The following is a 57,671-nucleotide window of genomic DNA, read 5'->3' as shown; positions in this document are numbered from 1 at the left end:
GTGCGCGAGCGGGGAGGTGCACAGTACAAGTTCGGATTTTGGAATCACGAAAGAAATCTCCAGAATAGCTGGGAGAAAACCCAGAACTTGACCTTAGCTTGGATAGCGTGACTTGCCCCCAGCCCCGGGGACCCAGAGCGCCTCTCGATTTCATCCATGCTCCCGAGCAATCAGGACAAGGCCGGCGTGTCCTCTCGACTACGGACGACGTAGGTGGGCATCGATCAAAGTTTTTGGCGGACCTAGCCGAAAGCCTTTCTGCTTCTTGCCTCCTGGATCGCGTGCTCCGAGAAGCCAAAGGACGACAGAACCTCGTTGGTGGCCGCGCCAACAGTCGCCGGGTGAATGCGCACGGCCGGAGGGGTTCGGGAGAGTCGGACCGGCAGCCCGGCGAGCGGCACCGGTCCGCGCCCGGGCACTTCGACCTGCCACATGATGCCGTTCTGACTTGCCTGAGGATGGCTGATCGCCTCCGGAATTTCATTCACAGGTGAGCAAAGCAGGTCTACGGCTGCTAAGCGTGCGAGCACTTCCTCAGTCGTCAAGTGCGCAAAGGCGGGCTCACAATGATGTTGGATCGTGGCCAGATTTTCGATCTGCTTTTCACGCGTGGCGAGTTCGGGACGCGCACTTATGTCCGGTAGGTTGAGCGCCTGGCATAACAAACCAAGAGGATTGTCGCGAAATAGCATCACGACGGCAACCCAGCCGTCAGCAGTCCTGACGAGCATCGCCTGGCGTATCCAGTTGGTTTTCACGCCATAGATGCTCTCACTGGCGATCTCGCACAGCTGCATCGCAAGTGAAACGTCGAACAAAGACGTCGACACCATTTGTCCGCGGCCTGATTTCTGCCGCTCGATCACGGCCGCGAGGATGCCTTGGACGAGCGACATGGCCGCGCCATAATCGACAATAGGAGAGTTGGTCAGCTGCGGAGGCTGGCGCTCTTGCAGTCCGCCCCGTGCCAGGCCGCTAAACGCCTGCGCTAGCATGTCCTGACCCGGCCGATCTGCAAGAGGACCAGCTTCCCCGAAACCGAAGCCTGCGCCATAGATAAGACGAGGATTGCGCGCGCTGAGATCGCCATAACCAAGACCCAGCCGTTCCATGACGCCGGGCCGGAAATTATGCATTAACACATCGGCGCGACCGACCAGCGTCAGGAGGATCTCCAAAGCGGCGGGGTTCTTCAAATCCAGGGCGAGCGTTCTCTTGTTCCTGCCCATCGCCGCGTAATAGGCACTCATCCCGCCAAGGCGGGTAGCTTCAAAATCGAGACCGCGTGTGATGTCACCCTGCGGTCGCTCGATCTTGATGACGTCTGCGCCGAGATCCCCCAACACCTGTCCGGCAAGCGGCACCTGCATGACCATGCCGACTTCCAGGACCACCAGGCCGTGAAGGGCGCCCCCGCTGTCGGAGGCAGTAGATTGATCGATCACGTCAGGCCTTTCTCACGCTGTAGGAGAGCCCGCTCCCATTTGACTTGGCCCAAACGCTATCTCGGCCCTTAGCCTACGTCAACATTATACTATCTCAATATCAGATTGATATATCCCAATAGCGCGTTCTTGCGATGGGCACCTGAGGCGGAGGCAGCTTGATCATCGAAGTTTGGAGCGGCGGTTTGCGACATTGAGCAGCTAAGCGGAAGTTAGCTGTGGCCGCCGGAGAGGGCCGGGGGCGTGCAACCGATCAGAGCGGGACGGCGCTCGGGGGCGAAAGTTTTTCGAATAACGGATGCTAGAGCCAGCTGAGCACTAGGCTCTTGGCCGGGATAAATATCGCGTTCACCGTCGCCATTGGTCGTTGTGAATCCTCTGAGACCTCTTTCAGCGTCACGGCGTCTGGGTGTTTTCGCATAAGCGAGGAGGGCGAGGAAACGAAGCCGACTAGCTGGCTGACCTTCAGGGTATTCGGCGTGGCGACGTTGAGTCTGCTCTTCGCCGTCTTTCTGATGCCGCTGCAAGCGCTACGATGCTTCGCGTTCCGCTCAATCATCTTTGTCCAGGTCCACCGGCAACTATCCCGATCGAAATTTGAGGATTGATGTCCAGGCCGTGCCTCGAACAAGATTCGATTGACCGACGTGGCGAAATTGAATCGAGCGGCATGCGTTTAAACGTGATCCAGAGACCCTTGGGATCTGGAACGAACAAAGCGGCACACCGGGCCTCAGTGGCGTCTCGTTGAGAGCGCGCGAGGTAAGTCCCTTCGCACAACTCAGATGATTGACATACTTGCTTCGTTTCCGACCTCTAATGCGGCTGCGACCTGACGGAGCGCCCATTCGAGATCTTCGATGTTTTCGGGAACGCCGATCGAGATCCTCAGCCCCGAGATCAAGGAGGGCTCAACCAGGAGAGCCGAAGGAGGCGTTGTAATAACGCCGCGCTGCAATGAACGGGCTGCCACCTGCTGTGCAGTGTCGCTTGGCAGGTCCAGCCAGACATGAAAGCTTGCCGGGTGGTCTGGACGTATGTGCGGCCTGAGTATTTGGGAGGCGAGCTTCACGCGCTTCTTCGCCTCCTGGACCAGAGACTGCTTCACACGGGCGGCCGTTCCGGTCCGGATCCATTCCGACACAATGAAGGACGAGATTGGCGAGGCCATCCAGCAGGTTGCGCGCATCGCTTGATGAATCTGCGCAAGGTACGGCTCGGGTACGACGAGCATGCCGATACGCAAACCCGGGGCCAAGCACTTCGATAGGGTGTTGACATAGAAGGTTCGCTCCGGCGCCAACGAGGCGAGTGGCTCGCTCGCCTCGTCAAGAAACCCATAGGCGTCATCTTCAATGATCAGGATGTCGCGCTTCCGTGCGATCCGCACGATCTCGCGGCGGCGCGCCGCACTCATGATCCTCGCCGTCGGGCTCTGTATGGTAGGAATGGCGAAAAGCACCCGCGCTGTCCCGCTAGCGGCCGCTTTGTCGAAAGGCCCGGGAAGCAATCCTTCACCGTCCATCGGCAGTCCAATAAGCTCGAGCTTTGCGAAATGCGCGAACGACTTCATACCATGATAGGTGCCGGCTTCGACAAAGACTTTGTCCCCAGGCTGGCAGATCGAACTGAGTGTCAGCGATATCCCGTGCTGTGCTCCGTTGGTAATGACAAGGTTGTTCGGATTGGCATCGAAACCTGTTTCGCGAAATAGGTTGGCGAGTTGCTCCCGGTGTTCTGAAACACCCGAGTGGGACAGGTATCCCACGTAATCGGAAATATCGGCCGTCGGGAACGTTGATGAGCTCTCGGCGAGCACCTTGGGCAGTAATGATGGGCCCGGAATGTTGAGGCTTAGATCAACGACCTTCCCGCCAGCCGCAGAGCTTGGGCGCTGTGATGCGACAAACGTCCCCCGACCAACGTGTCCGACAAGCAGCCCTCGCCGCTGACCCTCCGCATAGGCCTTGATCACCGTGCCGACACTGAGGCCAATATCTTCAGCCAAATCACGCTGGGTCGGTAGCCTCGTTCCGGCGGCAAGAACTCCTGCTGCGATGTCCCGCTCGACAGCTTCGAGTAGCCGGAGAAAGAGCGGAGCGTTGCCCGCCCGCAGGTGAGGATGCCATTTTTGCATTTTAATTGCTTATCTCAAATTGCCCATAGATCGCTATGCCAATCTTTGGCGTAGCTGATTCCAACTTACAATGGCAGCACCCTGACGATTTCCTGTTGCGCATCCGCAGCGAGGGGGTTGCGCAGCGGCCGCCCGAAGGTCGGAGACTCGATTTCGAACGTGTCGCCGCCCTGTAGCCGGACGCCGGCCGAAAAGCTTAAATTGCTTGCTCCGAAAAAATAGATGTGGATGTCCCCGGGACGCCGAAAAGCGCGGTACTTGAAGTGATGGTGCTCGAGGTTGGCGATGGAGTGAGACATGTTGCTCTCGCCGGAAATAAAATTCCCGGACCAAATAGGCGATCTGGCCCTCAGAACGCGGATCGTTCCAAAGACTTCGTCCGGAAGATCGCCCATGAGCAGCTCAGGGCCGTAGGAGCACTGCCGCAGCTTTGAATGAGCGAGGTACAAGTAATTCCTCTGCTCCATCACGTGATCTGAATACTCATTGCCAAGGCTGAAGCCCACCCGTAGGACCTCACCTTGTTCGCCGATCACATAGAGTCCGACAACTTCGGCTTCGTCGCCCCCATCTTCAGCGTAGGAAGGTAATGTGAGCGGTTGTTCGGGGGCGACCGCCCAGGAGCCGTCGCCTTTATAGGCCCATTCCGGCTGGACACCGAGCGCTCCGGGCGGCGGCTTTCCGCCGTCCACACCGAGCTTGAACATCCGCATCGAATCCGACAGGTCGGCTGCGGCCAACTTCGCATGCATGGCGTCTCGCGACTCGGCGCTACCGAGATGCGTAAGGCCCGTGACGGCGATCATGCACCGGGAGGGGTCCGGGTGATCGAGAGGCAGCAGCAGCCGCTTCTCGCTGACGATCGCATCGTAGTCGACCTGCTCCCCGAAACCATAGGTCTCGATGCACTCGGCGAGCGAAAGTCGCAGGCGTGCGGCCTCTAACGCCAAGTCGCGCACGCTAGCCGCGTTCTTCACTAAAACGGGGTCCGAATTGCCGGCTGCGAGAGCTGCAACATGGCGGCAACCGTCGGCAGATACAAATTGGATCAGTCGCACGGGGTTCAATTCCATTTCAGAGCGAGCCGCCAATTGCGGCAAGTCAGATTGTCATCCCAAATGGGATAGGTCAATCTGTAGCCAGATGTAGGTCAATTCTCGAAAATTCTGCAGATTTTGTAGGGGTTTATGGCATCGCCTCGTGAACTTACAGCACTCTTCAGGGGTGCTTTAGGAATATTGAGATAGCCTAATATATAAATGAAATGCGTCATTATTGACATTGCGGCAGCGCTATGTTGATCTTCGTAGATAATTGAGACGCTGCGCAAAGATGCAGCCCATGTTCCGGGGGTGAAATGGATCGCCGCAAGGTTCTTGCTGGATTCGCGACTGAGGCAGTTGGCGCCCTCGTGGCGCCTGCAGTACGCGTCAGCGCTCCCGTCGTGACGTGGCGTCTCCAATCAAATTTCCCGCGCTCGCTCGGCTCGCCTTGGTCTGTCGTGAAGACCCTCGCGGCCTACAGGATGACGCTGAGTGGCAGCAAATTTCGCATTCAATCCCTCTATCCGGTCGACTCGACGGTCGCAGCGATGGTATCGGCGCCCGCGATTGCGCAACGGAGCAGAGGGATTCGATCGAACGGGCTTCGACGTCAGCTCGCATGCGCGAACCGCCACTTGAAATATCTTGATGAAGAAAGGCGGAGCTGCCGCCTGCGGTCGCTTAGGCATCCGTTCGCACCGGTGCCGCCCGAAATCTCGCTGGGCTTGCTCAAGATCGCGGGTCTTCTGAATTCACACTTATTGCTCTGGGCTCGCTACGGCCAATGAGTGACCCGCGCTCTCGCGCGCCCCGAAATCCTAAAGAATTTGCAGCAACGAGCGGAAGCAGACACATGCAAACAACTGCACAACCCTCCATCGCACTCGTTCACCCCGACAAGCAAGTTACATCGAGGTCAATGACAATTGGCCTCGGCGGAGGCGTCGCGCTTGAGTGGTACGACTGGCAAGTCTACGGTTTCATGGCGGCGTTTCTTTCGCCGCACTTCTTTCCCTCCAATGACCCAATCGTCTCTCTGCTCGGTGGACTGGCGGTGTTCGGAGCGGGTTTTGTGGCGCGGCCGTTGGGGGCGGCTTTGCTCGGTCCAATTGCAGATCGCATCAGCCACAAACGCGTCATGATGATCGCGGTTACGGTAATGGCTTTGTCCTCGCTGCTGATCTCGGTCTTGCCGGCTCACAAGGACGTCGGGACCCTGGCCACCGTCGTGCTGGTTCTTCTTCGGCTCGCGCAAGGTCTTGCCACGGGCGCTGAGGCGGGCGTCGCTAACGCGATCGCGATCGAGTTGGCCCCGCCGGGGCAGGAGGGCCGGTACCTTGGTTTGATCAATGGTACATTCGTCATGCTGGGCTCAATCGGAGCCAGCCTGGTCGCATTTTTGGTGAGTGCTTCCGTTGCTCCTGAGGTCATGCGCGAGTGGGCCTGGCGTGTGCCGTTTGCGGTTGGTGGCGTGCTTGGTGTGCTTATCATCTTTCTTCGCCAAGCCATCCCGGAAACCTTGATCGCTCGCGCGATGCACCGCGCGGATGAGATGTCGCGCATTCAGGAAACGACCGGCGGCGTATGGAAGACGCTCTGGAGCGTTCGGTTGTCGCTTCTCGCTGCTATTTTGGTGGTCGGTTCCGTGCAGCTTGCGAACTACACGTATAATTTCGGTCTGCCCAACATCGCCAATGGGGTGTTTAAGGAGAATAGCACCTGGGTGTACGGCATCCTGACCCTTATGGGATTTTCCTGGATGATATTCTCACCGTCCATAGGCGCCTTTGCAGACAAGGTGCGGCCATCGCGCGCATTCATAATGATACGTCTGCTACTCATCCCATCGTTCTTCCTGACATTGCTCTATTCGCAACAGAGCCTTTTGACCTACTCAATTGTTATGCTGCTCGGGGGAGCCATGGTGGGCTGCAACATGGCGCTGTACAACTTCATAGCCACAACATTAATGCCGCGCACCGTGCGAACTACCGGCGTCGCGCTCGGCTATGCAATCGGAGCCACGTTGTTCGGCGGTACCACGCCGTATCTCCTCGTATGGTTGCAGCGCGAGAATCTGACTTGGATGTTCCCTATCTACGGATCGTTCATCGCGCTGTTGAGCGTTGTCGTCTACCAGATCGCCAAGAAGAGAGGCTGCGTCTACATAGGCGACTAGCTCGGTCTGCCCGCCTAACTCCCAGGGACACCGCCGTGTCAGTGCCGCCCACTCCGTTCTGGCGAGGGCGGCGCGCCGCGCCGTTGAAGGATCCCCCAGAATAGATCCTCCTCCTTTTTTGCTCGCGGTCATTCGAGCCAAACCAGCCAAGCTTGATGCCTGCTCGGCGAAGCCCGTCAAAATAGACCGCGACACCTCTACTTTTGCCGGCAATACCGGTTGCCAGACAGAGGACCACGATCAATACGGCCGACGATCCAAAAGCGCTGAGATTCTCCGATTTGTGGGCTGTCGCAGCGAGTATTGCAGCCGCGCGGGCCGCCGCCGCATATTTCCACTGCCGACATCTATCCGGCGGTGGAAAATGGCACCATCGCCACGGTCGAGGAGTTGAGACGATGACCGAGGCTTTGCCTCTATAGCGTCGCGCTCACGCCCGCACTCAATAATTGCGATCTCCGGCCCGCGGCGGGTGCTGTTCTAGATGTCCGCACGCGGCAATCTGCCAGTAAGCAAATGGAGCGCCTCGAACAAATAGTAACTACCGAAGATGAGTTCCGCATTGCTGACGTAGTCCTCGGCGCGAGAATCCTCGCGCTTGTTGAAACATCCTTCGACCAGCATGCCAGGCAAACGTTTATCGTTCTTGTCGACCGGAGTGAGATGACGTTCGACGAGCGCCAAAGCGGTCCGTTCTCCGGCTTGCCGATATAGTTGCCGCTTGCTTTCAGACGGCGCAATCGAACTCAACTTTAGAAAAGCCGACGCCATGAAGGCGGTAGCGGCAGTGTCTCGCTCAACGTTGGGGGCTTGCGGATCGTCAAAATCCCAGTATGACACGCGGTCAGCTGGCACATGGGCGATCCACCAGTCGGCTCCCTTCATGGCGGCCTGAAGCCACCGCTCTTCTGGGCCACCGGACAAGTAACTCATCGTCGAGCAAACGACCCCCCACGCCTGTGCTCTCGCCCAGACGCTGCTCTCGCTGTAGCCTTTGTGCGTGTAGCGCCGTAAGATCTCTCCAGTCGCGGGATCAAGCGATGAGGACTGCACGAATGAGCCGTCCTCGCGCTGATGAAGTCCCAGCACCTTGTCGGTATGATTGGCGGCGACCTCACGCATTTCTCGGTCATTGGCGGTTCGAGCCGCCCAAAACAGCAACAGTGAGACGACCAAGCTATCGACACTGCTTGCAGTCGCTCCTACGTCCGAGCCCTCCTCTGCATTCGCGCCGAGGGGTACCAGGCCTAGCTTCGGATTATACCGCTGCTTGAGGTCTCGCGCCGCTGCGAGGCCGAGCGCCCGGGCGTGCTCGCTGCCGGCGAGCAGCGAGCCCAGTCCAGCCCCGTAATAGAAGGTCGCGGCCTTGAACGCGGTGTCGGCCGTAACGCGCGGCGCAAGGCGCGCGCAACCTTGCTCCGCGAGAATCCTGAACCGCTCGCCGCCATTCCCGCGAGAGGCAAGCCAAAGCATCCCCAACCAATATCCGCCGGTCCAATCCCCATTCGCAGTTGTAATCCAAGTGCCGCTTTCCGGGTTCGCCCAATGTGGATAGGCGTCCCCTACCTGCCGAGCCGTATCTTCGATACGCCCTACCATACGTGCGATCGGTTCTTCCCAGTCAGTCCTCATCAACACTCCCCATGAAAATTCAGAAACAGCTGCTCGAAGCTGGCGATCAAGTCAGAATCTCACGACGATTGAGATATATCAATAGCAAATTGAGTTAGTCTATAGGCGTAGCAATCTCGTATTGCGTCAAAAGGTACCCCAGGGGCGTCAAGACTGTCCTTCGTCATCACGGGAAGAAGCGAGATCCTCCTACTCGTGATCTCGAAGCGCCGCAGACACGCAGTCGTGATCGGGGTCGCGCGATAAGGCCTCGATCCACTCGACGAGGGGCTTCTGGTCTTCGCTGCCGACACAAGAGGATCGAGGAACCCGCATTCGTTGATCATGGTCTTTTGCAGGCAAGCCATTTGCTTGCCGATCGGAGCACGCGAGCGACATCACCGCCGGCGAGGAGTCGAGGTCGCTGCGGACCATATCGAGTAATCGGCCTCGATCGGCGCTTCGTCTGAGAGCGTACTGAGGCTGCGCAGGCGAGCAGTTGGATCTGCGCGGTTTGGCCCGTAGGTCCTCGTCGTCGAGGTCGCGGACCCGGTCTTCGGCACCACGTCGAGATCGAATCGTCCGTCGAGGTGCGACAGGGAGCTGGATCAGGACAAAGCGGGCAGCATCAGGGATTCTGTCGTCGTTTTCGTCCCGAAGAGTTGGCAGCAGCTCGGCTGTGCTCACCAAGCCAGCGTTCGCCACCATTCCCAATTCGGCCATGCAGACGTGCACGGCATTGTCAGGCTGCTACGCTGCCTGATCAATATTTCCCGCGTCCGCAAATCATGCCGGCGGCTTGTTGTTCGGCAGACTTCGCCGGTAGGAACCGCATTGCAGGGATCGCCTCACAAATCGCTTCTGCATCCGCGGCATCCGACTTGCTCGGCTGACATAAGGCTTTACGTAGGCTGGCACATGCGGACCAGGCGCCCAGTGATCTGGCGTGCCCAGAGTCGGCCCTTCAAAAGCCATGGAAAACATTCTGCCAGAATGAACGAATCCCTGAACCATTCTGTCGTGGCCAGGGTTGTGATTCCACTACCAACATATTATTTGGGGCCCAATGCTCATATGTTCTAGTCGGGTTCGCCGCCTTGTAACAGGGGATCGGCTAACCTAATGATCAAAGCTTGGCTAGATTTTCCAATATTTGAATTGTTCGCAGTCCTCTTCGCCTTTTACGCGACGACTGGCGCTGTCATTGTGATCGCGAGTTTCAGCCCCGCAACGGTCGTGCCGGTGCGCCGCATAGAAGGCGTGGTCGCTCCGTTTTTCGGCACGGTCGGAGTTTTGTTTGCGTTCCTGACCGGATTTCTGGCCAACGATATAACCGATCGCAACCGCCAAGCGACCCGCGCGGTACAGTCAGAGGCGGCGGAACTGCGCAATATCTATGCTGTTAGTATCGCGTCCGCCTCGGACATGGGCGGCCTCCGCTCAGTACTGGCAAAATACGTCGCCGCCCTCGTGGACGACGAGTGGCCGGCGATGGCGCAGGATCAGGCGGCCAATTCGGTTAAGTCCGCCTACGACGCCTTGCTGCGAGAGGTGAGCGATCCGCGGATCGCTCAAACAGCGGGCGGGGCGGTGCAGACTGCCTTGCTAAATGCCGCAGTCAGAGCGGGCAGCGCGCGTTCCGAACGGCTCGCGTTGGCCTCCGACCGCACGTTCGATGCCAAATGGATTCTCGTCCTGATCCTTGGCGTGGTGACACAGATATCAATCGGGTTGGTGCACCTGAAGAAGCCCGGTGCGCAAATTGCGGCGCTCAGCGTGTTCTCAATCGCCGTCGTGATGGCGCTGGGACTCATTGGTCTCCAAGAGCGTCCTTTTTCCGGTGATATCCGAGTAGAACCGGGGCCTCTGGCAGAGGTCGCCAAGATCCCAGCGGAATGATGCATCATGCAAACCATTCCCGCGTGGACGCAGCTGGGAGATTTCTTGCTCCCCGCTCTCAGCACCTGCGCTTGAGCATGTTCCCTTCTCTAGCAATGCACCTATCCGACTCAGATGATTGCGTGAGTGCCACAGACGCCGACCTCCAAATGTCTTTGCATTCAAATTTTGGACGCCGATCCCGTGGCTTAGGGGACCCGACCATTGGTGTTGAGCCTGTGCGCCGGGGATCGAACTATTCACGCTGCGGGAGAAGGGCCTGGTCTCCCAGCTCGAGGACAAGTGCAAAGAGAGCGACGTTCCGAGCCTGTCGATCATCGGCCCGGTGATGCAGTTGTTCGAGGCCTATCTTGGCGCCGCAACGACGGGTCGCGTCGGTGCCAGCCGGCGTGCTTCTGACAGTCGGCGTCGTTCATGGTCGGCCCCTTTCAGATCTCGATGATGAGCTTCTCGTTGAAATTCGGGTTGTCACAGGTCCGGTGCTGGCCAGGCCATGGGCCGTAGCCTTTGGCATTGCTGAGGACGCGGGTTTTGCCGATCACGGCGTCGAAGGATTCATGGGTGTGCCCGTACAGCCATAGATCTGCTGGCCGCAGCTCGTTCTTGTCCTCTGTTGTCGACTGAGGACTCATCAACGACCTCAGATCGCTGCGATAAGCGACCATCAAAAACTTTTCGAGCGTGGGTCGGAGGTCTGGATCGTGGAGATCCGCGGGAGCCGGCACCGGCGCGTGGTGCGTGGCGATCACCAACTTTTTCTCGTCGCGAGGCTTGCGCATCTCGGCTTCCAAGAACGCCAGCGAACGCCGGTGCCTGGCGAGCGCGTGCGGGGGCCGAAAGCGCTCTACGTAGTGGCCGACCCGGATTTTCTTGAAGTCATTCATGTGATCGGCGGCGACTGCCATTCCGCGATGCGCGTCGCCGAAAAGCGCGAAGTCGGTCCAGAGCGTCGCGCCGGCGAACGTCACGTCGCCGATGCGGATGGTCTCGTCCTGCAGGACATGCACATTCGTGCCGGCAGCCGCTGCCTTGGCCTTCTCGAGCGTGCGGTCGATATCGGTCCCGTAGGCTTCGTGATTGCCCATGATGTAGATCACCGGCCGATCAGGCACGCGATCCAACAGCCAGCGGACGCCGCGCTCAGCCCTCGGCACCAGGTCGCCGGCGACCACCATGACGTCGAAGGCGGGGCGCGCCTTGCCGGACGGCGGGTCCCAGCCGCGGGTGAGTTCGATGTGCAGATCGGACATGACCCAAAGGCGCACGGTGCTACTCCTCGGTCCGGAGGGAGGCGTGGTCGACCTCCGTGAAGGCGTTGGACTCGCGGACGTAGCCGCGGCAGGTGATAAACGAGCGTCCGCAATGCCGAATTGACTAAACCAGTAGATGTTTCATATTCATCGCGGGGTCTGCGAGAGCCTCTGCCTTGGGGCTAATTCCGCGGCTTATCATCATCTCGGCAAAACGCACTTCTCTCGCTACCGTGCCCAGGTTCCCAAATCCGCATGCGGCCACCAGACGGCCGTCGGCGGCGAGGTAAAACAGGAGCTGGCCCCTCGTGCCGAGGTTCCTGACTACGGGGATTTCTCCGTCTGGGCACAGGCCGACGATTTGCAATGTCTCGTCGTATTGATCCGACCAAAACCAGGGAACGTCGTCGAAAGGACGGTTCTCGCCCAGCATGTTCGCTGCCGCCACCACACCTTGTCGCTGTGCGTTGCGCCAGGCCTCCAGCCTGACCCGCTTTTGATAGAGGCGATGCGGAAACGAACAGCAGTCCCCCGCCGCGAAGATGTGCGGATCCGAAGTCACCAGCGTGTCGTCCAGAACGATGCCGTTGTCGACAACCAGTCCTGCCGCTTGCGCAAGTTCGACATTCGGCGTCGCACCGACCCCAACGATCACCAGGTCGGCCCCGTGTGAGCGACCACCGGTTAGCACCACGCTGGAGTGCCCTTCACTGAAGTCGACCCGCTCAACGTTTGCGCCTGTCTCAATGCGCACCCCGGAGCGTTCGTGCTTGGCCCTGATTAGTTTTTCCATAGGAGGTGGTACTGCCCGCATGAGTAACCGCGATCCTGCCTCGAGTACGACCACCGAAGCCCCTCTTAAGACCGCGCTCGCGGCAACCTCGAGCCCGATAAAGCCGCCGCCGATCACAACGACCTTGCGTCCTTGGCCAATAGTGTTGCGGATGCGAGTGGCATCCTCATACGTCCGCAGCGTCGCGACCCTCGTTCCTTCAGCGATCGGAACACTCAGACTCCGAGGTCGAGCTCCCGTGGCTAGGAGGAGCCGGTGATACGCCATCCTTGACCCGCTTGAGAGCGTGACCACATTAGCCGCGCGATCAATCGCAACCACTTCGTTTCCCTGGAGATAATCGATCTCCAACTTAGCGAGGCGTTCTGCCGTCACAATCGGCTTGGGTCCAGGGGTCATCTCGTCGGTCAGGATCGCCTTGGATAGAGGCGGACGCTCATACGGAAGCATAGCTTCGTTGCCGATTAAGGCCACGATGCCTCCCCAGCCGCCTTCGCGCAGGGCGACGGCAGCGGCCGTACCAGCTTCGCCCGCCCCAACGATCACCATTGTGGACTGGTCGCTCAAGCAGCTGAACCATTTCCGAGCGCAGGCTGTGCATCGTTTGCCGCGCTCTCGAACAGGCCGCGCACCAGGGATTTGAGTAAGAGAGCCTCCTCCCAACGATCAGTGGTGTCGTTGCCATGGCGATCGCTAATGGCATAGGGTTGCGGGCCAAGTTCGCAGGTAAAAGTGAGACGGGCACCCGCGCCGGCGCGCCTTCGCCAACTGTTGAAGCCGTATTTCCACCAACCAAGAAACAGATCCAGCCAGATTTTGTGCTGGGGGAAAGTGATCTCGACCTGAATTTGCTCGCGAGACGCCACACGGCCATGAAAAGCCCAGGTACGATCGAGTACCTGCCGCACCAGTGCTTCGTCTTCGTCCGAGATCGGATACCAGAATTCGCGCCCTAGCAAGATGTGCGAGAGATCGGCAAGCATGCGCATCCCAGGAACCTGGTCCATCAGGTCGAGTGTGAAGAGGAGATCCGTCGTCATCCTGTTGCGATGCGTCTCGAAGTAGATCGCCATGCCCGCCTCTTGCGCCACCCTGATCCAGCCCTCCAGCAGTGGGATACAGTCGACGACACGGCGCGGGCGGATGTCAGGCTGGACGTTGAGATGCAGGGCGTCGAGGTGGTGAGCAAGGTCAATGGCCGCTTTCAAGTGATCGGTCGTCCGCGGGAAGCACATACCCTCGACTGCCAGTCCTGAGCCGGCCAGGGCGCGCGCAATCAGGGCGACCCGTGCAGGATCGGCGCAGGAGGTGCTGATGCCGTCGAAGCCCGCTTCCTGGATCATCGCTATGTTATGGTCGATAGAACGCTCGACCCCATCGGGTTGGCGTCGTTCCATCGCCCACAGGGACTGTAGTATAAGCAAGCTCTGCTTCGACATCGTCGTGCTTTTGACTTCAGAGCTTGATGAAGACGGTACCGTTCTCGACCTTCACCTCGTAACTGCGCAGGTCAACACATGCAGGCAATGCGCGCGACTCGCCGGTGCGGTAATCGAACGTCCCGAAGTGCTTCGGGCACTCAATGATTCCCCCATCGACAATGCCGTCCGCAAGATGGACTTTCTCGTGAGAGCAATGGCCGTCAATCGCGAAGTAGTCTCCCTCCGGAGAGCGAACAATTGCAAACGTACGGCCGCCGTGATCGAGGCGAACGGTCTCTTCGGGCATCAATGCGTCAGTGGCGCAAGCCGCTACCCATTCATCCTGACTAGTCATTTACATCTCCTCTGAGTCAAACTCGCAGCAACTGCGCCGATGCCGTGGCAAGATCCGCGGGCCGGCGGCGCCAATGTTGCTGGTGGGTGGAAGGGAAGTTGCAGTATGTAGCCATCGTCCATCAGAAGTCGGAAAGACCGTCCGATCTGCCTTACCAATTTCAGGACTAATTGCCGCGCGCCCACTTCTTGGCCTTTATGCGCTTATACATCCTCTCGTCGGCTTCGGAAGAACCGTCGTGAGCTGTGCCGAACCACTCGTCGAGCGGGATGCGCCGCTCTCCATAATTCACTTCAAAATACTTGTGATGCAGGTAGTGATAAAAGTTGTCTGTGCTGATGGCTTTTGCATCGTCCATGACCACCCGGTCGAAACCGGTGTGAGACTTCGCAGGCGACAACCCCGCGTGCATGAGCTGAAACATTGCATGCACCGGATGGGAGGGCAGGACGAAATGGATCAGCACGCCCGTAAAATAGCAGATGTGCTCGAGTGTAGATGCTGACAGGCCGGACCAAGGTCCCGGGCTGTCTCTTATACACATTTCCGAAATCGACGTACGGCAAATAGCCGTTAGCGTACATCCACCAGGTAAGGGTCTCGTATGCGGTCCATACCGGCACGCCGCTACACATAGTCCAAAATACGTTTTCAGCTGTCTGGCTTCCGAACAGGAAGGTAGTGTTGTCGGTGTCGGGCCACTTTGCGTTATATTTGAAGTTCGTTTGTTGACGTCGTTGGACATAAAGGATGAAGTGGAAGGCGCCATAGACAAGGACCGTTAGCCCGGCATTGCGCAGAAGGATGAGCGAAAGCCATTCAGTGTGGAATTCCCGCATTGTATCAAGCGCCGGTGTCAGATAGATCCACGATACGAGCGAGATCGCGAAATAGAGGGTATTCCAAGGCAAGAGATACCCCGGCAACCAACGAAGAATTTTCTTCGGCTGCACCGGCCAGACAAAAATCGGCGCGCGTTCCGGCCTCTTGTTCGGCGTCCAATTACCGCGTTTGTCGCGCGTACCGTATAAGATGTCATCCATATTTGCCTCCGCTCCGCCGGATTTTTTGACGTGAGATGCTCGCCTACCTGGGCGAAATTCTTCAAGTACCGACAAATCGTAATTTCGTCTGATATCGCTGCCCCAGCGTGCCAACGAGGATCAAAAACCTCCTTGCTCCAGCGCTGACAAGAATGCTGCGAATTCATCGTCGTCGATCTGCGCGGATTCCTGCGGTCCCGGAAACGCATTCGCATTGACGTCGGCGCGGAATGCACTGAGAGCTTTCACACGCTCTTGTTTGAGGCCCTCTTGTATGGCCTGCAGGTTTCCATAGGTCCGAGCGTGCCGGGGACGCCGGCCTTCCTCGCCACATATGTCTGCGGTGAAGAGAAAGATCACCTCTGCATCAGGTCCGGAGCCAAGCGAAATCGTGACCAGCCGGCTCCGCCGGCGGATCTCTGCCATGACTCTGGCCGGAATGACCTCGCATTCGACGGCAAACGCGCCGGCCTCTTCTAGACGGCGGAAGCGATGGAACAGCTCCAAAGCTTCATCTGCTTTCTTGCCGAACGCACGAAGCTTTCCAACCCAGGTCGATTTCCTCGGAACTAGCCCCAGATGACCAACGACCGGAATATCTTCGGCCGCGAGCATAGCGACGGTCGCCATGCCGCGCGCTGTGATCACGGCGTCTGCGCCGTCGGTCAACGCCTTTAATGCGGTGCGTAGGATATCGTCCTGGGTTGCGGCATCGGCAAAGCCGAGCGCCGCCGTGACGAAAAGCTGCTTCGAGCCCTTGCGAACGGCTTCCACGTTGCGGGCGCGGGTGACCAGCATCTCGATACCAGATTGTTCCGCAGCTGCTGCCTCGTCCGCCGTCTCAGCGGTGACTTGAGTGTAGCGCCTGCCGGAGTCTTTGGCGCCGCGCAGGTCGGCCACCGTCACTGTGCGCTGGGCTTCGCGTGCGGCCCAATCGTAAATCCGGGGCATCTTGCAATTCAGCTCTCTAGCTTCGTGCCAAAGTTCCAACGCGCCCGCTGGTCAAAGAATTCCGGACGGAAGACTTGCCACCAGGCAGCGGCGTATCGTCCTTCGGCCGAGTGTCCAAAAAAGTCGCCGAGCCGCCGGTGGCGACCGCGCACATGGTTCGACGCGCGGGACGCCCTGCAGCGATGGCAAGATCAGGCGTATAGGAGCGCGGCAAGTTTCGGCATTCTGGCTTACAGACGATCCTCACCTCGCTGCGATTCCTCTTAACGTTGGCCCGGGCAACTCGACATCCGGAAGCTTTGTGGTTTAGGTCCATCCTGCTTTCCTTCAACTCAAGGCGGAGAATTTACGATACATCTCGTCGGCTGCTCTGCGCGTTGCCATGCCAGGAATGACCCCGAGCTTCGTGCAGACCAGGGCACCGCAGCAGACCCCGAAGCGCGCGGCCTCGATCACATCGTGGCCTTCGGCCAGAGCCACGGCGAAGCCGGAATTAAACGCGTCGCCTGCGCCCGTCGTGTCCACTACGTTGACCTCGGCAGCCGGGATGGCTGCGTCGATCGCGTCGGTGACGACGAGCACGCCGCGGTCGCCAAGCGTTACAATCACGTTGGCGGCGCCGCGTTTGCGCAGTATCTCCACGAGCTCGCGTGAGGGCCGCGGATCGTCCGGCCGCAGACCGAGCAGAATACGAAGTTCACTTTCGTTCGGCGTCAGGTAATCGACCAACGGGAAGATCTCATCCGGAAGCGGCACGGCGGGGGCCGGATTGAGGATAGTCGTTTTGCCGTGCTTGCGGCCTAGCTCCATGGCTCGCATTGCTACCTCGACAGGAGGTTCGAGGACTGCCATGACGAGGTCGCTTTCCCGAATACGGCCCTCGGCACGATCCACAAAAGCTGCATCCATGGCGTTGGTGGCGCCATAGTCCATGATGATAAAGTTCTCACCACGCTCGTTGAGAATGATGAAGCCCACCGCCGTCGGACTTTCGGCGATTTGGTTGACATGCGTGGTGCCAACGCCTTCGGCCTTGTAGAGGTCGGCCGCGATATCGGCGAACTTGTCTTTCCCGATGATGGCTACCAGCGACGAATCCGCGCCTAGTCGCGCAGTCGCAACCGCTTGATTCGACCCCTTGCCCCCAGGCCCCATATCGAAACTGCTGCCTAACATCGTGACGCCGAAGACCGGGATGTTCGGAGCGCGAATGGTAAGTCCCACTGCGAAGCTGCCGACCACGGTGATTCTCGGTTTACTCATCAATTCCTCCCTGAATGTGCCTGAAGCCAGCGCGATGGTGTCGATTGCCTTCACGATATCGGCAGCGGAAGAGAAGAAACATCCTTGCTCGGCGTGTGTTGGCGCAGTTCGCGGGCGGTGAGTATCGGCACCGGCTCCCCCCTGAATCCTCGCAGCAATTACTCAGGAATACAAAACGTGCATCCTGGATGCCGATCGGCGAGTTTGATTGTTAGTCGTTATCTGCGAGCGTAGGCATGGAATTCGCGGGTGGAAATGGACAAAGCACGCTTCGGTTTATATAAAACACGCATGGCATTATTACCGCAGCGCACAGTTTTTCCGGAAAGCTATCAGTACGTCCTTCCTGACGCCGCCTGGACTCGCTGCGCCTTTACGGTGCTTAGGGCTGGCAAAGCCATCACCGCGCGCGACCACCACATCGCGCGAGACAACTATCCGGGTCAGGACATTCTGTACTGCACAGCGGGACGTGGCTTCGTATCCAGCGAGGGCAGGACATTCATTGTTGGGCGCAATCAGTTGATTTGGATTGCCAACGAGGCGCCACATGCGCACTGGCCGGACGAGAGCGATCCCTGGACCGTTCTATGGGTAAGGATCGACGGACCGAACACGCCGGCTATTCGCCAAAAAGTGTTCGGCACCGGCGCAACCCTCGCAACGATATCGGCACCGAAAGACCTCGAACGGTGGTTCGGAAACCTGTTTGATGTCTTGCGCGCCAGAGATGATAACGTTGACTTGGCCCTCAATCGCCTCGTGGCGGAACTGCTGCACCTCATCGCAGCACCGTCTAAGCAAGGTGATTCCCGTCTCCCCGCTCCATTGCGGGCCATCGTCTCAAAGATGCGGCAGGCACCGGAGCGATCTTGGCATGCCGACGAACTGGTCGCGGTCACGGGCCTGAGTGCCGCACAGACGCGGCGGCTATTCCAAAGGCATCTGCAGATCAGCCCAAGGCGCTGGCTGATCCGAGAGCGCATCATGATGGCGCAGAAGCTGCTCTTGGAAAGCGACGCCGGGCTCGGTACCATTGCCGAACGCTGCGGTTTCTGCGACGTCTATCACTTCAGTCGTGAGTTTAAACGTAGCACCGGCACCAGCCCTCGAACTTGGCGGCGCGCCGAAGGAAGTTGAACTGGCGTTCGCACAGTTTTCATCGAAAGTATTATCTGTTCGCGTCTTTGTCGTTTCGTGATCAAGCGCTTTGACGGCGCTGTCGTCTTTCCCTGCTGTGAATGCGTCTAAGTCTGCTCGTTGTCGCGATCTCGTGCTCAATCCGGTCGCAACTGTGACGTTCAACAGAGGAGATCGTTAGGCCAACGTCAATGTGCCTCCGATCGCATCCCGATGAAACGGTTCGCCTGCCGTTGAAACTTCGTCGAAATGGCGATGCGCTAAAAAAATCGAGCGCGGTTGAGCGTTATGTATGACGACTTGTCAGAATCGCGACACTCGGTCGAACCGGCGACAGAGGCTTGATAAGAATACGCAAAAGAAATCATCACTTACGGTTTGGCACGCGCTTTGAAATGCCGTGCACTATCTCTGGGTCTCTTCCAAGAACAGGTGATATTGGAATGAACGTGCCGAATTTGACGAAGCGAGCAAATACCCTAGGAACCGACAAGGGAGATGAGGTTGGCGACGCACATGGCTACACCAGCTTCTACTCTTTTCTATTCGAAGAATTCCGCGACGAACCTTTCACGATGGTCGAGATTGGATTGCAGCATGGGTACGGCTCTCTCGATCCCGGTGCGTTGCTCGCTCGCAAGGTCTACGACATTCCGTCCATCAAGATGTGGCTGGAGTTCTTTCCCAAAGCCAACATCGTCGGCTGCGACATCTCCGATTTCAGCGCCTTTGAATTGGACCGATTCCGTTTCGAGCGCCTTGACATGGGAGACGCGCTAGCCCTGGAAAGACTTGCGAGCTCACTACCTCCCGTAAGGATCATCATCGAAGATGCTTCGCACGCAGCTTACCACCAGCAGCTTGCTCTCGGAAAGCTGTTCCCGATCGTTGAGCCAGGGGGCTTTTACTTTATCGAGGATCTGCATGCCACGCACGCGATTGCCGCAAGGCTACCGGTCTGCGATCCGACTGAGGCCGTGGTTGAGAAGTTCAAGCAAACGCGTCAGTTCGACATTCCGTTTCTGAGTGGAATCGAGCGCAGAAATCTTGAGACCTCGATCCGGAAAATGTTTATCCACCGCAACGATAAGGGGGGCGTCAGCGACTGGACCTTGAAAATGGTTGGATTTGAAAAGTATTAGAGTTTGAATTGCGTCCTTACGTGATCCAAGGTGGTTCCCTGTCATTGATCGCCGGCGGAAGCAATCTCGTTTACGCCGGCATCTTTCAAGAACTGAGCCAAGATCGTCCGCGAACTTTAGTCATGACAATCGTGGCAGGGGCATTCTGCTGCGGATGCTGCGTAAGCTCGGCAGCCGTAGATCGAAGACTACACTGAAGACGAGCATGGGGCTTCAGTGGGGCCGCGAAGATGGTGCATGCAGACCAGCGACACCTCGTTGGCAGTAGCTGCGCAGCACCTTCACTGCCTCTACCCAACCTTACCCAACTGCGCGCGTCACCAACCTTATAGCCGGCCTCCGCCCGGTCTAAGGGTGCCTGGTGTAAAATGATCGGGGAGGAAGATCGTGGCTCACCATTGCACGGACGACCAGAGGTCAGTCCGGGATGGTAGTCCATCCAAGCTGCGCGCGGTCGCGATCGTGGCAACGCTGGATACCAAGGGCCGCGAAGCGTCCTATCTCAAAGATATCATCGAGGCATGTGGCCGCAAAGTCGTCCTGATTGACATCGGCACCTCCGGGTCGGCTGCGAGGACAAAACAACCCGATCGTAATGGCGCTCGTGTCGTCTCGCCGGCCGAGCTCCTGAAGGAGATAGCCGCAACGACGAGCGAAAGGGTCCGTGTCCTCCTGGCAACGGGCGCCATTGGCGCGATTGTCGGAATTGCCGGTGGCAAGGGGAGCGCAGTTTTCGGCGAGATCGTGGCTGATTTGCCCTATGGCTTTCCCAAGCTGCTCGTGAGCAGTGCAAGGCCAGCGCTGCTCGCTGAATTGGCCGTCCATAGCGACATTATCCTCTATCCAACGCTCGTCGATCTCTTCGGGATTAACACCTTTACCGAACGGGTATTGGAGAATGCGGGGAGGGCCATTGCGGCCATGAACTATGCGCCCACGAAGTATGGACGGAAAAGGAAGGTCGTTGCCATCACGGCTTTCGGCGTAACGACGCCTGCGGCAAATCACTGCGTGGCGCGCCTTGCCGAGGCTGGCGTAGATACGGTTGTCTTTCCTGCCAACGGGGCCGGCGGTCGCAAAATGGAGCAGTTGATCGCGGCCGGCGAATTCGACGCTGTGATCGATCTGACCACAACGGAGCTGGCCGACGAGATTGTTGGAGGCACCGCCAGCGCCGGTCCGGATCGACTCAAAGCAGCATCGCACATCCCGCAAGTGATCGCGCCTGGTGCGGTCGACATGGTCAATTTTGGTCCGCCATCAAGCGTTCCTGATCAATTTCGCGGCCGCCAGCTGTACTCCCATACGCCCTATACGACTCTCATGCGCACAACTCCTTCTGAAAACGCGAGCATCGGCCGGCTCACGGCCGAGCGGCTATCGCGGGCAAAGGGGCCTGCAATTGTGCTTTGGCCCGCGGAAGGTGTTTCCGATTATGACCGCGAGGGCGGTATTTTTCGCAATCCCGACGCTGACAGTGCTTGGCTCGAGGCGGTCAAGGCTGGTCTCGCGCCGAACATTAAGGTTCGCGAACTGAAATGCCACATCAATGATCCCGAATTTGCCGAGAACGCCACGACGTGGATCCTCGAGCGGTTGGGGCAAGGGGCTCATTGCGATGCGCATGTTTGAGCGAGCCGAAATCCTTTCCAGGATCGGCCAACAGGTCGATCAAGGAAAAGCGGTTCTTGTCGCCGGGAGTAGCTGCGGCCTGGTTGCGAAGTGCGCTGTCCTGGGAGGCGCCGACATGCTGGTGGTCTACAGCACCGGGCTGTCCCGTCTCATGGGACTTCCCACGAGCCGGATCGGTGATTCGAATGCGCGTACCCTCGATCTCGCAGCAGAAATCCGCAACGTTGTTTCTTCCGTACCTGTCATAGGCGGCGTTGAAGCGTGGGATCCTCTTCGGCTCGACCTTGATGCCCTTCTGGACAAGTTTTGGGCGGCCGGCTTCTCCGGCGTGATTAACTATCCGACCATCTCCACCATGGGCGAAAAATGGCGTGACCGCCGCGGTCGGGTCGGGCTTGGCTTTGAACGTGAGCTCGAAATGATCGCGACTGCCCGCAAAAAAAACCTCTTCTCGCTGGCCTATGTCGCAAGCCCGGAAGACGCCAAGGCGATGGCGAGCGCAGGAGCCGACTGCATCGTCCCGCATGTTGGCGCGACCCGTGGCGGGCTCGCCGGGCATGAAGAAGGCCAGTCGATACAAGAGGCGATCAGGCGCATCAATAACATCAATATCGCAGCGAGAAGAGTACGCTCGGACGTTGTCCTGCTTTGCCATGGCGGGGCAATCGCAGAGCCGCAGGATACAGTCGAGGTCTATCGGTCGACGAAGTGTGTCGGCTTCGTTGGCGCATCCTCCATTGAAAGGATCCCAATTGAGCGGGCAGTGAAGACGGCGGCAGAGCAATTCAAAGCTGTCTCGCTTCCACGAAATCACTGACGCTCATGGGCAAATCTTGGAGCAAGGCCGGAATGAACGAGCCGACCCATCAATCAATCAGGCATAAGACGGTGGTATTCCCGCAACGAGGTAAGCCCGATCATGATTGGGAGACAGATGTCCTCGTGGTCGGTAGCGGTGCAGCCGGACTGTCGGCGGCGCTCTATGCGGCAAAGGCCGGACTGCGCGTTATAGTTTGTGAGAAATCGCCGCGGCTTGGCGGGACGACGGCGCTATCGAACGGCATGATTTGGGTTCCTTGTTCGCCCCAGGCGCGGTCCGCGAAGGTTGAGGACTCGCTTGCGAAAGCGCGCACGTACCTGCAGCATGAACTTGGCAACTACTATCGGGCAGACTTTGTAGAGCCTTATCTAGAGGACGGTCCAACCGCGCTCTCAACACTTGAGAGCGGGACAGAGGTCAAATTTACCCTTGCGTCTGCCCCCGATTATCACTCGAACCAGGTCGGCGGAGTTGACAAGGGCCGGGCACTGAGCCCCGCCCCCTATGATGGAAGGCTTCTCGGCAGCGATTTCGACCTAATAGGCGACCCTATTCGTGTTGTGCTTGGGGGAATGATGATCTCCTCCGCAGAGGTGAGAAGCTTTTTGAACCCGTTTCAATCTTTCGCTTCGCTGAAGCATGTTTTGCGTCGGGTCAGCCGCTACGCGTGGGATCGGCTGAGTTACAGACGTGGCACTGAGCTCAGCGGGGGTAATGCCTTGATCGCGCGGTTGCTCGTGAGCCTGCGCAAGTATGGCGTAGAAATCTGGCCAGAGTCTCCTCTCATAGAACTCATCCAGGATGAGGGGCGCGTCATTGGAGCTGTCGTCAAGCTGATCGATTCTGAAATTCAAGTGCGCGCCTCGCATGGTGTCATCCTCGCAACGGGCGGCTTTGCTCGTAACGCGCGATTAAGAGCGGAGCTTAGCGGTGCGCATCAGCACAACAACACGCTGGCGCATCCCGATGTCACCGGTGACGGCATTGCCCTTGCGTCTAGGCTCGGTGCCGCGATTGACAGTGATGTCGCCTCTGCCGGTTTCTGGACCCCAGTGTCGATCCTGAACAGCGGCAGCCGCTCGCAAGTCGTCCCGTACGGCTGGCTAGACCGCGGTCGCCCCGGTGTCCTCGCGGTAGGGCCAAGTGCCAGACGCTTCGTCAACGAATCCAATTCGTATCACGATATCTGCCTGGCAATGTTCAAGAACGGATATCCGGCAGACAAGCGATTCTACTTCATCTGCGACCAGGACTTCGTCCGCCTCAGAGGCATGGGACATTTGCTACCCTGGCCCTGGACGTTAAGCATCGGGAAATATGAGCGGCTTGGCTATATCAAGGTAGGCCAGACGATTCGAGAACTCGCGAAGCAGATAGGACTAGACGCCGGAGAGCTTCAAAGGACGATCGAGGAACACAACGCACACGCTGCCGCGGGACGCGATCCGCTCTTCAACCGCGGTGAATCGGCTTTCAATCGCACGCTGGGCGATCCGGTGGTGGGAACGAAAAATCCAAACCTTGGACCGATCAGAAATGGGCCGTTTGTCGCGCTGCCGATCGTTCCCGCAACGCTCGGCACGGCGAGTGGATTGGCAACCGATACTTACGGAAACGTCTTGGACGAAAAGGGCAGGCAGATTCCGGGTCTGTATGCTTGCGGGAATGACATGACCTCGCCAATGCGCGGAATTTACCCCGGAGCAGGCATCACGATCGGTCCGGCCATCGTGTTCGCGTACCGCGCGGTCAACGGCATGTTGGTATCGGCTCAACATGGGCAAAAGGCTGCGGCTTCCGGAGCTTGACGGTCAAGTTCGCCGTTTCCGCTGGCAGACCGGTTCGTCTGCTTTCTCCCTAGACTTGAGCCGCTGTTGGAGAAATCCAGCAGCGGTTTTTTTTTGGCCGTCCGGCTGCCTCATCGGATCAGCGTGGTCACGGCGAGCGGTACCAGGACAGGCGTCACAATGCATTCATGCTCCTGCCGAGCCTCGAAAAGACGCCGGCGATCTCGTCCACTTGAAAGGCGCACGCCGTACTGATGCCCTGAACGAACAACTTCTTTGGCTCCGTCCTCCATTTGCCTGTACGCGTGGCTTGGCTCCCGCCTCGGCACCCCGCCGGTTCGCACGGGTCGGGCCTGTACCCGTTTTGGTCTCGTGTATCAAAAATGAATACGCGCCCAAGTTTCACGACCTGTTCTGCTCTTTAGCATATGTTCAGGGGATTGATGTCAGGATGCGTGCACTTCGGCTGGCTCGCCCCAGCTGCTGGCGTCGACGGCGATAAGTGAGTCCTCGGTCTCCTTGAACTTTCGACAACTCGTTGAACTCAGATTGCTTGGGTGTCGCGGCCTTCGGCTACTCGCCGTGACAAGGGTGCGGACCGATAAAGGTCGTTCACAAGTCGCGACGGCGGCGGACCGCTGACGAGGAGCTTCTGATGGAGAGTTTGGCGCCGGTCGCCAGGGTTGTCGCGGTTGCGCGCTGAAATAAATTCCCTCCAATGGCGACGGCAGGCATTGGCCGCTTTTTGGCCTTGGACGCAGTGCTATCAATAAACACGCGGGGCGCGGATGCGGATCATGGTGTTCGTCGCCACCCCCCGGGTACCTTGCCCCCTTGTCGGGTTTGTCGCTTCCAAGACACAGTGATGCTCGGCCAACGTGCCGTTCCCCGCTCGCAACTAAGCCATTGAATAGGATACAGAACGAGCTTCTCTGGGGCATTTCGCGCGCTTGGCACGACTCTTGAGTTTCTCTCTTTGGCACGGCCGCCGGAGCGGTCGAGCGGTCCTAGTCGTTGGTTCAGGAGTCATGACCTTCAGGTCATGCACGTCGACCCAGGGGTTAAATCATGGATCGTCTGGAATTTCTTCGGACGAAGATAGAGAAGAAGGAGCTGCCAACATACGTCTATGGCTATCCTTCGAAGCGCGCGTATAGGGCTTTCCCGCAACCACTCCGCATAACCGATGTTGCTGAGCAGGTTAGTCGCTCAAAGCAAATCAACATCTATATCCATATTCCCTTCTGTCGCTACCGATGCACCTATTGCACTCTCTTTCTTGCAACCCGCAATAGACGCGGGAGTCAGGAGTCTTATGTTGGTCGGTTGGTGGAGCACATTGCTCGATATGGAGAGTACTTCGGAGATCAAGAGGTCGTCAGTATCTATTTCGGCGGCGGCACTCCGACGCTGCTAACGGAGCATCAATTCGGCGAGCTATTCGCCGCCCTCGATACTGCATTTCCAAAACGAAGCCGGCGATGCGAGATTACGGTCGAGGGCGCACCGGATTCTTTCGACAATAATCTTATGGATTGCTTGCAGGCACTTGGCGCTAACCGAATGAGCATGGGCATCCAAAGCATGGAAGCCGGCGAGCTTGCGCACTCTGGTCGGCCATATTCGATTGAGATTGCAAGAGCGGCAATCGAGGCGCTCATCAAGCGCTTTTCCCACGTCAATCTTGATTTGATCTACGGCCTGCGTGGTCAAACCCGTGACTCTTGGCTCTTTTCGCTTGGTCGCGTGCTCGACTATGAGCCGCAGACGGTCTCTCTCTATCCCGTTGTTGTTCGTCCCATGACGAACGTCATTACCTCGAAAATGCATAATCCTGAATTATTCTTCTCTGAAGCGGAAAAGTATGAAGTCTACGATCAGAACGTTGCTTGGATGGCGTCCAAAGGCTACCGGCAAGAATCCTTCACACGTTTCACAAGGATGACTGGCGACCATGCCTACCGGCAGGAAGTGTCGGATTTCGAGGGAACGCCCCTGCTCGGATTGGGGGCTGGTGCCAGAAGCTACTTCGGCCAATATCACTGCGGCACGGATTATGCCATAGACGGGGGCACGGCTTCGCGCATCATCGACACATTCTCGGATCGTCCGTTCGATCCTGAGGCGATAGCATCACACGGAATCAAGTTGACGTCGGAAGATGTTGCGCGTCGTTACACTCTCCTTGGCCTCACATTGTCAGCTTTAAGCAGAAAGAATTACGCCGTGATATTCGGACGGGCGCTAGCGGACGATTTCGGCGAAGAACTCAAGGCGCTCGAGTCTTTGCAACTCATCAATTTGGCCGATGATGATGTTTGTCAGCTTACGCAAAAGGGGGTCAAATATTCGAGCATTATAGCTCGGATGTTTTACTCCGACACGGTGGTTAGACTTGAGGAACAATATCAGGCGGCGTGAGGTGCAGTATGGAAGAGATGGCGAATTCACCTTGCTGGTGGGATTCGGGCTACGCCGACCACAACGTTTCGTCTATGGGTGGTCCTAGCCCCGAAATCTTCGAGATCGCGCCAGCTCTCCGCTCGAAGAGCGTGGTTGTCGAGCTGGGGTGCGGCGAGGGGCGCAATGCTCTCTATTTGGCCCATTTTGATCATCAGGTGATCGCGAGTGACAGCTCTGAAGTCGCGATCTCCAAGTTGAATAGGCTCGCAGGTGAGCTTGGCGTAAACATTACGAGCGGTGTGGTTCTCGTTGAAGAGTTTCAGCCACCTGCTTACCTCGACGTCTTTATAGCGCATTCCGTATTGCATTTCACGGAACGGAGCGTCTGGAAACCCCTCATCACGGCCTTAATCGATCGGACTCGGCCTGGAGGATTTCATTGCTTCACCAATACTCTCGATCAACCAGACCATCCCGTTTCGAAGGAGAGTTTGGCGTCCGGTCACAAGAAGTCCTTCTCGCGGGGAGAGCTTCAAGCAATCTATGCGGAAGCCGACTGGGAGATTCTACGGTCTGACCATTACATTAAATGGGACTCGCATCCTGGCATTCCAATTCATTCGCACTGCATCGAGAAAGTTGTGGCTCGTAAGCCAATTGGATCTGAAGATCTCCCGCCAATGCGAGCTGAGCCCATCGACGCGGCCGGAATGATTCCTGCCGAACAATTTGATGACTTGAAACTGGGCACATCACGCGATGCCATAATTGAGATGCTCGGCTCGCCACCAGCCAGCCATGGAGTGGCGACTAACCGGAAGACGGTCGGCGGCAACAATCAGGGGGCCATAGCCGACAGCTATGTGCGCGAGGATATGATCTATGGCGATCACGGCCTCCAGTTTGTTAACGGAATGCTGACTGGCAAATATCGATATTTCACGCCCCCGAAGCGCTTGAGCATTCGGGAAGCTTAAACTCGGACGAAAGTTCTGATTAGGTAGCCTGCTAGCCGAAGCAAGTCTTTCGTCTGCTCTTCGTTTCCTGCCGGAGAACTTCCAACGTGCCATCATGGCGCCCGCCGCCCCCGCACAGGACTATCCAGGCCGCGGCTGAAAACGCTCCATGTCCTTTGTGGCGAGTGGCTAGACAGGCAAAAGCTTGCAGGAAATGCGCGCAGTAGCTGCAGCCCGGCTTAGGCACGCTGCTTGCTTCGTCCGAGGGAGCATTGCCGAAACTCCCCCCGGTGATGCAGGGGCGACCTGGCGCATCACATCGAGGCGTCGGCGCGTCAGGCCGCCCCGCTGCCTCGCTCTACTTCTGACACCCGCCAGTAGGAGAATATATGAAGGTGAACGCGCGGGCAGCCGCGGCTGCCGCGGCTCACTTGCCGGGCTGCGCACTTCGATCACGACACGTCATCCAAGTTCTCTGTGAAAGTGACAGGCGGTGAAGCCCACGTCTACGACTGCAATGCACATACAGCGCCTGGCCACGCATTGTCCTGGGCCGGCGCTCGTTCTTGCGCGGTCCACGATCGCGGTGCCGTTCCGGCCATTTGACAGAAGCCGAACCCGCGATTGTCGTATCCGCGACAATCTCGAAGGACATGTTGGAACGCGCGGCTTCACCGTGGTCGGCAGAACGAACCCATTTTGTTTGAAATATATGAACCCGAATTCGCAATTGGCGCGTAGTTTGCTACGGACCCCCGGTAACGGGACCCCGCCCATGAAAGTCGCTGCTAAGATCCAGGATGCACGCGCGCCAAGGCTCTTCGCATTGGTACTCGGCACGAACGAAATCGCTTCTGCTATCGCCACGAAGCTCACCGAAGCGAAGTTTGCTGTCGTAATGAGACACGATGCCTTTCCACCGGTGATCCGCCGCCGCATGGCATTTCACGACTCGCTGTTCGGCGAGTCGAGCGAAGTTGAGGGCGTCGTGGGCAAACGGGCCGATACGCTAGCGGAAATCACAGAGATTCACACCGAACCGAGCAGCGTGGCAGTGACCGAAATGCACTTCTCCGACGTCATTGCCTTGCGCTCACTATCCGTGATCGTGGATGCACGCATGCAGAAGCACCGAAGACCTCCCGATCTGCGCGGCTTCGCGCGGGTGACAGTCGGAATCGGGCCCGGCTTCGAGGTGGGCGTCAACTGCGACACCGCCATCGAGACCCATCCGATTGAGACTGGTGCAATAATCTCGCGAGGTGTCACCAAGCTGGCGGACGGCCGAGCCTGCGAGCTCGGCGGCGCTGGACGCGAGCGCTTCGTGTACTCGCCCCGCGATGGCATCTGGCGGACAGGCCTCGATATCGGCACGCTGGTGTCCAAGGGATTGCTGTTGGGTTGTCTCGGCGGCAAATCGGTCCAGGCTCCCATCGAAGGAGCGCTACGCGGTATTGCACGGGACGGCGCGCGCGTGCGGGAGGGCGTAAAATTGCTGGAGGTCGATCCGCGCGGACGCCAATCTTGCTGGACTGGCATGGATGAACGAGGGCGATCCATCGGATGCAGCGCCGTCGCGGCAATCGAGAAACTTATTTCGCCCCGACCGAACAATCGTCGATATTTTCGCCGATAGTTAGAGAGAGGTTACTTTTGGCGCACTCTTTGGCGTGAACCGCCGGTGTAGGCACCGGACAGTTCGTGCAGCAGGTAGCTTAGCACATCAATCTTTTCCGCATCCGAAGGCATTGGGCATACGGATGCTTTCCCCCTGCCGCTGCGCAGAACACTGAAGTGCCAGTCGCAATGCTCACAATCTTCTTCGCTATCATTTCCCTCCTTTACGCGACGGTTGGGCAGGCGGGTGGCACCGCGTTTCTTGCCCTTATGGCCTTTGCATCGTTTCCATCAACTCAGATGCGACCGACAGCATTGTTACTTAACATCGTTGCTGCCACGTATTCGACATGGCTCTTCAATCGCGGTGGTTTTATTGATTGGAAGAGATTGAGACCTTTTCTAACCGCCTCGGTGCCAACTGCTTTAATTGGAGGATTCACAATTCTACCCCCGCATCTCTATGATGCTATCACCAGCATTATCCTCCTTTTTGCTGCTGCCATCTTGATGATCGGGCGAGCCAAGAAAGCTATCCCTGACGGTGGCACGCCGTCATGGGGCGCAATTACGACAGGCGCCGGCATCGGCCTGGTCTCGGGGCTTACTGGCGTCGGTGGGGGCGTTTTCCTCGCGCCTATTCTTATTGCGATGCGGTGGGCTTCGCCCAAAGAGACAGCAGCTTTGTCTGCCCCCTTCATATGGGTGAACTCCGCAGTTGGATTGGTCGGCGCGATTTACGCCGGACAGTTGCCTTCACCTCAGGCATGGCTATACGCCCTGGGGGCTGTCGCAGGGGCGATGGTAGGGACCACGATTGGTCTTCGTTGGCTGTCGGAGACCACAACGCGCTATGTACTTGCTGCCGTACTTGGCGCCGCGGGGATCCAGCTTATGCTCTTTTCAACAAGATAACACCGTCAGATCGGTTCTTGGATCCATCCGGGACGTCGACCAAGGAACGTCTGCTTCTGATGCTGGAGAAGAATACGGTCGTGGCCGCCCACGTTCGCCGTCGGTCTTGCTCCACTCGCCGGCATCTGCCCGCGACCGCAACCGGGAAAGCGTCTCCTCATTTGGGCAAGATCGTTGCCGCCTGCTGCTTCTGTCTGCACCGCACTTCTGTTCGGAGGCGGCTAAAATGGCGCGCTTTGTGACGAAATCCGGCGAGACGAGGTCTACAAATCACCGCACGTACCGCAGTCGGCACTGGGATCGAGACGCCGTGGCTCATCCTCCTCCTCCTCTGTAGAGCAAACGATTATGCTGTGCTGGCCACCCACATAGTATTCGGCGGTTGCCTCACAATCCGCTTGCCCACGCGCATTCGCCTCGACAAGCGTAACGACAAGTTTCGCATCTTTTGTAAACCGCCGCGGACGTTATTTTGTCCTGCGCGAGTTCGAATGAGTCCAATCGCTCCAACCTTTCTGCTACAGGACTTTTTGCGCCCGCGCGCAGTTTTCTCATCAATACCTTTCCAAAAACGCAGTTTCTATGCGCGATCCGATGTCAATAATTCTCGAAATAACTCCACCCCGATCTAAAACGGCGGTTAGCAATGGGCGCAACTATAAAATGCAACCATAGAGAGAGAGACATGCAGGCAGCAATATTCGTTGCAGGGCTGATACTGGCAATCGGGCTCATCGGGCATGCAGAGGCACGTGGTGGCCACGGAGGCAGCCGCGTCAGCTACGGCGGAGGCCACCACACGAGCAGCCATGGCGGCCGCTTCCTGGGCGGCTCGGGCTCATCCCACCGCGGCGGCACCTACGTGAATTCTAGGACCAGCAACCGCTACGGCACCCACCAATAGGAGCAAGCGCAGTGGCTGACGTACAGGTGACCTGCATCAACAAGCAACCTCGCGATAATCCGCATGAGGGGATCACCCACCTTGGTGGTCCGGGATGGAAGGGGCCGCGGTCTCAGGTGATCCAATCAATCGAGTCTGGATCGAACACTTTCTTCACAACAGTCGGCGGGAAGCGAGCCGAGGTCGGCGTTGTTAATGGCCCGAACGGAAAATACGTACGGACCCACGCCGACGGCTATTACAATGATAACCTCTTGGCTTTGCCCGAATGTTCCTAAGCACTCATCTTTTGGCGAAGCAGATTTAGTTTTCTCTTTGACCTACGGCTTGCCCGCCTTTCCGATTGCGATTGGATATGTGCGTCGAGGACCTGATATGGACCGAGAGCCGCGGCGGCGGGGTAGGCTACTTCTCGAGCCGCCGTGCTGCGATCGCCGCCAGCGCGATCACGACGGCCGCCGCGGATTCTATCGCCTCTATGACACGGAGTTGTGGGTCGCAATCACGCTCGCCAGCAACAGGCCGTATCTGCTTTGCGGTAAAAGCGTCTCATTGGTCGTCGTCGGCGCAGAGTCTGACGTCCTTGGCGCAATCCGGAATTTGATCCTCAACTGCTCAATTGACGTGTTGCCTCAGGCGACTTTCAGCGTCTCGCCGCCGATTTCGCGATTGCAGGGGCAGAGTTCGTCGGTCTGCAGCGCGTCCAGAACCCGTAGCGTGTCCTTCGGGCTTCGGCCGACATTCAGGTTGGTCGCATAGACATGCTGGATCGTATTCTCCGGATCGACGATGAACGTGTAGCGATGAGCGACGCCCTCAGGCGAGCGCACGCCAAGGCCATCGACAAGCGTGCCTTTGGAGTCAGCAAACTGCCAGATGGGAAGGTGATGCAGATCCTTGTGCTCGCGGCGCCAAGCGAGCTTGCAGAATTCGTTGTCGGTTGAGCCGCCGAGCACGATTGCATCGCGATCGGCGAAGTCCTTCGATAGCCGGGCAAACTCGGTGATTTCGGTCGGGCAGACGAAGGTGAAATCCTTGGGGTAGAAGAAGATGATTTTCCATTTTTCGGGAAAGCTCTCTTGAGTCAACGTCTCGAACGCGCTCTGCCCCTTTTCTTCCTGCAGGTGAAAGCCCGGCTTCACACCCGTGACTTCGAACGACGGCAACTTACTTCCAATTCCAATCATGTGTGTCCTCTCGGGGTTGCGCGTGGAAGCGGTGGTCTGGCTTCATCGAAGCAATCGACATGCCACTCGATCTTGAGGTTTAGACTGGCTGAAATGCAACACAGGTTCTGATTGGTTTGAGAGTTCCGGAGAACCGATCGGGGAGGGGCCAGCACTTCGATGCTGTGGGGCGAGCCGGGTTGGAGGCCTGACGAAAACCTGCACATTCGAACGTCAACATCATCTGGTGAATGGAAGGCAGAGGATACCGCGAAGCGCTCGTGCATTCCCATTCGGGCGCATGTGTTGTGCCCTCATCCTGCTTTCTCTCTGGAAATACCGCTTGCTGCGATCTCGATGTGCTTGGACTTAGTCGAAACGACTTGCTTCAGGGGCCGCCTGGCGATCACGCGAGCGATCCGCGAGAAAGAAACGCTCTGCGAGGCTGTTCTCGGCATCGGTGATCGAGTCGTCGCAGATCGGTGACGCTCGCGAGGGACTTCAACTGCGGCTGCGGGAGTGTGGCACAGATTTGTACCCCACCAAAACAAGTAGGCGACAACATGCTACTTTGTGTAGCAATATGCTTTGCGCGCTCGGAACGAAAGAGTGTCCCACACCGCTGTGATTCGGAGCAGTTGGATGTGTCGTGCCGCTTCGATGGAACTGGAGTCCCAAGGTATTGTTCAATGCTTTGACTCCGGCGATGTTTGCTGCCGAACCATCTGTTGTGCGCGCGCGTTGGGACAAGTTGTGGCCGGATTTGTATACGGAATATGCGCGAGGCATTTGAAAGAAGAACTGTCCATTCGTAGCTTGATCGTTACCGACGAAGCTGAGGCATTCTTTGACGCCTGGGCTCTTTGTGCGCACACTGCCGACGGCAGCGCGCGCGTGCCGCTCGCTCGACTGCGTTAACTGGTTAACGCCACGTCTCGTCCGCCGGCTGTATCTTCAGGCGCGCAAAGTGCGAGCGCTGGAACCCAATGAGCGAGGATAACGCATGAACGGCAAGCGCATTCTGATGATCGTCGGGGATTTTGGTGAGGACTACGAAACAATGGTGCCGTTCCAGGCCCTGATCGCCGTCGGCCACACGGTTCATGCCGTCTGTCCCGGCAAGGCCGCAGGCGACACAATCGCAACGTCGATCCATGATTTCGAGGGCCAGCAGACCTACAGCGAAAAGCGCGGCCACAATTTCACGATCAATAACACGTTTACCGAAATCGATTGCTCAACTTACGACGCGCTCGTGATACCGGGCGGCCGAGCTCCCGAATACCTTCGCACCGATGAACGGGTGATCGATCTGGTCAGATACTTTTTCGATGCCGAGAAGCCCGTCGCCGCAATCTGTCATGCGGCGCAGCTCCTTGCGGGCGCCGGCGTGCTGAAGGGGCGCACCTGTTCGGCCTATCCGGCCTGCCGCGTCGAGGTCGAACTTGCAGGCGGCGTCTATGCCGATATCCCAATTGATGGCGCTGTGACAGGTCGCAATCTGGTCAGCGCGCCGGCTTGGCCGGCTCACCCGTCGTGGCTGTCGCAATTTTTTGCCGTTCTGGGGACGACGATCAGCCATTCCGGCATGCGCCGCGCCGCATGATCGTCCGGCTTGACGACGCCCGCCCAGTGGGAATGAGCGTAGGTACAGGCGCAGGGCAGGGTGATAGGCTGTGATCCGGCTGGTTCTGTTGGCCGAGGAGGTCGCCCATGTGCAGGCTCTTTGTCAATGCGGATGCGGGGCTTTGGCAGACCCGGCTGAAGTCCGTGCGAATGCGCGGTTTCTCCACCAGCATCCGCTTGGAGAACCTTTACTGGCGAATTCTCGAGGAGATCGCGCAGCGCGACGGCATGACACTCTCGCAGCTTCTGGACCGGCTGCATGAAGAATTGCTGGAGGACCGGGCGAACGTGGAGAATTTTCCTCGTTCCTCCGCGTCTGCTGCGGCCGGTATCTGATGCTGCAGCTCTCTGACGACATCCCGCGCGATTTCGCCACGCCGATCAGATCGCTAGACGCCAACCGCATCCTCGAGAGCGAGGCACGACTTTTTGCTGCGAGCCGGGAGCACGAATAACAAATCGAGGGTTTCAGTCGCTCGTTAGGCGGAATTGCGTCATGGCTGTTGCCGAACTTGTCTGGGACAACGAGCTACTTTCAAATGGCGCGCCTGACACGATTTGAACGTGTAACCTTCGGAACGCTATCCAGCCGGGCGATGGGCGCATGCTTACACGCGCTTCTTGCAAGTTGTTACGCATCACACATCGGCATCGAAGATAAGCTGACGCGGGCCCAGTCCGCACGGCCAAGAGACTGATGCAACCGTAAGTTCGCATCGCGAACGTCTTGAAGCCGCATCTGCAAAGCACCGTATTTACGTTCTTGAGCTTCAGACGAGCCAACGAGAGATCCAGCGGCTGACGGGGATCCGGCGCTACCAGGCGATTTTCGTACACCAGCGAGGGGCGGAGGCAAATTCCCCCGAGGTGACCGCCGGCTCTGAGGCCACCGAAGGCCAAACTCCCCCACCTCCGCGACCGCCACTATCGGAGTGACGGTGGCCGTCAAGACGTTTGATTTCGCCTGCCCAGCCTGTGAACCGCATCGGGAATGGATCGAGCAGCAGGCCCGCCTGAGGCGCAACGCGCAGGCGATCTATCAGGATTTGGTTGATCAGTTCGGCTTCACTGCCAGCTACGAGAGCGTCAAGCGCTTCGTGCGTGCCTTGCGCCACATCGATCCCAAACAGTTTGACCGTATCGAGTTTGCCCCGGCGAGGAAGCCCAGGTCGATTATGGCGAGGGCGTTCTGACCCGTGACCCGAGGAGCGGTCGTCACCGCCGGCCGCGCCTGTTCGTCCCAGTTTGCTTTCATGATATCATGTGTATGAGCAAATCAACTCATGATATCACGAAATCAGCAAAGAAGAGACCTTCCGAAGCCGGCGAGGCGGTGCTGGTGCGGCCTGCAGCCAGAACTGCCAAAGCCGCTGGGAGCCGAGTTCAGGACGACCTTCCCGGACGGCCAGAGGTGATCCGGCGGCTCGTCGATATCGGACTGAGGGCGAAGGCGAAATAAGCTTTGGGGACGGACTGACCATGAAGCCGCTAATCGGACTTGTCGCGCTACTGCTTACGACCAGCGCGTTCGCTCAAACCGCTCCGCCGAGAGCCGCTAAAAGGCCGCCAGTACAGGCAAAGCAGCAAGCCCCGATGGGTTGCAAGTTGGTTGGCACGGTCAGGGGCACTAAGCTATGGGCGGGCGACTGTACTGCGGCGCCGCAAGCTCCGCTGCCCGCATCGCCGGCTGAACCGCCCAGCGACGCCCCCGCAGAGAAGCAATGATCGGCATCATGCTCGCTGGTGCAACCCATTGTGGTGGGGACACCCATAGATGGTTATCCCGGTTGCCATTTTTTCCCGATATGGTTTGCGGTCGGATAGGCGCTCTAAGAGCGGGCGGCTCCGGCGTCGCCAGCCCGCCGTCTGCTTTGCACGCGCTGTTAACGTGGCTGGCGGCGAGGACCGTCAATGGATTTGCCAGAACGCCTCTTGATTGGTCTGGCTACTGTAGCCGGATTGTTTCTATGCGCGGTCGTTTCCGCGCTTTGGATGGTTGGCTAGGAGGTAACGCGCCGATGTCCGATCGAGAAATCGAGCATGAAACCGCCGTGAAGCAACTGCTAAGGAAGGCAGCCAGGCGAAGGCGTCCAAGTCAGCTCTACTCAATCGTCCCGCACGGCCAAGAGACTGATGCAAACCGTGAGTTCGCATCGCATCGCGATCCGAACGGCCTCGTATGGTTTTTCTTATTCTTGCCAGCGTTTGTGATTGCCTACGCAATTTGTGTGAAGATGGGCGCGATTTAGGATGACCATCCCGCTCGAGCGAAATTCATTATCCGGACCACAGCCGTCGTGTTCGAGGACTGCAAAGCAGGTCCATCTCAATTGCGCCTTGTCGGCGTTCATCCCGGGTTACGGGTTCGGTCTATTTCGTCGTGGGGAAGGCAACACCTCCGCGGATCAACGAAACGGCATAAGCGGGCCTAGGCGTAACTTCCGCGCAGTTGATGGCAGCCTGCGGCGATCAAAGCGCGCCGCTGGGGTGGGGAATGACAGAGTTGGAAGTGTGGCACTGAACCTGCGTGCAACGTTGCACGGGCGGCCTCCGTTAGGGCATGTGGCGCTTTCACCTGAAGCGCTGACGGTTTTGACGCTGAATATCCAGAAGCGCCACGTCATCGGACATAATCTTGGCGTCGCGGTGCAGCTTCCGGCGGAACGAATGCGCTGGCGGCGGCGAAAGCCGAAGTGGTGCGCAAATCCGTGGGGCCGCAAGGCCTGTGCCGGTTCGAGTCGGGCCACCCGCACCAGGTTATCCAATTCGAAGTTTTTGAGGTGACGATGAACGATTTGAAGGAGAGCACGTCGGCGGAATTTGGCAAACGGTGAACTCGATAAGCTCTCCCACGTCGGCCGGGGCGTTTGCAATCTCCAGCTTGCCTCCCCAAGATCTTGACGGCGGAGGGACGCAAAGAGCTGAGGGCGGTTTTTGTATAGATGGGCCGATGCGAGCGTGGCGGAACTGGTAGATGCATCGGACTTAAGCCATCGAGTTGGCGGGGGCTTGGCTCGTGATTGCCGATGAAGGTTGCCTGGACTTTGAGCAGTTCTGCGCCCAGGGTTTCCCCTAGGGCAAATACGGCGCAATTCACACCTAAGGCAAAGAGAATACGGTTTATATCGAAAGCGACCGCGCCTGGTAACAGCGTCTCCTCGACGCTCCGGCCTTGTCGTCCTTCGATAACGTCTCCGTGATCGCTTCCAGCGCCGTCACGTCCGCCTTAAGCGTATGGTCAAGCATAGGCACAAGCCAATCCCTTCAAAGAAACTTCAGCTTGGTATCGGGTCCGGCGCACCAGCGTACCCGATCCGTCTAACGGATAGAGCTCGCACCCGGCTTGCCGTTCTGGTAGCGCCGCCGATCTACGCCAGCAACTCCCGCTGACGCGCGTCTCGCTGCGCATTGAAGGCGGCGATGAAGACCTCAAGGCCGGAGGAGGTTAAACCGTTCTCGGCGACGAGACCCATCCGCATGAGGTTGACCGTCTCGATCAGGCTGTCGCCATGCGTGGAGCCTCCGCCGAACAGCTTAATAACAATTCTCTGCTCCCTGCGAGTTAGCTTGTTCCAGAGCGTCAAGTCGGGCATCTCAATGCCTCACGCGAATCGCTGCATGACAATGATGAATTAGCGGATCGCCCAGAGGCGAAATCATGGCGCCGGCCTCAATGCTGCGAGTAGAGGCAGATGGTTTCGGTATTGTGCGGCGGAACGCGAGTGATTTTCACCTCCAGCGCGCAATAGGTCTCGTATAGCCCTCAAGAATGGTCATGGCGCCTCCGGATCAGACAGATGCAAGTGGCCGCCCCGTCAGCTTCTCGTCAGGTGGATGCGGCATACCCGACAAGCTGATGCTCGTTGAAGAGGCAGCCCGGTTCGGCAAGCGGGTTGCCCACGCACTGGTACGAGCTTCGGCGGCACGCGGTGCGTGTTCCAAGATGCACCGCGTGCCGACTTTTCCACCATTGTGGCGGCACGACCTCTCGAATTGCAGGGTAGCTTAGAATATTCCGGCTTGTGAGATCTATGTCAGGGGCCGCCGAACCGTCTCGCGGGACAGGCTCTTGTGCTCGGTGAGCTTGACCATCGCGCTTGCCAGCAGCTTGAGCGTCCAGCGGGCGCGGCCCTCCGGCCGACCGGCCCAGGCGGTGGCCACCAGCCAGGCTTCTTTCTTGCCCGTGAGTTTGCGCTCCGCCCCGGGACGCGGCTCTTCGCTCAGCGCCCGCTCCAGATTGCCTTCCACGAAGCGTCGCTTGGTCCGGTACACGGTCGAGCCGCCCACGCCGACACTTCTGGCGATCTCCTCGTCGCCGGCCCCGGCATCGGCAGCCAGCAAAATCTGCGCTCGCTTGAGCTTGCGGGACGCATGCTTGCCGCCGCCCAGCAGCGTCTTGAGTTCAGTGCGCTCGATTTGGCTGAGGTCGACCCGGTAGCGTACATTCATGGCGCGCCTCCTTGTTCGAGGCACGCACCAACAACTGAATCGGATGGCCGGCGTGAGTCCTTCGGCAAAAACCTTCACGTCCAAACAGGGGCAATACCTTGCCTTCATCCACCTCTACACGCGGCTCCGCCGCAGGCCCCCGGCGGAAACCGACATGCAGGAATACTTTCGCGTCAGCCCGCCTTCGGTTCACCAGATGGTGCTGACCCTGGAACGAGCTGGCCTCATTAGACGGCAGCCAAGAACCCCCCGCAGCATCGAGATCCTCGTCGATCCCAAAAGCCTGCCCGAGCTAATCTGACCGTTCCCAGTCCAACCGGTCAAAATCACTGTGCAGAGCCACTAGTGATCGTTATACTTTGGGAGATTCATTGAAAGTAGTTTTGTATGCTGTGGCGAGCGATGGAGCCCGACCATCTTCCTGGAGTTCGTGGCATTGCACATCGCGTCCACCTGAACTACCCCGAGGATGCGGCCGTTTTCTCGGAACGGCTGGAGCTGTACCCTGAGGGATGTTTCGTACTCGAACGCGCGCGGGATGGCCTGGCCGGTTACATCGTCAGCCATCCCTGGCACTTCAAGAAGCCTCCCGCGCTGAACGTGCTTTTGGGCGCCGCCGCCGAGCCCGCATCGACCTACTATATTCATGACATCGCGTTGCTGCCGGAAGCGCGCAGCGGTGGCGCAGCTTCCGAGGTCGTGCTCAAGCTGGTCAGGCACGCGAAAAAAGCCAGGTTTCCCAATCTCTCGCTGGTGGCGGTCAACAATTCAGCAAGGTTCTGGGAGAGACACGGTTTCCGAACGCTGGATGATGCAGATCTGAACCAGAAGCTCGCAAGCTATGATGACCAGGCAAAGTATATGGTCCTTGAACTGACATGATACGCAGGCGGTTAGATAGCCCTCGCGAAGGCTCAAGCTGGTGAGTATTGCGGCTTGCGCCGAACGTAGTTCGTGCGTGGCTGTGGTTTTCGCTTGATGGGGGCTTGGTCGGCTGGGATTGACCATCTTTCGCAGCAGCTTGTCTTCGACCTTCGGTAACCGTTTGATATTGATCGCCGCCGCGCTCAGCTGGTTCTTGATGTGCGAGGCCTAGAATTTCTCGATTTGTTCCACGCTTGTGCGGCAGTTCTTGGCGATCTGGTAGATGTCGGCACCCTCCATCAGCCGAAGGCAGGTAGTCCGGGCCCTCAGCAGCTTCTGCCTCCCATAGCTTGCTCCTCCGAATTGAAGCGGGGCAACTGTCGGTCGAGAAGGTAACCGCTCATGAGAGTAGAAGCTCACACAATGGGAAAATAGATTCTCCGACTTGGTTCAAGCTGTCCGCGAGGGCTGAGGAAATCAGCACTAGACCGTGCCCAGGATACGTCGGCAGTCCTTGGCTCTTGCAATCAACCGTTCGGTCAAGCGCGCAATGATCGCGTTGTCGAGTCCCTGTGCCTTTGCGCTTGCGCACACGGCGGTTATGTTGTCGGGGATCTGCGCGGCCATGGAGGTCAAGCCTGCAATCAATTTGTCGGCGTCGAAGCGGGTTTCGCGCGCGAATCTCTGCCAGTCGCGCAGGCTAATCTCGTTCAGCTTGTATTCGTCGCCGATTTTCATGGCGAGCTTGGTCTTCTTTAGATCGACGTCGTCATAGGGAAGAATGCTGGCTACGTCGTAGAGCGGCGCAAGCCGCACGGTGGGACCGCCGGCTAGAAGTAGTGAATAGTTCTTGGCGTGGGCGTCCGTACCCGCAATGAGCCAGTTAAAGGCGAGAGCGCATCGGCGAATGTATCGACATCGGTGACACGATCTGTAGAATGGGTACGCAACAGTTCAATAATGTCGGTGGGCGTCGGTCCGCCTTCGCTTTGATATTTTTGCGTCGGCATTGTACCGCGTGCCTGACAGATGTCTTCCTGATGGACGCGCACGACGCGGTTTCCGCTGAGTTGCCGATCGTAGCGTTCGATTACGATGGCAATTTCCTTTTCGAACCGCATAACTCTGGTTTCTGCGACCGGCAGGCCAAGATTGCGCGCGAGCATGAGGCAGATATGTTCGTTCTCGGCATGGCCGTCGAAATGACCGGTCGGCGGCTTCAGGATATGAGTTGTCGGAATACGCCCAGACGGTATGCCCCATTTGTCCTTCTATAGTAGCAATGCGGTTTTTGGCTGAGCGCCCGCGAGGCTGAACTGCCCTGTGTCCCGCGGCAACCGCCATGCGGCGTGATCTTCGCGGAGCGCTTGCAGGCGTTTTGCGAGGGCCGTTTCGTCGAGCCATTCGACCTTATCGTCCGCGCCGCTTTGCAAGACTTCCAAACGGTCAGGAGTGACGAACTGAACCGCGCCAGCGCAATCCTCGCCGACATGCGAAATGAGGGCAAACACGTTGCGGGCTGAAACCTGAAATTTCTTGGCCCAACGATCGAGCACACGCTCGTTGTCCGGCAGTAGGCCCCAGAGAAAAGCTTGAACGGCGGAAGGTCCGTGTTTCTCGGCCGCGAGCGGCATGGAGAGCGATAGCGGATAGGCTCCCTGCGCGTTACGCCAATCGGGTTGTGGACAAAAGTCAGTCGGCCGCGTGCATCGTTATGCACCCGGCCAACTTCGTTGCCAGCCAGGAGAGCAATGAGCTGGTTCGTCATGTCTTGCGCTTTCTGGCTTTGGCTATGATCGCGTTGATATCGACGGCGGTCTTTTCTGACGTGCGGCTATTGGAAGGCTCGCTGCTTGCATCCAAGCGAATATCCAAGGCGTCGAGAGCGCGGAGGACAAGTCCGAGTTCAGCGCGTGCATGGCCCTGCTCGATTTCGATCACCCACTGACGGCTGACGCCAATGCGCTTGGCGAGGCTCGATTGATCGAGTTTCAGCCCCTTGCGTCTGTCACGGATGATAGCTCCGAGATCGGTGGCGGTACGAATAAGCATGGCAAGTCCAAAAGTCAGCGTTCGCCAACATTATCATATGTCATCGATCGCTGACAATTAGAAAATGTCAGCGTTCGTCGACACCTGCCAAAAGTCAGCGATCGCTGACATTAAGGCGTTCCGACGCGTCTTAAAAATAGGTTATATATATCAATATCATAGATTGAAAAATAGGCTCAAAGTCACCCATTGCTAAAGGCCAAGTGTAGCGCAATTGGGCCTTGCCGCAGAGGTGTCGATGCTTGTTGCCATATACGAGGAAATGCCGTGGCCGGTCCGAGAGGAGTCTCAGCCTAAGGTCAGAGGCCCCGTCGACGTGGCCGACGGCTACGACAAAGCCCACGCCATCGCACAAGAGAAGGCAGGCAGGTTCAATCGTTCTTCGTTTGTCGGAGACGCTAGATTTCCGTACTGGTGGGGCCACGACAAGGATGCCCCACAATTGCATCGGTACGTAATCAGAGCTTCGTAGGGACGTGATACCCAAGATAAAAGACACGCAATCATTGCGTTAGGCTTGTCTCACACGCCGTCCATCCAATAAGGTATTTGAAACCGGGAGGTGACGCGACCATGAGATGGCATGCTTTCATGATATTCGTGGGTCTTGTCGTCGGGACAATGAATTCCGCACTTGGGCAACAGATCAATTGCGGGCCGCCTCCAACACTCAGCCAAGAACTGCAAACCAACGAGGTAATAAAGGGTAACTTGCAAGGCAAGGCACAGCTTCTCTCGAAATATGTTGGACAAGCAGAGCTAGGTGGACAGATCGAGACGACCAAGAGCGAAATATACACTCAATCCAAGGACTACTATCCTGCGCAACAAGAAGCCTATCTTAGCTATCTCTTCTGTTCGATTATCAGCGCCGATCCCAAATTCACCACGCCGGAGAAACTCGACGCGCTTATGAAATACAAGGCGGCTCGTCAGAAAAGTTCGTCGAATGATCTGCCGCCATGCGTGCCCAGCGTCCTGAAGAACATCCCGTTGCCGAACGTACCGACCCTGGACGGGAACGGCAATCATGTTGGCGATCTCTCTGGCATCGCGGTGAGCGTCATTCAAGAATGCCCCACACCGACGGCGTCTAAGCAAAGAGCACATCTCGCGTTCGGCTACTATAATGGATCGGGAACGTGGAGAGGCGAACAACATCTAACATTGGTTCTGAAATCGAGCGAAGGGGCGGTCCTCAAGTCACAAACAGTTCCGCTCGACCGATCCCGTTGCATTTATGGTCATGCAGAGCAGCGAAATGCGGACGATACTCTTGACGGCGGAATCGGCTATCTAGTGAACTCTGCTGAACTAACCGTGTCACGCGTCTCTGGCACTCAAACCCCCTGCTAAAGTTGGTTCGTCTGACGCTCAAAACCGTTATCTCAAGAATCTAATGCACGCAGTCGGAATCCGGCAATTAGTCGAAGAGCTGCGGTATTGCGTATAAACTATTGCAACGTGCGATCGCGTACTCGCCGTTAATAGGTCAAGCTGGCACGACCAGTTTTATGTTGGAGGGTGCCTAGCTGGCCTCTCTTTCTCCATTTCACAGCATCGCTATTCAACAAAAGGACATTACGAATGCCTGGTCCGAGACGTCGAGACGGCAGACCTCAGTGGATCGAAGGCGAGATTAGCGCGGCAAGAACGTTGGCGCGCGTTGATCTAAGTGGCAAGGCGGGGTCTCGGTTCGATGAGGCCTGGTTACAGGAGCTCCTCTACCGACGACCCGAGCTTTTTCCTATCGAGCAGATTGAGCCAGGATTTGGTGCTCTCATTCCCGTTTGTCGTGAATTGTCGGTCGCGTTGGGTGGCGGACGCTCCGGAGCGTTGGACAACCTCTATCTAACCAGCAGCGGCGGCTTGGTCCTGGTCGAAACCAAATTGTGGCGCAACCCGGAGGCGCGGCGCTCTGCCGTCGCGCAGGCGATGGAGTACGCGGCTGCCATCTTCGCGATGTCATACGACGAACTGAATGCAGCCGTGGTCAGATCGCGAACGAAGTCCGAGAAGCCGATCCGTTCGATGGCGGAATTGTTCATTGACGAACCTGAGTTCGACGAAGCGGAATTCGTCGACGCGCTGACCCGTAATCTGTTGCGCGGCAGAGCAATTATTGCGGTTGTTGGTGACGGTATCCGCGAGGATATTTTGCCTCTGACGGAATTGCTGCAATCGCATGCGGGCCAACGTTTTACGTTCGCTCTTGTAGAATTAGCCGTCTATGAGGCTCCAATTGAGGGTGTAAAGCTTGTCGTGCCGTCCGTGTTGGCCCAGACCGTCTTAATCGAGCGCGGAGTCGTACAGATCGACCAAAAGGGCCGTGCGCTCATAGTTGACGCATCCGTATCCAGCGGGGGTGGGGCGGCACTTTCGTCACCCAAGCGCTCGGTGAGCATTAGCGAGGATGAGTTTTACGAGGTGCTTGCCCGAAAAGATCCGCGTTGGCCAGTCTTGCTGAAAGGCTTCCTCGTCGAAGCGGAAAAACTCGGCCTCTACGTAGAGCGAAAGGGCGGATTAAATCTCAAGCATGCCTCTCCCGAGGGGCAGCCCTTAAATCTAGCAACAATCTCAAAGGATGGTTTCGTGGAAACAAGTCCCTCGACATGGTGGGGACGGACTGAAGTGGGACACAAGTACAATGAAGCCTTGGCCAAGGCGATCGCAGGTTCAGTGGGCGAGATTAAGCAAGGCACGGAATCGGCGTTGCGAACGCTCACAGGAAATATGCCCCGCCTCTCGGACCTGCTTCCCGCTCATCAGCGAGAATGGTTAGATGCCATTCAGGAATATATAGAGCTGGCATTCAAGAAGGTCGAAGGCGGGACGCACCAGAGCTAATCCGGCTTGGCTCTCCGGTAGAGCGATGTACGGAAAAGCCAAAATGAGCACTTCGTTCGAACGCAAACTGGGTAATGAGACGTTCCGTTCTCCCCGAGCAAGAACTGTTTCGAGTGCTAGCTTTTGTGTCTAGCTCGCGACGCGATCTTTCATCCAGTGCATCCAGCACCGAATTTCTTCATGGCATGATGTTCTCGAGCATTATTCGCCAATTCTTCCGCGAATTGCGCCGATATTCTGCATCAGTTTCATGGAAGAATTAAGAGCACTAGCGGCGCGGTATGTTGAGAGGGAAGCATCGCAAGGTAATGTCATCCCGTTAGAGGTCTCAAAAGCATAATCTCTTCGGGTCATGCCGATTTTCGTTCATGATTTTCAGCGCAGGGGCCGCGCCATCGATAGGCTGTCCTGCCCGCCGGCAAGAGTCACTAACTTGCGCTTGGTAACTGACTGCTTCGTTACGTCCCCGCCAAGGACCGTTTGGCTCTACGGCATTGACAGATTTTTAGAGACTATTTCAGAACGCGATTGAGACCCACTTTAAGCTCATGAGCTGGGAGCAGCGAAAAGCAAAACGCGTGCGGCTCGATCATCGATGTCGAGCTACTCTGGTGAGCGCCGACAGGCACATGGCACGCGATTGCGTTCTCCTTGATGTCTCGGACGGGGAGCGCACCTTCGGATAGACCAGTCGCCCGGGGTCCTCAAGGCGCGGTAGTTCTTTTTGCTGTCGACCATGGGGTTGGTCTACCGCCGATGCGAGTTGATCCGGCTGGACGGCTCCGAAATCGGCGTCGAGTTCATGACGAGCCGGCCCCGTCCGCGCACGCAAGGCTACTCAAGCTCAATCGTTGTAGCCGTTTTGGCCTTCAAATATCAATCAAGCCGCGGTAGACCGCCTGAACCGTGGCCTGCGTCTTGTTGGTGGCCCCGAGCTTGATCATAGCACCCTTAACGTGAGCTTCCACAGTTTTGCGGCTCACGCTCAATATGACGGCTGTCTCGTCCGAAGTCTTTCCCATTCCAGCCCACTTGAGCACTTCCTTCTCCCGGTCGGTCAAAGCGCAGAGCTGGACTGCGGCAAAATGATCGGTCCTTGTCGAGGTCTTGATTTCGATCGCGTGCAGATCCACGATTTTCTGAGCGAGATAGAGCAAAATCACATGCAGCTGGAGTCCGTTGTGCCTGAGGTTCGCGAAGAACCCCTCTACGGGATTGTTCCAGAACAACGCACAAACACTGGAATAACGACGGCCAAGCGGATCGTTGTAGTGAACCGGTATGGTCAGCCCCTCCTTGACACCGAAATCGCGCGCGGCCTCCATGGTCTTGACCGCGCCCGGCTTGCGCTTGCCCGTCACGGGCGGCAGCCGCACGCTTCCCCAATGAAAGGGTAGATTTGTCCGGCGGGCCATGGCCAGGCAAGGATCGGTATTGATGAAGTTTTCTGACCGGTAGGTGTCGATCCAGGCAGGCGCGTGGGTGGAGACGAGGAGTGGTTGGTCCTCCCAGGGATGCGATGCGTCCATGAATCCGAAGGTGCTAAAGCCGTAATCTTCAATTATGCGCTGAAAAACTGCGCGAATCTCCTCGATCGAGGCGCAAGCCTCCAACGCGTTTAAATCCTGTTCCAGAGCGCCCATCCTCAAAACCTAGGAAAATTCCTAATTTAAAAATCAAGGGCGATCCCATCATCTTCCCGAAGCTGATGCAAGGCCATGGGGAGCCGGGAAGTGCAGCAACCGCGATACAGGGCCGCGTTCTTCTCCGCCGCGACACGTCCAGACCTCACTGAAACTCTGTTTCGACTGCGCTACCGGCTCTTCGTGCGCGAATTGGGCTGGTCGTTACCGGCGGATAGGGGCAGTGAAAGGGATCAGTTTGACACGGACGACGCCGTCTACTGCGGCTTGTCCCTGGATGGGGAAATGATCGGTTGCTTTCGCGCCATCAGTTGCGATCGTCCATATCTATCGCAAACGATATTTTCGCATATGGCGACGCACAGGCCCTTCCCGGTGAACGCAGGCCACGTCGAGATCAGCCGGTTCGGTGTCCGGGCCGGCCACCGTCAGGCGAGCACTGTGCTTTACAGTTTGCTGATACGATTTGCGTTGGCCCGTAACGCGCTCGCCCTGGTTGCGTTGGCAGAGCTCCCTCACGAAAGGCTGCTCAATCGGATCGGCCTTTCCACATCGCGCTACGGCGGTGCGCAGATTGTCGGGTTTCGCGACGATGGTGCATGGATTCTCGCCGTTGCCGGAGAGATCCCCATTCCTCGAGAGCTTTCGCCTGCTTTCCGTTCGCTCCTTGCACTCACGCAATTTATGGAGATTAGCGATGAAGCATCTATTTTCGGATGTGAACGCCTTTCGGCGTGATCCTTTGGCGTTATTCAAGGAGCGCAGCGCCACGGGAGCCGCGCCTCTCGTTCGGCTCAACCTCGGTCCCTCGCCGGTTTACCTTGTCACCGACGCGGCGGTGGCCAAGGCCGTACTGCGAGCGGATGAAACGATGATCGACAAGGGGCGGCTGGTCCACAAGCTGCGGACCGTCATCGGCACCAGCTCCATTACGTTGAGCGGTGCCGAGCATCAACGACGTCGGGCGATCATTCATCAGCACCTGGCACGCGGGATTATGAACGATTTCGTACCGCAGATCACGAGCTTGATCCGACGACAGGCATCGCTTCTGGTTCGTGAGCCCTGTTTCGATGCCCATGAGGTCACCGCGCCGCTTGCCCTTCGAATGATCGTCGCCTTGCTGTTCGGTCACGGCGCTCTGACATCAGCGGATGAATCCGCCTTGATGGAAGCGGTGCATGTGGCGGAAGAGGAAATGGCCGATAGCCTTTTTCGCATCTTACCGCGAACGCCGTGGCGTAGCCTCTTGAAGCGACGACAATTACGAAGAAGCCGGGCCATCATGGGAGCGGTCGTGGACCGCGTGCGCAATAGAGCCGGCGATGGCACCTTGGTTCAGGCCTTGCAAGGGCTCAACCTGTCTCCTGACGATATGCGCGATGAAATCCTGTTGCTGTTGCTAGCCGGGCATCACACCACCGGAAATGCGGCTGCCTGGTTGCTCTACTATCTCGCAACGGAGCCGGGCCTTGCAGAGCGCCTTGCCAATGAAGCGAAGTCGACGATGGATGGCTTCGGAGAGATCGATCCGCTGAGACTGCCGAAAGCCGAGATCAGCCTTCACGTCGCACGCGAGGTGCTCCGTCTCTATCCACCATTCTATTGGTTTTCGCGGGAAGTACGGGTACCGCAGGAGCTGGGCGGGCTGCATTTGAAGCGCGGAACGTCTCTCATTATCAGCCCGTGGCAATTGCAGCGCGATGAGCGTTATTGGGGCGATCCAGCTGGGTTCCGGCTTGACCGTGCCTATAACACGCCGGCCTTCATGCCTTTCGGATTGGGGCCGCGCGCCTGTGTTGGCATCGGCCTGGGGTTACTCGAACTCCAATTGCTGGCGCTCGAACTATCGGCCTCGAGCAGACTGGAGATCTTGTCCGATGTTCCGGCGGACGAGCCAACGCCTCAGATCACCTTGTTGCCGCCGCGTATCGAGCTGCAATTGCGACCTCGTGCACAGGCAAGGAAACAACAGCATGTGGCATAGGCAGGCGAAAATCAGCCTGACAAAATCCACCGGGTGCTGCGATCAGCGTTCTGGATATTGCTCGACCAGCTCGATTATTTCGCGGCGCTGAGCGGGAGAAAGTTTGATGAACATCCTCAGCAATCGCAGGCATTCGACGGTCTCGCGCGACACAGATCGTCCCTCCTGGGACCGAAGGAATTCGGCAAGACGGGAATCGGTCATTCTGGTTCTTTCAAAATGGAAACTACGATGAAACAGCAAACGAATATTGAGCAGCTTTGCAGCAGACTTGACGAGGCTATCACCTGCGCAGAGCAGGCCGGCCTGAGCTTCGTCGTCATGATCCTTGATATGGCTCGCCTTGAAGTTGATCAAACGGCCAGAAGCAACGTGATAACTATGCCAACTTCCAGGCCGTTGGGCAAGCGGCCGTAGTCGCCGTCTCCATCCGAATTCTCGTCCAGCCGAGACCTGGCCCGCGGAAACGGCGGTTACCTGAAGGACGTTCAGTTCACGGCAGTCAGTCGCCGCTGAGAGCGAACTGGCCGCAGTCTTGATCTTTATCATGTCAATGCTTGCCGGCGAATGCGGGAATACGACTGGCAGTCGCTTCAAGAAGATTCCTGAAAAGCTGGAGCTTCATGCCGCGGCCGACATCACAGGCGTCCAAAGGACTGGTCCGGACAGAGTGCCGGCGCTGCGCATTGCCAAAAGAACTTCACTTGAAATTCCAAGATAGCCTGCGATAGCCGATGTAGGGCCGATCCTGCAGGGACCTCCAATTCGCCGCAACGCCCAACCCGCCCGTCGGAGAATCCGTTCCATCCGACTGTCCGTGACGGTAACAATGTCGGTGAGCTGTCGCGATAGCCCGAATTCGATCATGCCTGCAAACAGCTCATACGTAGCGCGAGCTATTCCATGGTCGCCTATTGGGTCCTCGAGCGAAATATCGATGGCAAACCTGCTGCTTTCCCAGACGAGCGGATTCGACGGAGCTGGGTTGCCTGCGAGAAGTTTTGGAAACGTGTCCCGAAGCATCGTTGGCCCGAGGGTGGGTAATAATCGCACCGAGCCGCGTACCTGACCCGCATCAGAGAGCTGCACGAGGTAGGCCGGACCCAGTGCATCGAATTCGTCGATTTCCATGCCGGCGCTCGTCTGAACGTCCCAATCCAAGCGGCTCTTGAATATGCGATAGCGCAACTGATACATGCCTGAGAGCGTGCTCGAAAGCTCTTCATACGATGCCCGAGTTATGAGTTGGATCATGTTCCCTCCGAGGGCAGATGTGTCTAGCCCTTTGGAGCGGATTCAGGAGACCAACGCACCACCTGCAACCACAGGAGGAGTAAGTCTTATTTTCGCTCTCTTTTTCTAGCAGCCGCAAAGCGGACTGCCGACTGAATCACGGTACGGACGCCGAGCTTTTTCTTCGCATTGTTTAGGTAAGAGGCGACCGTGTGATGGGAAATTCCAAGAATTCGACCAATCTCCCATGTCGTTTTCCCCTGAGCAGCCCACTCAACACATTCATACTCGCGGGCAGACAATTTAATCCCATTGATCTCGCGCGCGCGCATCAACTTCCGGCGCACGTGAGCATCAAACGATATCGCGAGTAGCTGAAGGAGGTGCTCTTGAGAGTTGATGCAGGCCTCGAACTTGGCGTGTCTCGCGTCAGTCGCGAACGTCAATGCGGCAACTGGACCATGATTATCGTGAATGGGAATAGTAAATCCGTATCGAATGCCAAATTCCGCTGCCTCCTCAAACAGTTGTTGCTGCGTCAAGGTGAATCTCGATGATAAGCCGACACCCCAACGGAAGGGATCGTCCGTTCGAAGCGCCTTTTCGATGACCGGATCTATGGATTGATAGTTGTTGCGGAGATAGTGCGATGTCCATTTGGATGGGTAGGTGGAGATGAGGCAGGGCCTTTCTTGTGGTCGCCGTGGCAGTGCAAGATAGGCAAAGCATGAGAGATCCAGCGCTGCGGCTGGGCCGGACATGGCGCTGCAAAAATCCTGAGAATCTTCGGCCAGAGCTAGGAGATCGGTAAATTCCTGAAAGACACGATGCATTGCACATGACCTTAGCGGTGCTATCTTGTTCAGACTGGTCGCGCTGTTCGCGGTCGACCACCCGTGTGGAGCTGCGTTCCGTTACCGGCTATCTCGGTCGCGTTCCTTAGAGGCTGCCGCCAATCCTTTGGTCGGCAAACCCAAAATCAAAACGTCATTACGCTTCCGATAGAGTCGCCGACTTTCGTTAGATCGAATTTATGGCGCCAAAAAAACATCACGTGGGTAAACCATGCGGTTGATTGGGGTCCATCCTCCCTGTCCCCATCGGCCCGCAACCCGGCTCTCTGGGCTCCGAGCAAAACAGGATTCCGATACTAGAGATAATCTTACCGAAGCCATAGCCTTTTGCTATGGCTTTCGGCCCCTGATTAGGAAGCGCAGATCGTCTTCAGCGCCTCGATGATCCCCGCGGCTGCCGACTTTAGCCCGCAGCCCTCAGTGTTCGGAAGCGTTTTCGATACCATCGTAGTCGGGGCGTCGGCAGCACGATGAGTAAACGGCGTCAAAGCCTATTCGAGTATGCCTTTGTGCAGGCAGATGATGGCAAAACGAGAGGCGGGGCGAGCCCAATGCACCCCGGCGTCGCGTGCGGCAGGTTGCGGGAGCCTAGGTCATGCTGAGGGCGAGGGGGGTCCTGCGGCACTGACCACAAGCTGGTCGTAAGTCAGTGTCTGCGTCTCGAAGTCCTGCCGATCCTCAGGCGAGGGCGTCTTGGCCACAACGAAATTGAGCTCGGCCCTGCCGCGCACGAAGGCCGGGCCCTGGAGGATGTTACATAGAACGTCGCCGCATACTTTCGCGGGGAGGGCGATTGCTCCCTAAAGACTTCGCGCTTTTGATCTGGCTTGAAAGTGACTACGTGATCGGACGAGGCTTCGATGTGCTGTCGCGACATCAGTTCTGATAGTGTCCCGAGGCGACCCTTTACGGGTGACCGAAGCTCAAGCTTTCTCATCATCCGCGCATGATTGAGCTTCACCGTCACCTCGCTGACATTTAGCCTGAAGCAGAGCGCGAGGAGTTCGACAGCGGTCATTAGCTCTCGGTCCAAAAGTTCATCACAGCGAGTCTGGCTAGCAAAGCCAAATAACGTTTTTGCAGCAAGACCGAGAACTCCACGATGACCGCGCCGAAAAAATGCAATCTCCGCGGATAACAGCAGAAATAGTGCGCCGAATCCGCATGATATTCCCTGGTCATCAAATGGCGGGGCCCAGCACATTGAAGATCTATGCCGGCATATTCGGCCGTGGGTTCGTCAAGCGGATTGTCGCGGCCGCGACTCTCGGTTCTCGGTGGTTGGATGCGATGCCGGTCATGCCAAGTCGCAAAATCCACCTGCAGAATACGAGGGCACGCATCGAGGTGCCTCATACTCACTTAGCCGAGACGCAACTGGATATTGGCGTTATTCGTTTGCTCTCGGAGGCGGGCTCAGGTCCGGCAAGATCCAGGCGCGCCTAGGTCTGCTTGCCGTTCGGCGGATTCAAATGCGCATCAACCGAGCTCTTAAGGAGAAGCAGGCGGATCATTCGCATGGGTCGATAGAAGTCTCCGTTGCTGGAAAGGCAGCTAATGCAGGGACGTTTGGCGCGTTATCGGAAAGCGCGTGAGTCTGTGGAAAGCTTCGAGAGGCGTCTGCACGAGCTTGCGCCGGCTCGCATCACAAGCGTGAGCTGCGTACGTAATGTTTACAAGAGCTCTATCTGCGGCAAAAACGCTGAAGTAAGGGTCGCTGTCGACATAAAGTTGCCGGGTAACGTAAGCGAGCTGATGCAGATCAAAGAAATACTGTTTCATGAACGGGAAGCACACTACGTTTTTTTGCTATTGGTCTCATACATTCTGAAGTATCATCCGACCGTTTTGCCCGTAAGATTTGATGTCCTATTTGATCGTCGCCACTACGCTAAGAAGCATTTGGAGAAAGCACTTGAAAGGGTCGAGTTACCCGTAGAAGCTCCTGAAAAATACCCTGGGAAAAGGCGCTCCGATGAGGGCCTTCCCGAGTTTTTTCGAAGGGTTTGGGGGCCGTTCTTACGTGCCGGGCTTTCGATGCCGCACCTAAAGCAATTGGATAAGTCGCTCTATCTTGCAATCTATAATTTTCGTCGATCCAATTGTTGGCCTGACGATCTCGCGCTTCCAAACCGAGAAACTGCGTTGAAGGAAGCCGTCCGAATTTTCCAGGAACAGGGTGGTCAGGCGATCTCACCCGATCAGCACATTTCTGTTGCTCATTTCCTCAAGCGCCAGACGATGTATTCATCAGCGTCTCGCCCGCGGCGAGGACCTCCCCGAAAGGCTTGAGCCGTGGCGTAAAAAGGTTTCTTTGAGCAGCCACGTTGGGTTCAGCAAAGCGTCGGAAGATTCGAAATTTTCTGGAATGTTTGGAAGCGGTGCTCGCCGTTACGCGAGCACCGTACCCGGTAAGCAATCTCTCGGCCTCTTGCGGCGGTAATGCTGATCGCCTGCTTCATGCTGGAGAATCAGGGCCGCTTGCCCCAACCGGCTCGGCGAGCACCCTTGCCGTATTGATTCACCGTCCGGCAGCAGGTTGCCAAGCACGGTTGATGACCGAGACGCCAATTTTTCGGTACTTGAAGTAATGGCGAGGCTTCATTCGCTGCGATAGTCGGAAGGGCCGCAACTCGACCGTCATAGCTGGCAGTTCCAAGCGAAACAGATTGGGGCTATCTCCAGATCGGAGAATGGAGAACCACCATGTATGTGCCCCCCGCCTTCAGGAATGATGAGATCGAAAACATCCGGGCGACCGTCCGCTCCGCTCGTTTGGCCAGCCTCGTCACGGCCACGGCCGAGGGACCAATCGCAACACCACTGCCGTTCTTCCTCGACGAGACGGCAGGGGAGTACGGGGCGCTGTACGGGCATTTGGCAAAGGCTAATCCACAGTGGCGCTCGCCTCCAATCGGGGAGGCATTAGCGATTTTCGTGGGCCCGGAAGCCTATGTGACGCCCTCATGGTACGCCACCAAGTCAGAAACCGAAAAGGTGGTGCCGACATGGAACTACGTCGCCGTCCACGCCTACGGCCCGGTTGAGTTTTTCGAGGAGCCGGAACGGCTCCGCGACGTGGTGACGCGGCTCACCGACCTTCATGAGACGTCGCGCGCGAACCCTTGGGCAGTCAGCGACGCCCCCGCAGATTTCATTGCCGCAGAGCTGCGCGGGATCGTCGGGGTGCGCATCCTCGTGACCAGGTTCGAGGGCAAGCACAAGATGAGCCAGAACTGCTCCGTATCCGACCGCATAGGCGTCGCCGCTGGCCTTGCCGCGAGCGAACAGCCGCGGGATCGGGAAGTGGCTTGTCTTATTCCGGTTCAGGGCTAAGACAAGCCGCGCAACGCGACGAATAGGTGAGCGAGCTTGGCTTCGAAAAGTCGGGAGCCGCATGCGAGTTGCAGGCAGCAGTCTCGCTTTGGCGAAGCGGCCTGCCAGCTGATAATCGAGAGGAAATGCTCTCCGGTTCGATTGAATGGTTGACGGAGGCTGGCCCGCCATTGGTGCGACAGTGACGGCGCGGCCCCCATGACCGGCCGCCATCTTGCGCTGCGCTCGCCTATTTCGCGGCGGTGTTCTTAACGCCATGTGGCTCGACGAGTGCGCCGTAGGTCCAGGGTTGACGCTTGGCGAACATATGAACATTCGCCATCATATGCTTCTGGCGGGCATTGGCGATCTCGATGACCTCCAGGACCACCTTGTGCATGTCCGGATAGTACGGAATCGCGACATCAACGTCCCACACTGGAAACTGGGCGGGCAACGCCACCATGCTGCCGCCGCCGAACGGCGCGTCGACACGGTTGGCGAGGATGACAGCACATCGGTTATCCACCGCGCGTGGCACGGCCAGCAAGGTCCGCTCCTTGCGATCCTGCAAGCGAGATGGCCACAGGATCACGTCGGCGCCGTTGGTTCCGAGGCAACGGGCCGCTTCGGGAAACATCCCATCATATCCCATCATGACGCCGATGCGCCCGAACGGCGTTTCGGTGACAGGGTAGTCCGAACCAGCCGTCGCCCATGCACGTTCATCCGCAAAGAGATGGACCTTTCGGTAGGACATCAGCACATTGCCGTCCGGTCCGATCAGGAAGGACGTCGAATAGAGCTTTCCAGCCGCCTCTTCGATGTTCGGCACGAGGATGGCGCATTCTTCCGACTTGCAGAGCGCGCCAAGCGTGTTCAGAAGCTTGCCATTCATCGCGGCCAGCCGTTTCGCCTCGGCGGGGTCGATCCTCCAGTTTGGCGATGCGAAATATTCCGGTAGTACCATGAGTTGGACACCGAACCTTGCCGCATGCCCGATTTGCTCCACTACGCGATCGAGGGTCGTGGGTGGAGATTCCGATACATGGCTCTGGATCGCAGCGATGTTGAACGTCATTTTGCCCGGAACGATTGGCCGATTGCTGGTTTCGGCGACTTTCGTGTCCGCATAGGCAGCCGTCAGAATCTTATAGGTGTCGGGTCGGCGGTCGGCGAACTTGTCCGCACCGAGAGTCATGGCTTTGTTGTCAGCAAGCGTCGGGTCGATATCGCTGATGGCCATGCCGTGTGTGTCGCAAGCGACCTTGGCGCGCAGATTGCCGCCGGGGTCGACGATCATGCTTCCGCCCGGATAGTAGATCGATCGCTCCTGTCCTGCCTTCGTAGCGGCACATATCCAGACGCCATTCTCGAAAGCGCGGGCAGGACGCCACATGTCAGCCTGATCGATCAGGAAGAAGTTGGCCATGTCGATGATGACCTGTGCTCCACCTAAGGCCGTGCAGCGCGGAATTTCAGGGATGCGGCCATCGAAGCAGATCATGAGCCCGACCCTGCCGAGCTCGGTCTCAACCACCGGGAAACCGCGCTCGCCGAACGCGAACCAGTTCTGGTCGTGCGTCGTCAGGAATTGCTTGTGATAGTGGACCACAAGCTCTCCTTTTCTGTCGAGCAAAATACCAGTGTTGAACACCTTCTCCACTTTCGGGTCCCATTCCGTCATGCCGCTGGCGACGAACATAGCGTTCTCGCGCGCGAGTTTCGCAAGGCTGCTGACAAAGCGCCCGTTAATTGGCTCCGCGACCTTTCGAGCGTGCGAAATTGAATCGTAAAGATATCCGGCGTTCATGCACTCCGGAAAGACGATAAGACGTACGTCCTGAAGGGCAGCCTGTTTCACATAGTGCTCGCAGATTCTAAGATTTGCCTCGACGTTCCCGACCTCGGCGAGCGTCTGCACGGCGGCAGCGCGATATAGATAGGACTTCATGGGATGCTCCGTTAAACGCGATAGCACTGTTGAAAGACGGCGGTGTGCGATTTGCTGATCGACACTGCTGCTTCTAAAGAGCAGTGTGCGTGCCGAAATTCGCCTCGTGCCCCCCGTGCGGGTTCATTTTGGCGAGATTTGAAGGCGACAACGGGCGGACCGGTCGAGCGAGCAGGGCGCGTCCGCCCCGGGCGGACCGGGCTCTAGAGCATGATCCGGAAAAGTGTGAAGCGGTTTTCCGAAAAGATCACGCTCAAACCACAACCTAAAGCGCGATGACGATTCATCCCAATCTCATCGCGCTTTAGGCTCGCCCCGAGTCGCCACGGAAAGTGGCGTCTCGGCCGTTCGGGTAACGATCCCGTCGCGCAAGTAAGGAACTGCTGCGGCACTCGCGGGAGAGCTCGCCTTCGGCTATCGCTAGTACGGTCTTCTCACGTCGTGGCCGCTTCAAACCGGTCGTCGCTGCACTCGTTCCGGTGTGCCGGCTTTGCCGTCGCTATGCTCGCGTTGACCGCTTGCGCTGCTTGGATGTGCTAACAGGGCGAGCGGTATGGATAAGCGTCGAATGCTGCGGCAACAGAGCGAATTAGAAAGCGGTGCTCCCGCCTCACACGGATCAACCCATTTTCAATGTCCACTATCCCGTCTTCGGCGAGTCTCGCCAAGCGTTCAGCTGAATCAAGAAAAGAAGCCGGATCGGATCCGTAAGCAGCGCAGAGTGCCGGCACGTCGACCTGTAGATCGCACATCAGCCGCTCGATGATCGCGCCTCGGACCCGGTCCTCGTGGGTGAGATGGCAGCCCTTTGATGTCGCCAGGCGGCCAGCTCTGATGTGCCGGCTGTAGGAACCCGCTGCGACTTCGTTCTGGACGTAACCCTCGCCCAAGCGGCCGATGGCCGACGCACCGAAGCCAATCAGGGTTTTACAGGTGTCTGCCGAGTACCCCAGAGAGTTACGCCGCAAGCAACCGGCCTTCTGCGCCAGCGCGAGATCATCCTCAGGTAAGGCAAAATGGTCGAGTCCGATTTGGCGATAACCGGCAGCGACCAGCGTATCGGCCACGGCCGCCGCCTGTTCGGCGCGGGCAACGCTATCGGGTAGCGCTGCCTCATTGATGAGGCGTTGATTTTTCCTGAAGGCAGGAATATGCGCGTAACTGAAAACCGCGAGCCGGTCGGGGCGCATGGCCACGGCTGTTGTCGCGCTGCGTACGCATGATTGCACCGTCTGCCTTGGAAGGCCGTAGATCAGGTCGAAGTTGATGCGGCTTATTCCACGCTGGCGTAGATTTTCGACGGCGGCCGCGGTCTGCGCCTCAGTCTGAACACGGTTGATCGCTTTTTGAACGGTGGGATCAAAGCTCTGCACGCCGAGGCTCGCGCGGTTCACGCCGGCTGTTTCTAAAGCTTCGGCCATCTCGGCCGTGAATGTGCGCGGATCGATCTCGATGGCAATGCTTGCCGATCTCCTGAATGCAAAATGCAGGCGCAAGTGTTCCATCAAGTCCAAGAACTCCGTTGGCTTGATGAGAGTGGGCGATCCCCCGCCAAAGTGTATGTCGCTCACGACCAACCCTTGCGGCACTAGCTCTGCGACCAAGCGGATTTCCTCACGCAGCACCGCCGAATAATTCTGGATCGGCGCATCCCGGTCAGTCATCGTCGTTGGAAAGCCACAATACCAGCAAATCGAGCGGCAGAACGGAACGTGGAGATAGAGCGATACTGGCTCGGCGGCGGGCAGGCACCTCAGCCATGTCTCACAAGCCTCGGCACCGACCGCATCGGAAAATTGCGGTACGGTTGGATAGATCGTGTACCAAGGCAGGCGGGAATCAAAATACTTGTTTAAGCTTGAGGTATCCAACGGTCGCTGTCCCTGCCTATATCGGCATCACCCTGCTCTCAGTCGCGACGAGCGGGAGGCGTTGCGCGATCAATCCTGAGATGAAAGCGCGCTCACATATGCCCGGCGCGAAACGCATCTGAGTTCGAGTGATGCGGGAGACTTCCGGATCACGCGACAAGGCCACTGCAGGTCTTCCTGGCCGCGGTATTGAAACGGCCGTCCTTAGGGCGCAAGGTGGCGAATACCCAGTCTTGATTGCGCTGTTGCCCACCGCCTCCTCAGGCGTTCGGATGAGAATATCAACGGCATCGTAATCCGATCTGCTGGAGTCGTCATAGTAGCGAACCTGTGTCCTTACTTCCAGTCGATTACGTCCGCTGAGTGTCAACCTTGCCCGTCTCACCGAAGACCCCGAGTTCCAATTAACTTCCAGGCTTCCATAGTCGAACTTGGAAGCCTGCGTTTGCGCGATGCCCCAATAGCACTCGGTCGGACGACATCTGCTCCATGCATGAACGAGGGCTTTGTCGAACTGCTGGTCGATCAATATATGTGTGATACTACCCCTGCTCGGATTCTCATTAGACCACTTCCCGGCAAAGTCGGCGATTGTCACGCTACCGAGAGCGTGCGCCACCGGCAAGGTAGCGTGCGTGGCACATGACGGATGGAGAAGCAGGACTGTGAGCAGTGTGACGGCGGATAATCGTAACATCTTCTATTTGTCCTATTAGTTTGACATTAGAAGTTGGCAACAACCATGCCAGCCAGCTGGACCCGCGAAATGCGGCGCTTGGAGCAGACCTCGACTGCGCAGCTCAAGCGACGCCTCGTCGTAAGCCCGACAATCCGGCGCATCAAAGACGCGCGTGTTAGATTCCTTACCTAACGTCTTTGGATTCAACTGCGAGGCTAATGCTTGTGTAGGGCCCCCGATGGCACGCCCCGTGCTACCAGTCGCACCGCGCACCAGCTCGCCACCCGAGTTGTCGCCTCACGTAGCGTGCTACAGCCAGGTTCTTCGATCAGACCGCCGATTCGTAAACTAAAGCGGGATGGGGTTAGGTTGAATCGATTTGGGATTCCCAAATCAGCTTGTTTCTGATTCACCATGCTGGCTGG

47 protein-coding genes and 5 pseudogenes (1 of these 52 running past the window's edge) are annotated in these 57,671 nt (G+C 57.7%); 26 read left to right on the top strand and 26 right to left on the bottom strand.

Features of this window, described 5'->3' with window-relative positions; genetic code table 11:
* The 4 genes from SO180_RS16345 to araD1 form a co-directional block, all read right to left on the bottom strand.
* Positions 1–48 carry the beginning of an enoyl-CoA hydratase-related protein gene (locus SO180_RS16345; RefSeq protein WP_449379859.1) on the bottom strand. 735 nt of this gene lie to the left of the window's left edge, so 48 of the gene's 783 nt are visible here — the first part of the coding sequence; the start codon lies at positions 46–48; the stop codon falls past the left edge of the window.
* Positions 49–242: 194 nt separating this feature from the next.
* Positions 243–1,445 (bottom strand): CaiB/BaiF CoA transferase family protein, encoded by a 1,203-nt coding sequence (locus tag SO180_RS16340; protein WP_449379858.1) that lies wholly within the window; start codon positions 1,443–1,445, stop codon positions 243–245.
* A gap of 781 nt (positions 1,446–2,226) precedes the next feature.
* Positions 2,227–3,582 carry an aminotransferase-like domain-containing protein gene (locus SO180_RS16335; protein WP_449379857.1) on the bottom strand — a complete coding sequence of 452 codons (1,356 nt, stop codon included), beginning with the start codon at positions 3,580–3,582 and terminating at the stop codon, positions 2,227–2,229.
* Positions 3,583–3,647: 65 nt separating this feature from the next.
* Positions 3,648–4,655 carry an AraD1 family protein gene (gene araD1 / locus SO180_RS16330; protein WP_449379856.1) on the bottom strand — a complete coding sequence of 336 codons (1,008 nt, stop codon included), beginning with the start codon at positions 4,653–4,655 and terminating at the stop codon, positions 3,648–3,650.
* An 823-nt stretch (positions 4,656–5,478) separates the two neighbouring features.
* Between araD1 and SO180_RS16325 the strand changes: the two genes are divergently transcribed.
* Entirely contained in the window at positions 5,479–6,804 is a 1,326-nt protein-coding gene (locus tag SO180_RS16325; protein ID WP_449379855.1) for an MFS transporter, read from the top strand.
* A gap of 480 nt (positions 6,805–7,284) precedes the next feature.
* Here SO180_RS16325 and SO180_RS16320 read toward each other — a convergent pair whose 3' ends face one another.
* Together SO180_RS16320 and SO180_RS16315 are read right to left on the bottom strand one after the other, a co-directional pair.
* The gene (locus SO180_RS16320) at positions 7,285–8,277 is read right to left on the bottom strand and encodes a hypothetical protein (RefSeq protein WP_449379854.1); all 993 of its coding nucleotides are present in this window, start codon (positions 8,275–8,277) and stop codon (positions 7,285–7,287) included.
* 872 nt (positions 8,278–9,149) lie between these two features.
* A pseudogene (locus tag SO180_RS16315) lies at positions 9,150–9,330 on the bottom strand (IS110 family transposase); the annotation flags it as partial.
* Positions 9,331–9,537: 207 nt separating this feature from the next.
* On the opposite strand from SO180_RS16315, the gene SO180_RS16310 reads away from it, so the two are divergent.
* On the top strand, positions 9,538–10,314 hold the full coding sequence (locus SO180_RS16310) for a bestrophin-like domain (RefSeq protein ID WP_449379853.1): 777 nt from the start codon (positions 9,538–9,540) through the stop codon (positions 10,312–10,314).
* A gap of 220 nt (positions 10,315–10,534) precedes the next feature.
* Positions 10,535–10,696, top strand: a pseudogene (locus SO180_RS16305) (phosphoenolpyruvate synthase regulatory protein); the annotation flags it as partial.
* Positions 10,697–10,742: 46 nt separating this feature from the next.
* Here SO180_RS16305 and SO180_RS16300 read toward each other — a convergent pair.
* The 7 genes from SO180_RS16300 to SO180_RS16270 all read right to left on the bottom strand — a co-directional run bounded on the left by SO180_RS16300 (position 10,743) and on the right by SO180_RS16270 (position 17,444).
* On the bottom strand, positions 10,743–11,564 hold the full coding sequence (locus tag SO180_RS16300) for a metallophosphoesterase (RefSeq protein ID WP_449379896.1): 822 nt from the start codon (positions 11,562–11,564) through the stop codon (positions 10,743–10,745).
* Positions 11,565–11,688: 124 nt separating this feature from the next.
* Complete coding sequence (locus SO180_RS16295) at positions 11,689–12,906, bottom strand: NAD(P)/FAD-dependent oxidoreductase (RefSeq protein WP_449379895.1); 1,218 nt, start codon at positions 12,904–12,906, stop codon at positions 11,689–11,691.
* Between the two features lie 14 nt (positions 12,907–12,920).
* Positions 12,921–13,796, bottom strand: coding sequence for a sugar phosphate isomerase/epimerase family protein (locus SO180_RS16290; protein WP_449379852.1), 876 nt, complete (start codon positions 13,794–13,796; stop codon positions 12,921–12,923).
* Between the two features lie 16 nt (positions 13,797–13,812).
* The gene (locus SO180_RS16285; RefSeq protein ID WP_449379851.1) at positions 13,813–14,133 is read right to left on the bottom strand and encodes a MocE family 2Fe-2S type ferredoxin; all 321 of its coding nucleotides are present in this window, start codon (positions 14,131–14,133) and stop codon (positions 13,813–13,815) included.
* Positions 14,134–14,299: 166 nt separating this feature from the next.
* The gene (locus SO180_RS16280) at positions 14,300–14,677 is read right to left on the bottom strand and encodes a sterol desaturase family protein (protein ID WP_449379850.1); all 378 of its coding nucleotides are present in this window, start codon (positions 14,675–14,677) and stop codon (positions 14,300–14,302) included.
* A 619-nt stretch (positions 14,678–15,296) separates the two neighbouring features.
* Complete coding sequence (locus SO180_RS16275; protein ID WP_449379849.1) at positions 15,297–16,082, bottom strand: 3-methyl-2-oxobutanoate hydroxymethyltransferase; 786 nt, start codon at positions 16,080–16,082, stop codon at positions 15,297–15,299.
* Between the two features lie 372 nt (positions 16,083–16,454).
* Positions 16,455–17,444, bottom strand: a complete 990-nt coding sequence (locus tag SO180_RS16270; RefSeq protein WP_449379848.1) for a ribokinase — start codon at positions 17,442–17,444, stop codon at positions 16,455–16,457.
* Between the two features lie 201 nt (positions 17,445–17,645).
* Between SO180_RS16270 and SO180_RS16265 the strand changes: the two genes are divergently transcribed.
* The 11 genes from SO180_RS16265 (at position 17,646) to SO180_RS16215 (ending at position 30,984) form a co-directional block, all read left to right on the top strand.
* Positions 17,646–18,530 carry a helix-turn-helix domain-containing protein gene (locus SO180_RS16265; protein WP_449379894.1) on the top strand — a complete coding sequence of 295 codons (885 nt, stop codon included), beginning with the start codon at positions 17,646–17,648 and terminating at the stop codon, positions 18,528–18,530.
* A 443-nt stretch (positions 18,531–18,973) separates the two neighbouring features.
* Positions 18,974–19,672, top strand: a complete 699-nt coding sequence (locus tag SO180_RS16260) for a hypothetical protein (RefSeq protein ID WP_449379847.1) — start codon at positions 18,974–18,976, stop codon at positions 19,670–19,672.
* 387 nt (positions 19,673–20,059) lie between these two features.
* Positions 20,060–21,304 (top strand): Tm-1-like ATP-binding domain-containing protein, encoded by a 1,245-nt coding sequence (locus SO180_RS16255; protein WP_449379846.1) that lies wholly within the window; start codon positions 20,060–20,062, stop codon positions 21,302–21,304.
* Positions 21,291–22,121, top strand: coding sequence for a phosphoenolpyruvate hydrolase family protein (locus tag SO180_RS16250; protein ID WP_449379845.1), 831 nt, complete (start codon positions 21,291–21,293; stop codon positions 22,119–22,121). Before SO180_RS16255 ends, SO180_RS16250 begins: the two co-directional genes overlap by 14 nt.
* A 32-nt stretch (positions 22,122–22,153) precedes the next feature.
* Positions 22,154–23,932: an FAD-dependent oxidoreductase gene (locus SO180_RS16245; protein ID WP_449379844.1), complete on the top strand. Its 1,779-nt coding sequence runs from the start codon at positions 22,154–22,156 to the stop codon at positions 23,930–23,932.
* 1,047 nt (positions 23,933–24,979) lie between these two features.
* Positions 24,980–26,332 (top strand): coproporphyrinogen-III oxidase family protein, encoded by a 1,353-nt coding sequence (locus tag SO180_RS16240; protein ID WP_449379843.1) that lies wholly within the window; start codon positions 24,980–24,982, stop codon positions 26,330–26,332.
* An 8-nt stretch (positions 26,333–26,340) separates the two neighbouring features.
* Positions 26,341–27,291: a class I SAM-dependent methyltransferase gene (locus tag SO180_RS16235; protein WP_449379842.1), complete on the top strand. Its 951-nt coding sequence runs from the start codon at positions 26,341–26,343 to the stop codon at positions 27,289–27,291.
* A 754-nt stretch (positions 27,292–28,045) separates the two neighbouring features.
* Positions 28,046–28,906, top strand: a complete 861-nt coding sequence (locus tag SO180_RS16230; RefSeq protein ID WP_449379841.1) for a xanthine dehydrogenase — start codon at positions 28,046–28,048, stop codon at positions 28,904–28,906.
* Between the two features lie 170 nt (positions 28,907–29,076).
* Complete coding sequence (locus tag SO180_RS16225; RefSeq protein WP_449379840.1) at positions 29,077–29,802, top strand: sulfite exporter TauE/SafE family protein; 726 nt, start codon at positions 29,077–29,079, stop codon at positions 29,800–29,802.
* 685 nt (positions 29,803–30,487) lie between these two features.
* Positions 30,488–30,706, top strand: a complete 219-nt coding sequence (locus SO180_RS16220) for a hypothetical protein (RefSeq protein ID WP_449379839.1) — start codon at positions 30,488–30,490, stop codon at positions 30,704–30,706.
* 11 nt (positions 30,707–30,717) lie between these two features.
* Positions 30,718–30,984, top strand: a complete 267-nt coding sequence (locus SO180_RS16215; RefSeq protein ID WP_449379838.1) for a DUF3892 domain-containing protein — start codon at positions 30,718–30,720, stop codon at positions 30,982–30,984.
* Between the two features lie 354 nt (positions 30,985–31,338).
* On the opposite strand, the gene SO180_RS16210 is transcribed toward SO180_RS16215, so the two are convergent.
* On the bottom strand, positions 31,339–31,893 hold the full coding sequence (locus tag SO180_RS16210) for a peroxiredoxin (RefSeq protein ID WP_449379837.1): 555 nt from the start codon (positions 31,891–31,893) through the stop codon (positions 31,339–31,341).
* 982 nt (positions 31,894–32,875) lie between these two features.
* Here SO180_RS16210 and SO180_RS16205 point away from each other — a divergent pair.
* The 4 genes and pseudogenes from SO180_RS16205 (at position 32,876) to SO180_RS16190 (ending at position 35,747) form a co-directional block, all read left to right on the top strand.
* Positions 32,876–33,478, top strand: coding sequence for a DJ-1/PfpI family protein (locus SO180_RS16205; RefSeq protein ID WP_449379836.1), 603 nt, complete (start codon positions 32,876–32,878; stop codon positions 33,476–33,478).
* Between the two features lie 107 nt (positions 33,479–33,585).
* Positions 33,586–33,953 (top strand): annotated as a pseudogene (locus SO180_RS16200) (ribbon-helix-helix domain-containing protein).
* 260 nt (positions 33,954–34,213) lie between these two features.
* A pseudogene (locus SO180_RS16195) lies at positions 34,214–34,738 on the top strand (IS21 family transposase); the annotation flags it as partial.
* A 481-nt stretch (positions 34,739–35,219) separates the two neighbouring features.
* A complete protein-coding gene (locus SO180_RS16190; RefSeq protein ID WP_449379835.1) occupies positions 35,220–35,747 on the top strand; it encodes a hypothetical protein in 528 nt (175 codons plus the stop codon).
* Positions 35,748–36,866: 1,119 nt separating this feature from the next.
* Here the strand turns inward: SO180_RS16190 and SO180_RS16185 are convergent.
* Both SO180_RS16185 and SO180_RS16180 read right to left on the bottom strand, forming a co-directional pair.
* Complete coding sequence (locus tag SO180_RS16185; RefSeq protein WP_449379834.1) at positions 36,867–37,091, bottom strand: hypothetical protein; 225 nt, start codon at positions 37,089–37,091, stop codon at positions 36,867–36,869.
* Between the two features lie 442 nt (positions 37,092–37,533).
* Positions 37,534–37,947 (bottom strand): annotated as a pseudogene (locus SO180_RS16180) (helix-turn-helix domain-containing protein); the annotation flags it as partial.
* Between the two features lie 43 nt (positions 37,948–37,990).
* On the opposite strand from SO180_RS16180, the gene SO180_RS16175 reads away from it, so the two are divergent.
* Positions 37,991–38,248 carry a LexA family protein gene (locus tag SO180_RS16175; protein WP_449379893.1) on the top strand — a complete coding sequence of 86 codons (258 nt, stop codon included), beginning with the start codon at positions 37,991–37,993 and terminating at the stop codon, positions 38,246–38,248.
* A gap of 101 nt (positions 38,249–38,349) precedes the next feature.
* Complete coding sequence (locus SO180_RS16170; RefSeq protein WP_449379833.1) at positions 38,350–38,829, top strand: GNAT family N-acetyltransferase; 480 nt, start codon at positions 38,350–38,352, stop codon at positions 38,827–38,829.
* Between the two features lie 465 nt (positions 38,830–39,294).
* On the opposite strand, the gene SO180_RS16165 is transcribed toward SO180_RS16170, so the two are convergent.
* The 4 genes from SO180_RS16165 to SO180_RS16150 form a co-directional block, all read right to left on the bottom strand.
* Positions 39,295–39,687, bottom strand: a complete 393-nt coding sequence (locus SO180_RS16165; protein ID WP_449379892.1) for a HipA domain-containing protein — start codon at positions 39,685–39,687, stop codon at positions 39,295–39,297.
* Positions 39,642–40,034: a HipA domain-containing protein gene (locus SO180_RS16160; RefSeq protein ID WP_449379891.1), complete on the bottom strand. Its 393-nt coding sequence runs from the start codon at positions 40,032–40,034 to the stop codon at positions 39,642–39,644. The genes SO180_RS16165 and SO180_RS16160 overlap by 46 nt, the downstream gene beginning before the upstream one ends.
* 48 nt (positions 40,035–40,082) lie before the next feature.
* On the bottom strand, positions 40,083–40,445 hold the full coding sequence (locus SO180_RS16155; RefSeq protein WP_449379832.1) for a HipA N-terminal domain-containing protein: 363 nt from the start codon (positions 40,443–40,445) through the stop codon (positions 40,083–40,085).
* Between the two features lie 130 nt (positions 40,446–40,575).
* The gene (locus SO180_RS16150) at positions 40,576–40,863 is read right to left on the bottom strand and encodes a helix-turn-helix domain-containing protein (protein WP_449379831.1); all 288 of its coding nucleotides are present in this window, start codon (positions 40,861–40,863) and stop codon (positions 40,576–40,578) included.
* Between the two features lie 573 nt (positions 40,864–41,436).
* Here SO180_RS16150 and SO180_RS16145 point away from each other — a divergent pair.
* Both SO180_RS16145 and SO180_RS16140 read left to right on the top strand, forming a co-directional pair.
* Positions 41,437–42,219 (top strand): hypothetical protein, encoded by a 783-nt coding sequence (locus SO180_RS16145; RefSeq protein WP_449379830.1) that lies wholly within the window; start codon positions 41,437–41,439, stop codon positions 42,217–42,219.
* A 231-nt stretch (positions 42,220–42,450) separates the two neighbouring features.
* Entirely contained in the window at positions 42,451–43,710 is a 1,260-nt protein-coding gene (locus tag SO180_RS16140; protein ID WP_449379829.1) for a hypothetical protein, read from the top strand.
* An 869-nt stretch (positions 43,711–44,579) separates the two neighbouring features.
* On the opposite strand, the gene SO180_RS16135 is transcribed toward SO180_RS16140, so the two are convergent.
* Positions 44,580–45,353, bottom strand: coding sequence for an autoinducer binding domain-containing protein (locus SO180_RS16135; RefSeq protein ID WP_449379828.1), 774 nt, complete (start codon positions 45,351–45,353; stop codon positions 44,580–44,582).
* A 90-nt stretch (positions 45,354–45,443) separates the two neighbouring features.
* Between SO180_RS16135 and SO180_RS16130 the strand changes: the two genes are divergently transcribed.
* On the top strand, positions 45,444–46,091 hold the full coding sequence (locus SO180_RS16130) for an acyl-homoserine-lactone synthase (RefSeq protein ID WP_449379827.1): 648 nt from the start codon (positions 45,444–45,446) through the stop codon (positions 46,089–46,091).
* Positions 46,051–47,340: a cytochrome P450 gene (locus SO180_RS16125; protein WP_449379826.1), complete on the top strand. Its 1,290-nt coding sequence runs from the start codon at positions 46,051–46,053 to the stop codon at positions 47,338–47,340. Before SO180_RS16130 ends, SO180_RS16125 begins: the two co-directional genes overlap by 41 nt.
* Positions 47,341–47,382: 42 nt before the next feature.
* Here SO180_RS16125 and SO180_RS16120 read toward each other — a convergent pair whose 3' ends face one another.
* From SO180_RS16120 to SO180_RS16110, 3 genes are all read right to left on the bottom strand, one after another.
* Positions 47,383–47,889, bottom strand: a complete 507-nt coding sequence (locus tag SO180_RS16120; RefSeq protein WP_449379825.1) for a hypothetical protein — start codon at positions 47,887–47,889, stop codon at positions 47,383–47,385.
* 72 nt (positions 47,890–47,961) lie between these two features.
* The gene (locus tag SO180_RS16115; protein WP_449379824.1) at positions 47,962–48,594 is read right to left on the bottom strand and encodes an acyl-homoserine-lactone synthase; all 633 of its coding nucleotides are present in this window, start codon (positions 48,592–48,594) and stop codon (positions 47,962–47,964) included.
* Positions 48,595–48,680: 86 nt separating this feature from the next.
* Entirely contained in the window at positions 48,681–49,406 is a 726-nt protein-coding gene (locus SO180_RS16110; RefSeq protein ID WP_449379823.1) for a LuxR family transcriptional regulator, read from the bottom strand.
* A 1,578-nt stretch (positions 49,407–50,984) separates the two neighbouring features.
* Here SO180_RS16110 and SO180_RS16105 point away from each other — a divergent pair.
* Both SO180_RS16105 and SO180_RS16100 read left to right on the top strand, forming a co-directional pair.
* Positions 50,985–51,719: a hypothetical protein gene (locus SO180_RS16105; protein WP_449379822.1), complete on the top strand. Its 735-nt coding sequence runs from the start codon at positions 50,985–50,987 to the stop codon at positions 51,717–51,719.
* A 414-nt stretch (positions 51,720–52,133) separates the two neighbouring features.
* Positions 52,134–52,763 carry an FMN-binding negative transcriptional regulator gene (locus tag SO180_RS16100; protein WP_449379821.1) on the top strand — a complete coding sequence of 210 codons (630 nt, stop codon included), beginning with the start codon at positions 52,134–52,136 and terminating at the stop codon, positions 52,761–52,763.
* Between the two features lie 229 nt (positions 52,764–52,992).
* On the opposite strand, the gene SO180_RS16095 is transcribed toward SO180_RS16100, so the two are convergent.
* Both SO180_RS16095 and hemN read right to left on the bottom strand, forming a co-directional pair.
* On the bottom strand, positions 52,993–54,666 hold the full coding sequence (locus SO180_RS16095) for a carbon-nitrogen hydrolase family protein (protein ID WP_449379820.1): 1,674 nt from the start codon (positions 54,664–54,666) through the stop codon (positions 52,993–52,995).
* 566 nt (positions 54,667–55,232) lie between these two features.
* Complete coding sequence (hemN, locus tag SO180_RS16090; RefSeq protein WP_449379819.1) at positions 55,233–56,567, bottom strand: oxygen-independent coproporphyrinogen III oxidase; 1,335 nt, start codon at positions 56,565–56,567, stop codon at positions 55,233–55,235.
* Positions 56,568–57,671 lie beyond the last annotated feature (1,104 nt).

The sequence above is a fragment of the Bradyrhizobium sp. UFLA05-112 genome (assembly GCF_053572325.1).
This window is presented reverse-complemented; position numbering and strand designations above follow the sequence as displayed.

Coding starts and splice junctions, on each gene's coding strand:
- SO180_RS16290 (WP_449379852.1), bottom strand. CDS start 13,796: ATGTCGAAGCAGAGCTTGCTTATACTACAGTCCCTGTGGGCGATGGAA.
- SO180_RS16115 (WP_449379824.1), bottom strand. CDS start 48,594: ATGATCCAACTCATAACTCGGGCATCGTATGAAGAGCTTTCGAGCACG.
- SO180_RS16170 (WP_449379833.1), top strand. CDS start 38,350: ATGGAGCCCGACCATCTTCCTGGAGTTCGTGGCATTGCACATCGCGTC.
- SO180_RS16265 (WP_449379894.1), top strand. CDS start 17,646: ATGGACAAAGCACGCTTCGGTTTATATAAAACACGCATGGCATTATTA.
- SO180_RS16220 (WP_449379839.1), top strand. CDS start 30,488: ATGCAGGCAGCAATATTCGTTGCAGGGCTGATACTGGCAATCGGGCTC.
- SO180_RS16135 (WP_449379828.1), bottom strand. CDS start 45,353: ATGGGCGCTCTGGAACAGGATTTAAACGCGTTGGAGGCTTGCGCCTCG.
- SO180_RS16145 (WP_449379830.1), top strand. CDS start 41,437: ATGAGATGGCATGCTTTCATGATATTCGTGGGTCTTGTCGTCGGGACA.
- SO180_RS16185 (WP_449379834.1), bottom strand. CDS start 37,091: ATGCCCGACTTGACGCTCTGGAACAAGCTAACTCGCAGGGAGCAGAGA.
- SO180_RS16100 (WP_449379821.1), top strand. CDS start 52,134: ATGTATGTGCCCCCCGCCTTCAGGAATGATGAGATCGAAAACATCCGG.
- SO180_RS16285 (WP_449379851.1), bottom strand. CDS start 14,133: ATGACTAGTCAGGATGAATGGGTAGCGGCTTGCGCCACTGACGCATTG.
- SO180_RS16155 (WP_449379832.1), bottom strand. CDS start 40,445: ATGCCGCTCGCGGCCGAGAAACACGGACCTTCCGCCGTTCAAGCTTTT.
- SO180_RS16120 (WP_449379825.1), bottom strand. CDS start 47,889: ATGATAAAGATCAAGACTGCGGCCAGTTCGCTCTCAGCGGCGACTGAC.
- SO180_RS16110 (WP_449379823.1), bottom strand. CDS start 49,406: ATGCATCGTGTCTTTCAGGAATTTACCGATCTCCTAGCTCTGGCCGAA.
- SO180_RS16320 (WP_449379854.1), bottom strand. CDS start 8,277: ATGCTTTGGCTTGCCTCTCGCGGGAATGGCGGCGAGCGGTTCAGGATT.
- SO180_RS16300 (WP_449379896.1), bottom strand. CDS start 11,564: ATGTCCGATCTGCACATCGAACTCACCCGCGGCTGGGACCCGCCGTCC.
- SO180_RS16105 (WP_449379822.1), top strand. CDS start 50,985: ATGCAGGGACGTTTGGCGCGTTATCGGAAAGCGCGTGAGTCTGTGGAA.
- SO180_RS16250 (WP_449379845.1), top strand. CDS start 21,291: ATGCGCATGTTTGAGCGAGCCGAAATCCTTTCCAGGATCGGCCAACAG.
- SO180_RS16140 (WP_449379829.1), top strand. CDS start 42,451: ATGCCTGGTCCGAGACGTCGAGACGGCAGACCTCAGTGGATCGAAGGC.
- SO180_RS16235 (WP_449379842.1), top strand. CDS start 26,341: ATGGAAGAGATGGCGAATTCACCTTGCTGGTGGGATTCGGGCTACGCC.
- SO180_RS16240 (WP_449379843.1), top strand. CDS start 24,980: ATGGATCGTCTGGAATTTCTTCGGACGAAGATAGAGAAGAAGGAGCTG.
- SO180_RS16205 (WP_449379836.1), top strand. CDS start 32,876: ATGAACGGCAAGCGCATTCTGATGATCGTCGGGGATTTTGGTGAGGAC.
- SO180_RS16230 (WP_449379841.1), top strand. CDS start 28,046: ATGAAAGTCGCTGCTAAGATCCAGGATGCACGCGCGCCAAGGCTCTTC.
- SO180_RS16295 (WP_449379895.1), bottom strand. CDS start 12,906: ATGGTGATCGTTGGGGCGGGCGAAGCTGGTACGGCCGCTGCCGTCGCC.
- SO180_RS16225 (WP_449379840.1), top strand. CDS start 29,077: ATGCTCACAATCTTCTTCGCTATCATTTCCCTCCTTTACGCGACGGTT.
- SO180_RS16125 (WP_449379826.1), top strand. CDS start 46,051: ATGAAGCATCTATTTTCGGATGTGAACGCCTTTCGGCGTGATCCTTTG.
- SO180_RS16210 (WP_449379837.1), bottom strand. CDS start 31,893: ATGATTGGAATTGGAAGTAAGTTGCCGTCGTTCGAAGTCACGGGTGTG.
- SO180_RS16335 (WP_449379857.1), bottom strand. CDS start 3,582: ATGCAAAAATGGCATCCTCACCTGCGGGCGGGCAACGCTCCGCTCTTT.
- SO180_RS16260 (WP_449379847.1), top strand. CDS start 18,974: ATGAACGTGCCGAATTTGACGAAGCGAGCAAATACCCTAGGAACCGAC.
- SO180_RS16280 (WP_449379850.1), bottom strand. CDS start 14,677: ATGTGTATAAGAGACAGCCCGGGACCTTGGTCCGGCCTGTCAGCATCT.
- SO180_RS16245 (WP_449379844.1), top strand. CDS start 22,154: ATGAACGAGCCGACCCATCAATCAATCAGGCATAAGACGGTGGTATTC.
- SO180_RS16325 (WP_449379855.1), top strand. CDS start 5,479: ATGCAAACAACTGCACAACCCTCCATCGCACTCGTTCACCCCGACAAG.
- araD1 (WP_449379856.1), bottom strand. CDS start 4,655: ATGGAATTGAACCCCGTGCGACTGATCCAATTTGTATCTGCCGACGGT.
- SO180_RS16150 (WP_449379831.1), bottom strand. CDS start 40,863: ATGCTTATTCGTACCGCCACCGATCTCGGAGCTATCATCCGTGACAGA.
- SO180_RS16310 (WP_449379853.1), top strand. CDS start 9,538: ATGATCAAAGCTTGGCTAGATTTTCCAATATTTGAATTGTTCGCAGTC.
- SO180_RS16190 (WP_449379835.1), top strand. CDS start 35,220: ATGATCGGCATCATGCTCGCTGGTGCAACCCATTGTGGTGGGGACACC.
- SO180_RS16175 (WP_449379893.1), top strand. CDS start 37,991: ATGGCCGGCGTGAGTCCTTCGGCAAAAACCTTCACGTCCAAACAGGGG.